Annotated in this window: 59 protein-coding genes (2 of these 59 cut by a window edge); 36 read left to right on the top strand and 23 right to left on the bottom strand. The window is 59.2% G+C overall.

Annotated features, from left to right (window positions below; translation table 11 throughout):
* Nucleotides 1-182 carry the start of a 2-keto-4-pentenoate hydratase gene (locus GOV79_RS08765; RefSeq protein WP_170789497.1) on the bottom strand. It extends 670 nt beyond the left edge of the window, so only the first 182 of its 852 coding nucleotides appear in the window; it begins with the start codon at nucleotides 180-182; its stop codon lies off the left edge, out of view.
* Between the two features lie 117 nt (nucleotides 183-299).
* Between GOV79_RS08765 and GOV79_RS08770 the strand changes: the two genes are divergently transcribed.
* Both GOV79_RS08770 and GOV79_RS08775 read left to right on the top strand, forming a co-directional pair.
* Complete coding sequence (locus GOV79_RS08770; protein WP_170789498.1) at nucleotides 300-2,504, top strand: response regulator; 2,205 nt, start codon at nucleotides 300-302, stop codon at nucleotides 2,502-2,504.
* Nucleotides 2,505-2,513: 9 nt separating this feature from the next.
* On the top strand, nucleotides 2,514-2,972 hold the full coding sequence (locus GOV79_RS08775) for a VOC family protein (RefSeq protein WP_170789499.1): 459 nt from the start codon (nucleotides 2,514-2,516) through the stop codon (nucleotides 2,970-2,972).
* Here GOV79_RS08775 and yaaA read toward each other — a convergent pair.
* The 3 genes from yaaA to GOV79_RS08790 form a co-directional block, all read right to left on the bottom strand.
* Nucleotides 2,963-3,733, bottom strand: a complete 771-nt coding sequence (gene yaaA, locus GOV79_RS08780; RefSeq protein ID WP_170789500.1) for a peroxide stress protein YaaA — start codon at nucleotides 3,731-3,733, stop codon at nucleotides 2,963-2,965. The two genes, GOV79_RS08775 and yaaA, sit on opposite strands and share 10 nt — an antisense overlap.
* A 32-nt stretch (nucleotides 3,734-3,765) precedes the next feature.
* A complete protein-coding gene (recQ, locus tag GOV79_RS08785; RefSeq protein ID WP_170789501.1) occupies nucleotides 3,766-5,805 on the bottom strand; it encodes a DNA helicase RecQ in 2,040 nt (679 codons plus the stop codon).
* 78 nt (nucleotides 5,806-5,883) lie between these two features.
* On the bottom strand, nucleotides 5,884-6,171 hold the full coding sequence (locus GOV79_RS08790) for a YggT family protein (protein WP_170772954.1): 288 nt from the start codon (nucleotides 6,169-6,171) through the stop codon (nucleotides 5,884-5,886).
* A 131-nt stretch (nucleotides 6,172-6,302) separates the two neighbouring features.
* Between GOV79_RS08790 and GOV79_RS08795 the strand changes: the two genes are divergently transcribed.
* The 10 genes from GOV79_RS08795 (at nucleotide 6,303) to smpB (ending at nucleotide 14,455) form a co-directional block, all read left to right on the top strand.
* The gene (locus GOV79_RS08795; RefSeq protein ID WP_170789502.1) at nucleotides 6,303-7,670 is read left to right on the top strand and encodes an MFS transporter; all 1,368 of its coding nucleotides are present in this window, start codon (nucleotides 6,303-6,305) and stop codon (nucleotides 7,668-7,670) included.
* Nucleotides 7,667-8,530: a penicillin-insensitive murein endopeptidase gene (mepA, locus tag GOV79_RS08800; protein ID WP_170789503.1), complete on the top strand. Its 864-nt coding sequence runs from the start codon at nucleotides 7,667-7,669 to the stop codon at nucleotides 8,528-8,530. The genes GOV79_RS08795 and mepA overlap by 4 nt, the downstream gene beginning before the upstream one ends.
* Nucleotides 8,503-9,387 (top strand): esterase-like activity of phytase family protein, encoded by an 885-nt coding sequence (locus tag GOV79_RS08805; protein WP_170789504.1) that lies wholly within the window; start codon nucleotides 8,503-8,505, stop codon nucleotides 9,385-9,387. The genes mepA and GOV79_RS08805 overlap by 28 nt, the downstream gene beginning before the upstream one ends.
* Before the next feature lie 91 nt (nucleotides 9,388-9,478).
* Nucleotides 9,479-10,123, top strand: a complete 645-nt coding sequence (locus GOV79_RS08810) for a queuosine precursor transporter (protein WP_170789505.1) — start codon at nucleotides 9,479-9,481, stop codon at nucleotides 10,121-10,123.
* Nucleotides 10,124-10,386: 263 nt separating this feature from the next.
* Nucleotides 10,387-10,806: an alternative ribosome rescue aminoacyl-tRNA hydrolase ArfB gene (arfB, locus tag GOV79_RS08815; protein ID WP_170772944.1), complete on the top strand. Its 420-nt coding sequence runs from the start codon at nucleotides 10,387-10,389 to the stop codon at nucleotides 10,804-10,806.
* Nucleotides 10,807-10,861: 55 nt separating this feature from the next.
* On the top strand, nucleotides 10,862-11,608 hold the full coding sequence (locus tag GOV79_RS08820; protein WP_170789506.1) for an SDR family oxidoreductase: 747 nt from the start codon (nucleotides 10,862-10,864) through the stop codon (nucleotides 11,606-11,608).
* Between the two features lie 81 nt (nucleotides 11,609-11,689).
* Nucleotides 11,690-12,709: a P1 family peptidase gene (locus tag GOV79_RS08825; RefSeq protein ID WP_170789507.1), complete on the top strand. Its 1,020-nt coding sequence runs from the start codon at nucleotides 11,690-11,692 to the stop codon at nucleotides 12,707-12,709.
* Nucleotides 12,710-12,822: 113 nt separating this feature from the next.
* Complete coding sequence (locus GOV79_RS08830) at nucleotides 12,823-13,236, top strand: c-type cytochrome (RefSeq protein ID WP_170772938.1); 414 nt, start codon at nucleotides 12,823-12,825, stop codon at nucleotides 13,234-13,236.
* A gap of 152 nt (nucleotides 13,237-13,388) precedes the next feature.
* The gene (gene idi, locus GOV79_RS08835; protein ID WP_170355873.1) at nucleotides 13,389-13,931 is read left to right on the top strand and encodes an isopentenyl-diphosphate Delta-isomerase; all 543 of its coding nucleotides are present in this window, start codon (nucleotides 13,389-13,391) and stop codon (nucleotides 13,929-13,931) included.
* Between the two features lie 41 nt (nucleotides 13,932-13,972).
* Entirely contained in the window at nucleotides 13,973-14,455 is a 483-nt protein-coding gene (smpB, locus tag GOV79_RS08840) for an SsrA-binding protein SmpB (RefSeq protein WP_170789508.1), read from the top strand.
* 13 nt (nucleotides 14,456-14,468) lie between these two features.
* Here the strand turns inward: smpB and glpK are convergent, their stop codons facing one another.
* The 3 genes from glpK to panB all read right to left on the bottom strand — a co-directional run bounded on the left by glpK (nucleotide 14,469) and on the right by panB (nucleotide 17,696).
* Nucleotides 14,469-15,947 carry a glycerol kinase GlpK gene (gene glpK / locus GOV79_RS08845; RefSeq protein ID WP_170789509.1) on the bottom strand — a complete coding sequence of 493 codons (1,479 nt, stop codon included), beginning with the start codon at nucleotides 15,945-15,947 and terminating at the stop codon, nucleotides 14,469-14,471.
* 70 nt (nucleotides 15,948-16,017) lie between these two features.
* Nucleotides 16,018-16,860: a pantoate--beta-alanine ligase gene (gene panC / locus GOV79_RS08850; protein WP_170789510.1), complete on the bottom strand. Its 843-nt coding sequence runs from the start codon at nucleotides 16,858-16,860 to the stop codon at nucleotides 16,018-16,020.
* Nucleotides 16,857-17,696 carry a 3-methyl-2-oxobutanoate hydroxymethyltransferase gene (gene panB / locus GOV79_RS08855; protein WP_170789511.1) on the bottom strand — a complete coding sequence of 280 codons (840 nt, stop codon included), beginning with the start codon at nucleotides 17,694-17,696 and terminating at the stop codon, nucleotides 16,857-16,859. Before panB ends, panC begins: the two co-directional genes overlap by 4 nt.
* Nucleotides 17,697-17,867: 171 nt before the next feature.
* Between panB and GOV79_RS08860 the strand changes: the two genes are divergently transcribed.
* Genes GOV79_RS08860 through GOV79_RS08885 form a run of 6 tightly spaced genes read left to right on the top strand, consistent with a single transcriptional unit; the run spans nucleotide 17,868 to nucleotide 25,356 of the window.
* Entirely contained in the window at nucleotides 17,868-19,355 is a 1,488-nt protein-coding gene (locus GOV79_RS08860; RefSeq protein ID WP_170785238.1) for an ABC transporter substrate-binding protein, read from the top strand.
* A gap of 60 nt (nucleotides 19,356-19,415) precedes the next feature.
* Entirely contained in the window at nucleotides 19,416-20,477 is a 1,062-nt protein-coding gene (locus GOV79_RS08865; protein ID WP_170789512.1) for a ligand-gated ion channel, read from the top strand.
* A 40-nt stretch (nucleotides 20,478-20,517) separates the two neighbouring features.
* Nucleotides 20,518-21,465 (top strand): ABC transporter permease, encoded by a 948-nt coding sequence (locus GOV79_RS08870; RefSeq protein WP_170789513.1) that lies wholly within the window; start codon nucleotides 20,518-20,520, stop codon nucleotides 21,463-21,465.
* Nucleotides 21,462-22,277 (top strand): ABC transporter permease, encoded by an 816-nt coding sequence (locus GOV79_RS08875; RefSeq protein ID WP_170789514.1) that lies wholly within the window; start codon nucleotides 21,462-21,464, stop codon nucleotides 22,275-22,277. Before GOV79_RS08870 ends, GOV79_RS08875 begins: the two co-directional genes overlap by 4 nt.
* On the top strand, nucleotides 22,274-23,872 hold the full coding sequence (locus tag GOV79_RS08880) for an ABC transporter ATP-binding protein (RefSeq protein WP_170789515.1): 1,599 nt from the start codon (nucleotides 22,274-22,276) through the stop codon (nucleotides 23,870-23,872). The genes GOV79_RS08875 and GOV79_RS08880 overlap by 4 nt, the downstream gene beginning before the upstream one ends.
* A 32-nt stretch (nucleotides 23,873-23,904) precedes the next feature.
* A complete protein-coding gene (locus GOV79_RS08885) occupies nucleotides 23,905-25,356 on the top strand; it encodes an aldehyde dehydrogenase family protein (RefSeq protein WP_170789516.1) in 1,452 nt (483 codons plus the stop codon).
* Between the two features lie 3 nt (nucleotides 25,357-25,359).
* On the opposite strand, the gene pncB is transcribed toward GOV79_RS08885, so the two are convergent.
* A complete protein-coding gene (gene pncB / locus GOV79_RS08890; protein ID WP_170789517.1) occupies nucleotides 25,360-26,652 on the bottom strand; it encodes a nicotinate phosphoribosyltransferase in 1,293 nt (430 codons plus the stop codon).
* A 164-nt stretch (nucleotides 26,653-26,816) separates the two neighbouring features.
* On the opposite strand from pncB, the gene GOV79_RS08895 reads away from it, so the two are divergent.
* The gene (locus GOV79_RS08895; protein ID WP_170772915.1) at nucleotides 26,817-27,350 is read left to right on the top strand and encodes a hypothetical protein; all 534 of its coding nucleotides are present in this window, start codon (nucleotides 26,817-26,819) and stop codon (nucleotides 27,348-27,350) included.
* Here the strand turns inward: GOV79_RS08895 and pncA are convergent.
* Nucleotides 27,347-27,940: a bifunctional nicotinamidase/pyrazinamidase gene (gene pncA / locus GOV79_RS08900; RefSeq protein WP_170789518.1), complete on the bottom strand. Its 594-nt coding sequence runs from the start codon at nucleotides 27,938-27,940 to the stop codon at nucleotides 27,347-27,349. The two genes, GOV79_RS08895 and pncA, sit on opposite strands and share 4 nt — an antisense overlap.
* A gap of 93 nt (nucleotides 27,941-28,033) precedes the next feature.
* Between pncA and trhO the strand changes: the two genes are divergently transcribed.
* Both trhO and GOV79_RS08910 read left to right on the top strand, forming a co-directional pair.
* Complete coding sequence (gene trhO / locus GOV79_RS08905; RefSeq protein WP_170789519.1) at nucleotides 28,034-28,939, top strand: oxygen-dependent tRNA uridine(34) hydroxylase TrhO; 906 nt, start codon at nucleotides 28,034-28,036, stop codon at nucleotides 28,937-28,939.
* Nucleotides 28,940-29,002: 63 nt separating this feature from the next.
* The gene (locus GOV79_RS08910) at nucleotides 29,003-29,503 is read left to right on the top strand and encodes a potassium channel family protein (protein WP_170789520.1); all 501 of its coding nucleotides are present in this window, start codon (nucleotides 29,003-29,005) and stop codon (nucleotides 29,501-29,503) included.
* A gap of 3 nt (nucleotides 29,504-29,506) precedes the next feature.
* Here the strand turns inward: GOV79_RS08910 and GOV79_RS08915 are convergent, their stop codons facing one another.
* Nucleotides 29,507-29,836 (bottom strand): hypothetical protein, encoded by a 330-nt coding sequence (locus GOV79_RS08915; RefSeq protein WP_170789521.1) that lies wholly within the window; start codon nucleotides 29,834-29,836, stop codon nucleotides 29,507-29,509.
* 370 nt (nucleotides 29,837-30,206) lie between these two features.
* Between GOV79_RS08915 and GOV79_RS08920 the strand changes: the two genes are divergently transcribed.
* Both GOV79_RS08920 and GOV79_RS08925 read left to right on the top strand, forming a co-directional pair.
* Entirely contained in the window at nucleotides 30,207-32,651 is a 2,445-nt protein-coding gene (locus GOV79_RS08920; RefSeq protein WP_170789522.1) for a GcvT family protein, read from the top strand.
* The gene (locus GOV79_RS08925) at nucleotides 32,648-33,997 is read left to right on the top strand and encodes an MmgE/PrpD family protein (protein WP_170789523.1); all 1,350 of its coding nucleotides are present in this window, start codon (nucleotides 32,648-32,650) and stop codon (nucleotides 33,995-33,997) included. Before GOV79_RS08920 ends, GOV79_RS08925 begins: the two co-directional genes overlap by 4 nt.
* A gap of 36 nt (nucleotides 33,998-34,033) precedes the next feature.
* On the opposite strand, the gene GOV79_RS08930 is transcribed toward GOV79_RS08925, so the two are convergent.
* From GOV79_RS08930 to GOV79_RS08950, 5 genes are read right to left on the bottom strand one after another with little or no spacing between them, the layout of a single operon-like run.
* Nucleotides 34,034-36,172, bottom strand: a complete 2,139-nt coding sequence (locus tag GOV79_RS08930; protein WP_170789524.1) for a tetratricopeptide repeat protein — start codon at nucleotides 36,170-36,172, stop codon at nucleotides 34,034-34,036.
* Nucleotides 36,169-37,038 carry a flagellar motor stator protein MotA gene (motA, locus tag GOV79_RS08935; RefSeq protein ID WP_170772900.1) on the bottom strand — a complete coding sequence of 290 codons (870 nt, stop codon included), beginning with the start codon at nucleotides 37,036-37,038 and terminating at the stop codon, nucleotides 36,169-36,171. Before motA ends, GOV79_RS08930 begins: the two co-directional genes overlap by 4 nt.
* A 46-nt stretch (nucleotides 37,039-37,084) precedes the next feature.
* Complete coding sequence (locus GOV79_RS08940) at nucleotides 37,085-37,657, bottom strand: MotE family protein (RefSeq protein WP_170789525.1); 573 nt, start codon at nucleotides 37,655-37,657, stop codon at nucleotides 37,085-37,087.
* Nucleotides 37,654-38,133, bottom strand: a complete 480-nt coding sequence (locus tag GOV79_RS08945; RefSeq protein WP_170772897.1) for a hypothetical protein — start codon at nucleotides 38,131-38,133, stop codon at nucleotides 37,654-37,656. Before GOV79_RS08945 ends, GOV79_RS08940 begins: the two co-directional genes overlap by 4 nt.
* A 9-nt stretch (nucleotides 38,134-38,142) precedes the next feature.
* Entirely contained in the window at nucleotides 38,143-38,640 is a 498-nt protein-coding gene (locus tag GOV79_RS08950; RefSeq protein WP_237217991.1) for a flagellar basal body-associated FliL family protein, read from the bottom strand.
* 119 nt (nucleotides 38,641-38,759) lie between these two features.
* On the opposite strand from GOV79_RS08950, the gene fliF reads away from it, so the two are divergent.
* Genes fliF through fliP form a run of 4 tightly spaced genes read left to right on the top strand, consistent with a single transcriptional unit; the run spans nucleotide 38,760 to nucleotide 41,953 of the window.
* The gene (fliF, locus tag GOV79_RS08955; protein ID WP_170789527.1) at nucleotides 38,760-40,349 is read left to right on the top strand and encodes a flagellar basal-body MS-ring/collar protein FliF; all 1,590 of its coding nucleotides are present in this window, start codon (nucleotides 38,760-38,762) and stop codon (nucleotides 40,347-40,349) included.
* The gene (locus GOV79_RS08960; protein WP_170789528.1) at nucleotides 40,349-40,945 is read left to right on the top strand and encodes a FliH/SctL family protein; all 597 of its coding nucleotides are present in this window, start codon (nucleotides 40,349-40,351) and stop codon (nucleotides 40,943-40,945) included. Before fliF ends, GOV79_RS08960 begins: the two co-directional genes overlap by 1 nt.
* The gene (locus GOV79_RS08965; protein ID WP_170789529.1) at nucleotides 40,938-41,225 is read left to right on the top strand and encodes a FliM/FliN family flagellar motor switch protein; all 288 of its coding nucleotides are present in this window, start codon (nucleotides 40,938-40,940) and stop codon (nucleotides 41,223-41,225) included. Before GOV79_RS08960 ends, GOV79_RS08965 begins: the two co-directional genes overlap by 8 nt.
* Entirely contained in the window at nucleotides 41,225-41,953 is a 729-nt protein-coding gene (gene fliP / locus GOV79_RS08970; protein WP_170789530.1) for a flagellar type III secretion system pore protein FliP, read from the top strand. The genes GOV79_RS08965 and fliP overlap by 1 nt, the downstream gene beginning before the upstream one ends.
* A gap of 4 nt (nucleotides 41,954-41,957) precedes the next feature.
* Here fliP and GOV79_RS08975 read toward each other — a convergent pair whose 3' ends face one another.
* Both GOV79_RS08975 and GOV79_RS08980 read right to left on the bottom strand, forming a co-directional pair.
* Nucleotides 41,958-43,400, bottom strand: coding sequence for a sensor histidine kinase (locus tag GOV79_RS08975; protein WP_170789531.1), 1,443 nt, complete (start codon nucleotides 43,398-43,400; stop codon nucleotides 41,958-41,960).
* Entirely contained in the window at nucleotides 43,397-44,131 is a 735-nt protein-coding gene (locus GOV79_RS08980) for a response regulator transcription factor (RefSeq protein WP_170789532.1), read from the bottom strand. The genes GOV79_RS08975 and GOV79_RS08980 overlap by 4 nt, the downstream gene beginning before the upstream one ends.
* A 219-nt stretch (nucleotides 44,132-44,350) precedes the next feature.
* On the opposite strand from GOV79_RS08980, the gene GOV79_RS08985 reads away from it, so the two are divergent.
* From GOV79_RS08985 to GOV79_RS09000, 4 genes are read left to right on the top strand one after another with little or no spacing between them, the layout of a single operon-like run.
* Nucleotides 44,351-45,595 (top strand): ABC transporter substrate-binding protein, encoded by a 1,245-nt coding sequence (locus GOV79_RS08985; protein WP_170789533.1) that lies wholly within the window; start codon nucleotides 44,351-44,353, stop codon nucleotides 45,593-45,595.
* Between the two features lie 58 nt (nucleotides 45,596-45,653).
* On the top strand, nucleotides 45,654-46,526 hold the full coding sequence (locus GOV79_RS08990; RefSeq protein WP_170355925.1) for a carbohydrate ABC transporter permease: 873 nt from the start codon (nucleotides 45,654-45,656) through the stop codon (nucleotides 46,524-46,526).
* Nucleotides 46,519-47,424, top strand: coding sequence for a carbohydrate ABC transporter permease (locus GOV79_RS08995; protein WP_170755212.1), 906 nt, complete (start codon nucleotides 46,519-46,521; stop codon nucleotides 47,422-47,424). The genes GOV79_RS08990 and GOV79_RS08995 overlap by 8 nt, the downstream gene beginning before the upstream one ends.
* A gap of 5 nt (nucleotides 47,425-47,429) precedes the next feature.
* A complete protein-coding gene (locus GOV79_RS09000) occupies nucleotides 47,430-48,527 on the top strand; it encodes an ABC transporter ATP-binding protein (RefSeq protein WP_170772880.1) in 1,098 nt (365 codons plus the stop codon).
* A gap of 58 nt (nucleotides 48,528-48,585) precedes the next feature.
* Here GOV79_RS09000 and GOV79_RS09005 read toward each other — a convergent pair whose 3' ends face one another.
* Nucleotides 48,586-49,188: an MlaC/ttg2D family ABC transporter substrate-binding protein gene (locus GOV79_RS09005; protein ID WP_170789534.1), complete on the bottom strand. Its 603-nt coding sequence runs from the start codon at nucleotides 49,186-49,188 to the stop codon at nucleotides 48,586-48,588.
* Nucleotides 49,178-50,005, bottom strand: coding sequence for an MlaA family lipoprotein (locus GOV79_RS09010; RefSeq protein ID WP_408015516.1), 828 nt, complete (start codon nucleotides 50,003-50,005; stop codon nucleotides 49,178-49,180). Before GOV79_RS09010 ends, GOV79_RS09005 begins: the two co-directional genes overlap by 11 nt.
* A 285-nt stretch (nucleotides 50,006-50,290) precedes the next feature.
* Here GOV79_RS09010 and GOV79_RS09015 point away from each other — a divergent pair, with 285 nt between their 5' ends.
* Genes GOV79_RS09015 through GOV79_RS09030 form a run of 4 tightly spaced genes read left to right on the top strand, consistent with a single transcriptional unit; the run spans nucleotide 50,291 to nucleotide 53,033 of the window.
* The gene (locus tag GOV79_RS09015; protein ID WP_170772876.1) at nucleotides 50,291-50,746 is read left to right on the top strand and encodes a RidA family protein; all 456 of its coding nucleotides are present in this window, start codon (nucleotides 50,291-50,293) and stop codon (nucleotides 50,744-50,746) included.
* Entirely contained in the window at nucleotides 50,743-51,510 is a 768-nt protein-coding gene (locus GOV79_RS09020) for a glycerophosphodiester phosphodiesterase family protein (protein WP_170789535.1), read from the top strand. Before GOV79_RS09015 ends, GOV79_RS09020 begins: the two co-directional genes overlap by 4 nt.
* A gap of 45 nt (nucleotides 51,511-51,555) precedes the next feature.
* On the top strand, nucleotides 51,556-52,743 hold the full coding sequence (locus GOV79_RS09025) for a GNAT family N-acetyltransferase (protein WP_170789536.1): 1,188 nt from the start codon (nucleotides 51,556-51,558) through the stop codon (nucleotides 52,741-52,743).
* Entirely contained in the window at nucleotides 52,740-53,033 is a 294-nt protein-coding gene (locus GOV79_RS09030) for a 4a-hydroxytetrahydrobiopterin dehydratase (RefSeq protein WP_170789537.1), read from the top strand. Before GOV79_RS09025 ends, GOV79_RS09030 begins: the two co-directional genes overlap by 4 nt.
* Here the strand turns inward: GOV79_RS09030 and GOV79_RS09035 are convergent.
* The 4 genes from GOV79_RS09035 to GOV79_RS09050 all read right to left on the bottom strand — a co-directional run bounded on the left by GOV79_RS09035 (nucleotide 53,030) and on the right by GOV79_RS09050 (nucleotide 54,559).
* The gene (locus GOV79_RS09035) at nucleotides 53,030-53,341 is read right to left on the bottom strand and encodes a hypothetical protein (RefSeq protein ID WP_170772872.1); all 312 of its coding nucleotides are present in this window, start codon (nucleotides 53,339-53,341) and stop codon (nucleotides 53,030-53,032) included. The genes GOV79_RS09030 and GOV79_RS09035 overlap by 4 nt on opposite strands.
* A gap of 28 nt (nucleotides 53,342-53,369) precedes the next feature.
* Nucleotides 53,370-53,717, bottom strand: a complete 348-nt coding sequence (locus GOV79_RS09040) for an EF-hand domain-containing protein (protein WP_170789538.1) — start codon at nucleotides 53,715-53,717, stop codon at nucleotides 53,370-53,372.
* Nucleotides 53,718-53,727: 10 nt separating this feature from the next.
* Entirely contained in the window at nucleotides 53,728-53,973 is a 246-nt protein-coding gene (locus GOV79_RS09045; protein ID WP_170772870.1) for a glycine zipper 2TM domain-containing protein, read from the bottom strand.
* A gap of 100 nt (nucleotides 53,974-54,073) precedes the next feature.
* A complete protein-coding gene (locus tag GOV79_RS09050; protein WP_170755218.1) occupies nucleotides 54,074-54,559 on the bottom strand; it encodes a peroxiredoxin in 486 nt (161 codons plus the stop codon).
* Between the two features lie 99 nt (nucleotides 54,560-54,658).
* Between GOV79_RS09050 and GOV79_RS09055 the strand changes: the two genes are divergently transcribed.
* Nucleotides 54,659-54,953, top strand: partial view of an NAD(P)/FAD-dependent oxidoreductase gene (locus GOV79_RS09055; RefSeq protein ID WP_170789539.1) — the 5' end (the start) only. It continues 917 nt past the right edge of the window; 295 of the gene's 1,212 nt are visible here — the first part of the coding sequence; its start codon is at nucleotides 54,659-54,661; its stop codon lies beyond the right edge, outside the window.

A 54,953-nucleotide genomic window follows, 5' to 3' on the forward strand; every position in this document is an offset into this window, starting at 1 on the left:
TTAGCCTGCGTACACAATGCGTCTTGCATCGTTCCATCGGCGGACAGTGCCACAGTCGGCGTGTTGGAAAGATAATCCTGAACAAACCGGTCAACCTGCGCATCCGTGGCGCATTCGGCCCAAGCGGGCTGCGTTGCCGCGCAGAACAGCAAGATGGCAGAAAAATAGCGTGCATTTGTCATAGGTAGCCTCCGGTTTGCAAAAAGTCTGGCACAAGCCCTGGCTTCCAAGCAACGGCTTAAGCAGTTCTTCACTCTCTGCCCGGATGCTGGGACGGAATGGCCCGAGGATCGCCCACGATGAGTCTTGCAACAAAACTGGCACAAGAACGGCGTGCGCGGCTTGCCGCTGAGCGCTTGCTTGAAATGAAACAGGCCGAGTTATCGGCGGCCAACCGCAAGCTTGGCCTGCACGCCATAGCTCTGACCAAACGAATTGGCGAGACGCAGGCCGAGGTTGAAACCGTCCGCGGTGAGAATGAGAAGGTCAAATCGGACCTCACACTGGCCAATGCAAAGATTGAAGTGGCCGAGCGGCGGCTGTGGCACTCGATTCAAACCTTCCATGACGGGTTTGCGTTTTTCGACAGTAATAACCGTCTGATCGGCGCCAATACGGCCTATCTGAGCGTCTTTGACGGAATTGAAGAAGTGGCGCCGGGCATTGCCTATCCCCGTATTCTGGAAATTCTCACAGCCGAGGGCCTGATCGACCTTGGAGATGAGGCTGCCCCGGACTGGATAGAAAGAATGAAGGTACGGTGGACGCAAGCCAACCCGCAACCCGAAGTCATTCGTCTATGGAACGGTCACTACTTCAAACTCATCGATCAGCGTGGCAACGGCGGCGATGTGGTTAGTCTAGCGCTGAATATTTCGGCTTCAGTCCGGCATGAGGCTGAATTGCGATCAGCGCTAGAACGGGCCGAAGCGGCCAATCGGGCAAAGTCGGCCTTTCTGGCGAATATGAGCCACGAGATCAGAACCCCAATGAACGGGATCGTCGGCATGACCGAATTGCTGGACGAGACACCTTTGGATGAGGAACAAAGGCTCTATCTCAATACAATTCGCAATTCGGGCGAGGCGTTGCTGGTCATCATCAACGATGTTCTGGACTATTCGAAGATCGAGGCTGACAAGCTGGTCCTGCACCCCGAGCAGTTCGATTTCGAACGCTGTATCCTTGAGGTCGCGATGTTGCTGCAACCGGGTGTGCGGGACAAGGGGCTGACCTTGCTGGTCGACTATGACTTGTTCCTGCCCGCACTGTTTGTTGGCGATCCGGGGCGGGTGCGGCAAGTTCTGACCAATTTGGTGGGCAACGCTGTCAAATTCACTGCCAATGGCCATGTGCTGATCCGCGTCACCGGCGTCCCCAATGCCGAGGCGCAAAGCTGCGATATTCACGTGGCAATCGAAGATACCGGCATCGGGATCGAGCAGGCGAAAATTGACCACATCTTTGGAGAGTTTAATCAGGTCGAAGATGAGAAAAACCGCCAGTTCGAAGGAACCGGGCTGGGTCTGGCTATCACCAAGCGTCTGATCACGTTGATGGGCGGAACGATCTGGGTGGAAGGCGATCCGGGGCAGGGTTCGTGCTTTGGGTTTCGGATATCACTGCCCACGGCCGAAGGTCCTCAGCCCGAACCACCTGATCTTGAAGGCAGGCTCAACCATGTGCTGGTGGTTGAGGATTTGGCGGTCAACCGCGCGATATTGTCCAAACAACTTGGGCGGCTGGGGTCTCGGGTCACTGTCTGCACCTCTGGGGGTGAGGCGTTGGCGGCTATCGACTCATCGGTCGATCTAGTGCTGTGCGACCACGACCTGCCGGATATGGATGGGTTGGAACTTGCCACCACATTGAAGGAACGGGGCTGGGGTGAGTTGCCGATTGTGGTCATGTCTGCCAATCCCGGCACTATACATGCCAATCCCGCCCGTCACCTGATCGAAGGGGTCTTGCAAAAACCCATCCCGCGATCCGAGCTTTACGCGCGCCTGACTGCATTGGGTCAACAAAAGGTGGATGCCCCCGCCCAACAGGAAACCGAGCCAGCGCCCGCCACAGACACCTTGGATCAGCGCCTGATGCGCGTCTTGGCGGCTGAGGATAACAGGACGAACCAGTTGATCCTGCAAAAGATGGTCAAGACGCTGAACATTGACCTGCGCTTTGCTAATAACGGGGCCGAGGCGGTTGAGGCTTATATGAATTTTAACCCCGACCTGATCTTCATGGATATCTCGATGCCCGGAATGGATGGAAAACAGGCTACGGGTGAGATTCGGCGGCATGAGATCCAGACCGGGCGCGCTGTGCCAATCGTTGCGCTGACGGCGCATGCGATGGCGGGCGATGATCAGGGTATCCTGTCTGCGGGGTTGGATCATTACCTGACCAAGCCGCTGCAAAAGCGGAAAATTCATCAGATGATCTTGGATCATGAGCCTGATGACGCACAGCCGGTGATTGATAGCGCAAAGGAACCCACCTAGGTTGTACCCATGTCGGACCGTGGATTTCAACCGCGCGCATTGGGCGAGATTGCCATTCGGTGCGCAGACATGCGCGCAATGGTGGCATTCTATGAGAATGTCATCGGGTTGGAGCGCCTGAGCGGCGACCACAACAGCGCCATCACAATCTTTCGAATTGGCCCAGGATTTGGCGGCCACACGCAGGTATTGGCCTTGTTCCACCACACGGCCGCTCCGCGCCCCGGTTTGCATCCCGCAGGTGCAGGCCGCCCCACGACCGGAGCCGGGTCATCGCAGCATCACATTGCTTTGTCTTTGCCGTTTCAGGAGCAAGAGGCCGTCCTGCGCTGGTATGACCAGTTGGGCCAGCCTTACCGCGTCGAGCAGTTCGGCTGGATCGGTTGGCGCGGTATTTTCACCGAAGACCCCGAAGGCAATACGGTCGAGCTGGTGGCTTATGACACTTCGATGCAGGATCAGGCCTGATAGGGGCGCACAAAGACGGGTTTGTCCTCGGATGACAGGTCGGGGCGGTATTCATACCCACCGCTGTCAAAGTCCAACAGCCCCGCAGGATCGGTCAGGCGGTGCTGGATGACATAGCGCGCCATGGCCCCGCGCGCTTTCTTGGCGAAAAAGCTGACGATCTTGGGGGTGCCCGCCTTGTCCTCCATGAACACAGGAGTGATCACCCGCAGTTTGAGCGCTTTGGGATCAACCGCGCCGAAATATTCCTGACTGGCGCAGTTCACCAGCACGTCCGATCCGATCTGCACGCCCTGCGCGTTCAAAGCCTTGCTTAGCTGATCGCGCCAGTATTCATACAGGTTCTTGCCGCGCCGGGTTTTCAGCTTGCTGCCCATCTCAAGCCGATAGGCCTGAATGGCGTCCAGCGGACGCAATACACCGTAAAGCCCCGACAGAATGCGCAGGTGATCCTGTGCCCATGCCATTTCATCTGCATCCAAAGATGTAGCCTCAAGCCCCTGATAGGTGTCTCCAGCAAAGGCCAGCGCTGCGGGGCGGGTCAGATCGGCCTCAGGCGCATCAGAAAAGGCGCGATAGCGGTCGCGGTTCAGGCGGGCCAGATCATCGCTCAGGTCCATCAGCTTTTTCAGATCGCCCAGCGTCAGGTTGCGGGCGGTTTTCGACAGCCGGATCGCGTCATCCTGAAAATCCGGTTGCGTGACCGTCACGTCGCGCTCGGCCCAGTCCAGCCGTTTGGCCGGGGAAATCACTACCAGCATATCCGCCCTCTTCGCTTGCCTGTTCGGGGTATCTAGCCCGCTTGTTGCAAGACGTCCAGAAAAGCGGCCCCAAACCTTTCGTGACGACGATCGCCCAGCACTTGTTCCAGCCCGCGCTGATCACCGGGGCGCAATTGCGCGACCTTGGCCAATTGCGAGGCAGAGCAGGTCAGCGGTTTGTCGATCCCGTCAGGCCCACGTGCCAGATCGTTCTGAACGGCCAAAAGCTGGTCGTAGATGTCCCCCTGATCGCGCCCGGCCAGTTTGCGCCGGGCAGGGTGCAGCGCGGCGGCCTCACCTGCGATCACCTCAAGGAAGGTGTCGCCATAGCGTTCCAGCTTTTTTGCACCGACGCCGCCGATCCGAGCCATCTCGTCCAAAGTCATAGGGCGGGTCTCGGCCATTTCGATCAGGGTGCGGTCGGGGAAAATGACGTAAGCGGGCACCCGCTGCGATTCCGCCAGCGCGCGGCGTTTGGCCTTGAGCGCGGACAGCAGCGGCGCGTGTTCTTCGGCCACCATCGCTTTGACGGCGGGGCGACGGGTGGCTTTGCGGATCGTGTCCTTGCGCAGGTTGATCTGCGCCTCGCCCTTCAGGATCGGTTTGGCGGCTTCGGTCATGCGCAGCGCGCCATGGCGGTCGGGGTCTGGGCGGACCAGATCATGCCCCATCATCTGCCGGAAAATTGCCTGCCATTGCGGGCGGGACCAGTCTTTTCCAATGCCCCATGTGGACAGCGCATCATGCCGCCGCGCGCGGACCTTGTCGGTTTCGTTGGCCAGCAGGATGTCGATCAGATGGCCTGCGCCGAACCATTCCTCGGTGCGCAAGATGGCAGACAGGGCCATGCGAACCGGCGTGGTGCCGTCGAATACCTCGGGCGGGGCATCGCACAGATCGCATTTGCCACAGGGTTCGGCCTGTTCACCGAAGTAACCCAGCAGGGTTTGACGGCGGCAGACCAGCGCCTCGGCCAACCCAAGCAAGGCGTTCAGACGGGCATGATCGGCCATGCGGCGTTCCGGTGGGGCCAGCCCCTCGTCAATTTGCGCGCGGCGCAGGCGGATGTCATCGGGGCCAAAAAGGGTCAGCGTTTCCGCAGGGTCGCCGTCACGTCCGGCGCGCCCGATCTCCTGATAATAGGCTTCTATGGATTTCGGCAGGTCCGCGTGGGCGACCCAGCGGATATCGGGTTTGTCGATGCCCATACCAAAGGCGACGGTCGCGACCACGATCAGTCCATCTTCGCGCGCAAAGCGGGTTTCGACAATGCGGCGATCTTCGGGGTCCATACCGCCGTGATAGTGACAGGCCGAATGGCCCTCGGCACGTAGGGCCTGCGCCAGCACCTCGGTCTTGTTGCGGGTGCCGCAATAAACGATGCCGGATTGCCCTTTGCGCGCGGCGGCGAAATCCAGCACCTGTTTGCGTGGCCCGTCTTTGGCAGCAAAGGCCAGATGGATGTTGGGTCGGTCAAAGCCGCGCAGGAATTTGCGGGGTGCGGTGCCGTCGAACAGTTTCTCGACAATCTCATCCTGCGTTTCCGCATCCGCTGTGGCGGTAAAAGCCGCCAAGGGGACGTTCAGTGCGCGCCGCAGCTCTCCGATCCGCAGGTAATCGGGGCGGAAATCATGGCCCCATTGGCTGACGCAATGCGCCTCGTCCACCGCAATAAGGCCGACATTGATCCGGCGCAGCATGCCCAGAGCTGACCCGGCGGCCAGACGTTCGGGAGCCATGTAGAGCAGCTTCAGCCGCCCGGCTTCGAGCGCCTCCCACACCGCATCGGTTTCTTCGGGGGTGTTGCCCGAGGTCAGCGCGCCAGCCTCAACCCCGGCCTCTTGCAGCCCGCGCACCTGATCGCGCATCAGGGCGATCAGGGGGGAAATCACCACCGTCACCCCGTCGCGCAACAGGGCAGGTAGTTGGAAACACAGGGATTTGCCACCGCCCGTGGGCATTATGGCCAGCACGTTCTTGCCTGCCGTCACGGCGTCGACGATCTCTTCCTGACCGGGTCGGAAGTCGTCGAATCCAAAGACATCTCGCAGCAAAGGCGCGGAGTCGAACATCTGCGGGGTTGCCCTGTTTTAAGGTTTTTCTGCTCTTAAGACAGGACAATCACATACTAAGATTCGGTGAACAAGAGGTCAGACGAAATAGACCATGTTGTTGATCAGAATGATCCGCAGCGCATAGACACCGACCAGCACGACCAGAGGTGTCAGATCCAGACCGCCCATATTGGGCAAAAAACGCCGTATGGGGCCATAGATCGGTTCGAGTATCCGGTTCAGGCCGTACCAGATTTGTGCCACCAGTTGCTGATGCAGGTTGAGCACCTGAAAGTTGATCAGCCAGCTCATGATCACATGGGCCAGAATGATGAACCAGACAATGTCCAGGATCAGCAGCAGAATTTGGATCAACGACAGCATGGGGCCTCCGGGTGGTCGATTGCCTGAGACCTAAGCGCCCTTGCGTCAAAGAGCAAGCCCGCGCCCACAGAACGCTTGCGAATTGACCCAAAGCCCCGTCTTATTGACGCAAGAAAAAAACAGGGGCGGTCATGGCAGAGATTTCCAAGCGCAAGCGCATCTGGGGCTGGTGGTTTTTCGATTGGGCGTCGCAACCTTTTCATACATTGCTGGTGACATTTGTCTTTGGCCCCTATTTCGCAGGGATTGCGGCGGGGTATTTCAGCGGCACCGGGCTGGATGCCGAAGCCGCCGCAGCGCGGGCGCAGACGGTTTGGGCAAATTGCCTGACGATCACTGGGCTGATCATCGCGTTTGGTGCGCCGTTGCTGGGAGCAATGGCCGATGTGTCGGGGCGGCGCATCCCTTGGATCTTTGCCTTCTCGGTCATGTATGCCGTGGGGTCCGCCGCGCTGTGGTACACGCTGCCTGATGGGTCAAACATGTGGCTGATGCTGTCGGCCTTTGGTCTAGGCTTTGTGGGCGCTGAATACGCGCTGATCTTTATCAACTCGCAACTACCCGAACTGGGCGATGATAATGAAGTGGGTGAGATTTCAGGCTCGGGCTTTGCCTTTGGCTATTTTGGCGGGTTGATCTCGCTGGCGATCATGCTGACGCTGTTTGTCGAACAACCCAACGGCAAGACGCTGATTGGGATTGCACCGATCCTAGGGCTGGATGCGGCCAATCAGGAGGGCACGCGGTTCGTCGGACCCTTTACCGCGATCTGGTTCATCCTGTTCATGGTGCCCTATTTCCTGTGGGTAAAGGACGATCCTGACAGCGGAAAACAGGGCTCGGTCGGGGATGCGCTGAAACTGCTGGGCAAATCCATCTCGGACTTGCGCCACCGGGTCAGTCTGGCGACTTATCTGGGCTCGTCCATGTTCTACCGTGACGCGTTGAACGGGCTTTACAGCTTTGGCGGGGTCTATGCGCGGCTGGTGCTGGAATGGGGCCTTATCAAGATCGGCGTGTTTGGAATTGTGAGCGTTCTGGCCTCGGCCATCTTTGCGTGGATTGGGGGCAAGGCAGACAAGAAATACGGCCCTAAACCAGTGATCTTGGTCGCCATCTGGGTACTGATCTTTGTCTGCGTCACGGTGGTGTCGATGGACCGGACACAGATTTACGGGATCACATTGCCCGAAGGGTCAGGCCTGCCGGACATGGTGTTCTTCGGCTGTGGCGTTCTGATCGGCGGTATGGGGGGTATTCTGCAATCGGCCAGCCGGTCGCTGATGGTGCGTCATACCGATCCTACGGCTCCGGTGGAAAGCTTTGGCCTATATGGTCTGTCAGGGCGCGCAACCGCCTTTGCCGCGCCCATGCTGATCGGAATTGCAACAACTGCGACGGGCAGTGCGCGTCTGGGGGTGTCACCAATCATCGCTTTGTTTATTCTGGGTCTAGTCCTGATGCGCTGGGTGAAACCGGAAGGGGATCAGAGCAGATGATTTTATTACGTTTTTTGGCCGTTCTGGCCGCATTGACACTGGCAGGCACGGCCGGGGCGCAACCTCTGGCCAAGCAGCTATTTGGCGCGCAAAAGCAAAGCTCGGCTCAAAAACCGGCCGCTTTCGGCAGTTATTCGCGCGGATGCGCGGCAGGGTCGGTGCAGCTGCCCGAAACCGGTCCGACTTGGCAGGCCATGCGCCTGTCGCGCAACCGCAATTGGGGGCATCCGCAGGCGATCGACTTCGTGCAGGACCTCAGCCGGTTTGCGGCGAAACAGCCGGGGTGGAATGGTCTCTATATCGGGGATATCAGCCAGCCGAGAGGCGGGCCGATGACCTCGGGACACCGCTCGCACCAGTTGGGTCTGGATATCGACATCTGGATGCTGCCCGGTGACAATATGCGCCTGTCCCGCAAGGCGCGCGAGAATATCTCGTCCATCTCCCTGCGCCGTGAAAACGGGGCCTTTGTAAACGGCAATTGGACCAAGCAACACCACGCAGTGCTGCGCGAAGCTGCAAAGGACAAGCGCGTCGCTCGGATTTTTGTCTTCCCCGGTGCCAAAGTGCAAATGTGCAAGGATGAGAAAGGCAACCGTGCCTATTTACGCAAGATCCGCCCGTGGTGGGGGCATCACTATCACTTCCACGTTCGCCTGGCTTGCCCGAAAGGGTCGCGCGGCTGTGTCAATCAGGACCCACCCCCCAAGGGTGACGGCTGTTCACAGGCGCAGGAATGGGTGAACAACATCCTCAACCCGCCGCCACCGGACCCGAACGCGCCTGCGCCGAAGCCCCGGCGAGAATACCGACTTGCCGATCTGCCCCAACAATGCGCCGCCGTTCTGCAATCCAACTGATCACCGCGTCTCTGGTCGCAGGTGCTGTTTGGGCAGTTGAGGCAAAAACGGCCTCGCACCTGAGCAGCTACACCTGGAAACACCCCGCCGCGTGGTTCGGCGGATTTTCTGCCGTTCATGTCTATGATCAGGGGCGGCGCATAATCGCGCTTAGCGATCGGTCCACGGTCATCGAGGCCCGGATCGAGCGCGACAGGGGCCAGATCACCGGCGTCACCCTGACCGACCACGCGCGGCTTTTGTCCAGCACTGGGCGCGCCATGTCTGGCACAGCGGGCGATTCCGAAGGGATCGCCGTTGCCCCGGATGGCAGCTATTACATCTCTTTCGAGGGTATCCACCGTGTCGCGCATTACACCGGATTAAAGGCCAAAGCCCGTGTTCTGCCGCGCCCTAAAACGTTCGACGCATTGAATGGCAACGGGTCGTTCGAGGCGCTGGCGATGGATTCCAGCGGTCGTCTCTATACCTTGCCGGAAAAGAACCGCACCGCGCAGGGTGATATTCCCGTCTATCGCTGGGACGGTCAGGGCTGGTCGATGCCTTTTACCTTGCCGCAGCGCGGTAAATTTCTTCCCGTTGCCGCTGATTTTGGCCCAGATGGTCGGTTCTACCTGCTGGAACGTGCGGTGGGTTGGACTGGCTTTCGTTCACGTCTGCGCCGCTGGCTGATCACCGGCGATGTGCCCCGCTCTGAGGAGATTCTGTTCGAAACCACCACCGGCACCCATGACAACCTCGAAGGGCTGTCGATCTGGCGCGACGATCAGCAGCGCCTGCACGCCACCATGATCTCGGATGACAACTTTCTGGCGCTGCAACGCACCGAACTGGTCGAGTATCTGCTGCCCGATTGACACACACGGCCCAAGGGTCTAAACGCACGGCTTGCCTTGGGACGGTCCCTTGGCCAAGTCGCCGCTACCTTGACAAAACGGGCATCAAAATATGCAACGCAGCTTTATTCCCGGCATTTTTGCCATGGCCGCCATTGTCGTGGCCTCGAACTTTCTGGTCCAGTTCCTGATCTTTGACGGGCTGTTGACCTGGGGTGCTTTCACCTACCCGCTGGCCTTTCTGGTCACGGACATCATGAACCGCGTCTACGGCGTGGGCCCGGCCCGCAAGGTCGTGTTCGCCGGGTTTGTCACTGGCATCATCTGCTCGCTGATCGGCAGCCAGATCCTGTTGCAAGGTGACGGGTTCACCTATGCCGCCGTCCCGCTGCGCATCGCCGTAGCCTCGGGCACCGCTTTCCTGATCGCGCAACTGACCGACGTCACCGTGTTCAATTCGCTGCGCGGCGGACGCTGGTGGCGCGCGCCACTGGTATCGACACTGGTTGGATCTGCGCTGGATACGGCGATCTTCTTTACGCTGGCCTTCTCGGCCTCGGTCACGTTCTTCGGCGCCAATGCGGACGCCGCGATCAATTGGGCGTGGGAGCCCGTGCCCTTCATGCTGACCGGCCCGATGGCACCCTTGTGGGTGACGCTGGCCTTTGCGGATTGGCTGGTAAAACTGTCGCTGGCCCTGATCGCCCTGATCCCGTTCAAAGTGATCGTTGGTCGATTGACTGCACAGCCCGCATAAAAAAGTGCTTTGAGAATAGCGCATCTTGTGTCACCATCCTTATCAACCGCAACAGATAGAAAAGGAGGTGATCCAGTGTCGAGAAAGAGATTGGAGAGAGGTGTCGGAACAACCGGGGGGATCGCCTGCTAGGGCAGCCCTTGGCGGGGTGTTTACCCCGGCTGGTCGATTGATCTAACCGACCCAACCTCCTGTACTTTCGAAGGGCCGTCCCACCGGGGCGGCCCTTTTTGTTTCCGCCCGCGCCCGCTAAGGTCCGCCTCATGTTGCGCATCACCGACGATATCATCCTGCAAGACTGGGAAATGACCGAGACCTTTGTTCGGTCCTCCGGCCCCGGTGGGCAGAATGTGAACAAGGTCTCGACCGCGGTCGAGTTGCGGTTCGAGGCCGCGCGCTCACCATCCCTGCCCGATCCGGTCAAGGCGCGGCTGAAACGGTTGGCCGGACGGCGCTGGACCAAGGACGGCGCGATCATCATCCAGTGCGAGGAAACTCGGTCACAAGCCCGGAACCGAGAATTGGCCCGCGCCCGTCTGGCCGAGTTGATTTCCCGCGCGCTGGTCAAACCCAAACGGCGCATCGCCACCAAACCCACCTATGGCTCGGTTAAACGGCGGCTGGCAGCGAAAAAGGCGCGCTCTGACGTCAAGGCACTGCGCGGACGGGTTAACGAAGATTGAACTGGCAGTTTCCCCGCGCCTTGCTAGTCTGACCACCAAACGGGAGGGCAAGGCTATGAGGCTTAAGAGTAAAACGGCAATCGTAACCGGCGGTGCATCCGGTTTCGGTGCAGGCATCGCGCAGACATTCATAGCCGAAGGTGCCCGCGTGATGGTTGCAGATATCAACGGCGACGCGGCACAAGACATGGTCACGTCCCTTGGCGACCAAGCCACCGCGCAACAGGTAGATGTAGCTGATCGAGCTTCGGTTCAGGCCATGGCCGACGCCGCAGCCGCAACCTTTGGAACCCTCGATATTTTGGTCAACAATGCGGGCGTTACCCACTTGCCAACTCCGCTAGAGGACGTGACTGAGGATGATTTCGACCGCGTCTTCAAAGTGAACATGAAATCTGTCTACCTGACCGCCTGCGCCTTTGTCCCTGCGATGAAGGCACGCGGCACAGGCGCGATCCTCAATGTGGCTTCCACGGCGGGCCTGTCGCCGCGCCCGAACCTGAATTGGTACAACGCGTCCAAAGGCTGGATGATCACGGCCACCAAAACCATGGCTGTGGAACTGGCCCCATCCGGCGTGCGCGTCAACGCCATCTGCCCGGTGGCCGGTGAAACTCCACTGCTGAAATCCTTCATGGGCGAAGACACCCCGGAAATCCGTGCCAAATTCCTCTCAACTATCCCGCTTGGCCGCTTCTCAACCCCGCAAGACATGGCAAACGCCGCCCTGTTCCTTTGCTCGGATGAGGCGAGCATGATCACCGGCACAGCTTTGGAGGTCGATGGTGGCCGCTGTATCTGATCCGCCCTTCATCTGGCCAAAAATATCCCCGCCGGAGGCAGCGCGCCTGCGCGCTTCCCACCCCCAACGGACCAGCCAATCGTGACCCCCGGATCCAAAAACCTCATCACCGATGTTCCCGGCCTGCTGGTTGGTAACGCGCAGGACGCCGTGCTGAAATCCGGCACCACAGTCCTGACCTGCGCCAGCCCATTCACCGCATCGGTCCATGTGATGGGCGGCGCTCCGGGCACGCGTGAGACGGACCTTCTCGCCCCGGACAAATCCGTGGACCGAGTCGACGCCATCGTTTTGTCCGGGGGATCGGCCTTCGGGTTAGATGCCTGCTCCGGCGTCTCAGATGCCATGCGCGCGCAGGGTCGGGGCTTCGCCGTTGGCGCGGCTGTGGTCCCCATCGTTCCGGGCGCCATCCTGTTTGACTTGCTGAACGGCGGTGAAAAGGCATGGGTGGAAAACCCGTATCGCAACTTGGGTCATCAAGCGTATCTCTCGGCCTCAGATCAATTTGAACTCGGCAGCATCGGGGCTGGCACCGGCGCATTGGCAGCGATGCAAAAAGGCGGGCTGGGCTCGGCCTCAGCCGTTCTTCCCAATGGCGTCACGGTCGGCGCTTTGGTGGCGGCGAATCCACTGGGCAGCGTCACCACGCCGGGCGATCGCCATTTCTGGGCCGCTCCGTTCGAAGTGGGTAATGAATTCGGAGGGCTCGGCCCAGACCCGTCCTCGGGCCTGGGACACCCCGCCCCCAGCCGCAAGGCGCAGGCCATGCACCCGGCGGCGCCGGACAAAGCAAATACCACCATCGCGATTGTCGCCACCGACGCCAAACTGTCCAAGTCGCAATGTCATCGAATGGCGGTTGCCGCCCATGATGGTATTGCCCGCGCCATCGTTCCCGCCCATGCGCCGGGCGACGGGGACCTGGTCTTTGCAGTCAGCACGGGGACCCGCCCGCTTGGGGGTGACCCGATGCAGATAGGAGCGCTGGGACACTCAGCGGCCGTCTGTCTGGCCCGCGCCATAGGTCGCGCCGTCTTTGAGGCGACGCCACAGACAGGGGATCTGTTACCCTGTTGGTCACAGATACATGACTTAAGTTAAGGACGACCAAAGTCGGGCTGTGACACAGTGCCATCGCGCGGCAATCTGCGCGTTGACTCTCATCTACACTGACGATCCATTCAGTGCAGCCAATTCGTATCGGAGCAAAAGCTATGAATCGTATCCTCGCCACCGCAGTTGCCGGTCTTCTGGCCCTTCCTGCCTATGCAGAAGGTGACGCCGAAGCGGGCAAGAAAGCGTTCAACAAATGCAAGTCCTGCCACCAGATCGCCGATGCCTCCGGTGAAGCCATCGTCAAAGGCGGCAAGACCGGTCCGAACCTCTACGCCATCGCAGGCCGTACCGCTGGTACCGTTGATGGATTCAAATATGGCGACAGCCTTGTCGCTGCAGGTGAAAATGGCCTGGTCTGGGATGAAACGACTTTCGTTGGATATGTTCAGGACCCCAAAGCCTTCCTGAAAACCTATCTGGATGACACAGCGGCCAAGTCGAAAATGACCTTCCGGCTGAAATCCGGCGGTGAAGACGTCTATGCCTATATCGTCAGCGTTTCGGGCGAATAATATCTGACACCGATCTACTGTGATTCATCGAAAGGCCGCAGTCCCCCTGCGGCCTTTCGTGCGATTGATATGAGTGCTCAACATCGCCACCTTGGAAATACGCAGCCGAACGAGTCCGACCTGTCCGTCGGGCAGGCAGCAGGAGTTGAAAGATGGGAATCATGATCCCGGCCTGGGTCGATGGCGAGTTGACCCCCGTGGACAAGCTTGAAGCGCATGAAAAGGGTTTGCGGCACAAGGCGGTGTCGGTCTTTGTCGTGCGCGGGACCGAGATTTTGCTGCAACGTCGGGCGATGGGCAAATACCACACGCCGGGCCTGTGGGCGAATACCTGCTGCACCCATCCCGACTGGGGTGAGACGCCCTCGGAATGCGCAGTGCGCCGCCTGCGCGAAGAGTTGGGGATTACCGGGCTTTATCCAGAATATCGCCACCGGCTGGAATACCACGCCGATGTGGGCAATTCGATGATCGAGCATGAGGTGGTGGACGTGTTCCTCGCCCATGTACGTGGGCCATTGCAGATCGAACCGAACCCAGATGAGGTGATGGATATCCGCTGGATCGACTATCACGACCTTCTGGCCGAGGTGCAGCGCCACCCCGCGCGATTCACGCCCTGGCTCAAGATTTATCTGCACAACCACGCCGACACGATTTTCGGCCCCGACCTGATCATCTCCGCCAAGACCTGAGGGCTTGCAAGGCCGCGCCAAGCCGCCTAAATCAACGCGTCATGGCCAAGCAAAAGCAGAAGACCGACCCGAATTACAAAGTCATCGCCGAAAACCGGCGGGCCCGCTTCGATTACGCGATCGAAGAGGATATTGAGTGCGGCATTGTACTGGAAGGCTCCGAGGTCAAATCTCTGCGCGCGGGTGGTTCGAACATTGCCGAAAGCTATGCCTCGGTCGATGACGGTGAGCTGTGGCTGATCAACAGCTATATCGCGCCCTATGAGCAGGCGAAAGTCTTCAAACACGAAGAACGCCGCCGCCGCAAGTTGTTGGTGTCGCGCAAAGAATTGTCGAATCTGTGGAACGCGACTCAGCGAAAGGGCATGACGCTGGTGCCGCTGGTTTTGTATTTCAACCACAAGGGTCGGGCTAAGCTGAAGATCGGCATCGCCAAGGGTAAGAAACTGCACGATAAGCGTGAATCGCAGGCCAAACGCGATTGGTCACGTCAGAAGCAGCGGTTGATGAAGGATCATAGCTGATCCCTCACCCGGTTCAGAACGCCATCGCTGCCGACACAGCCCGTTTCCATCGATCATAGGCGGCGTCACGGTCTTCTTGCGACATTTCGGGTTCGAACCGGCGATCCAGCGCCCATGTTTCCGAGAACCCCTGCTGATCGGGGTAAACGCCTGCGCGCATCCCGGCCAGCCATGCAGCCCCCAAGGCTGTGGTTTCCTGCATCACCGGACGGTCAACTTCAGCCCCCAGATAATCCGACAACCCCTGCATCGCCCAATCCGAGGCGCTGGCGCCACCATCAACGCGCAGCGTCACATCGGTATCCGCGCCCCAATCGCCTTGCATGGCGTGCCACAGATCGCGGGTCTGGTAGGCGATGCTTTCCAAAGTGGCTTTGGCGAATTCGGCTCGGCCCGAATTGCGGGTGAGACCAAACACTGCGCCCCGGCAATCGGGTTTCCAGTAAGGCGCGCCCAGCCCGGTAAAAGCGGGCACCAGCACGACATGCTGATTAGGGTCTGCTTGTTGCGCCAAGTCGCCGCTTTCGGGGGCCGTTTTGATGATCTGCAACGCATCACGCAGCCATTGCACCGCAGCCCCGGCCACAAAGATCGAACCCTCAAGCGCATAGGTCCGCTTGCCGTCAAGCTGATAGGCGATGGTAGTCAGCAGGCGGTTTTTCGACTCAACGGGTTTGTCGCCCGTGTTCAGCAGCGCAAAACAGCCCGTGCCATAGGTGGATTTCATCATGCCCGGTTGGAAACACGCCTGCCCAATGGTGGCGGCCTGTTGGTCGCCCGCCACACCCAGAATTGGGATATTTCCCCCAAACAGAGTCGTTTCTCCGAAGTCCGAGGCACAATCATGGACCTGCGGCAGCATATTCATCGGCACGTCCAGCAGATCACAGATCTCCGTGCTCCATTCGCCTTTGTGGATGTCGAACAACAGGGTGCGTGCCGCGTTCGTGGCGTCAGTGGCATGGCTGCGGCCTTCGGTCAGACGCCAGATCAGAAAACTGTCGATGGTGCCGAACAGCAGCTCTCCGGCTTCGGCCTTTTCGCGCGCGCCGGGGACAGTATCCAGCAGCCATTTCACCTTGGTGCCCGAGAAATATGGGTCCAGTAGCAGGCCGGTCTGGGCGGTCACATCATCCTCGCACCCGGCTTGTTTGTAGCGCGCGCAAATCTCGGCGGTGCGGCGGTCCTGCCAGACGATGGCGTTGTGGATCGGTTTCCCGGTGGTGCGATCCCAGACCACGGTGGTTTCACGCTGGTTGGTGATGCCGATACCGGCGATCTGGTCGGAGGTGACGCCGTTGGTGTCCATCACTTCGCGGCAGACGCGCAATACGCTGTCCCAGATTTCCTCGGGGTCGTGTTCGACCCAGCCTTCCTGCGGGAAATGCTGGGTGAATTCGTGCTGCGCGGTGCCCGCGCGCTGCATTTCAGCGTCAAACAGAATGGCCCGCGATGATGTGGTGCCCTGATCAATAGCGAGAATATAGGTCATGCCCCGCGCCCCCCTCCGGTATTGGTTTTGCAGGAGTTTAGCGCAAACAATAGCGCGGGTGCCAGAGCGTTCAGACCGGAATATTGTCGATCAGTCGCACGCCATCTGCCCAAGCGGCCACAAACAGCCGGGCGGGGCGGTCGGCATGGGTCAGCGGTTCCAGCGTCTCGGCGCAGCGCAGTTGGATATATTCGACCTGCGTAAACCCTGCGGACAGCAGATCGGTCTGCGCCTGCGCGGCCAGAGCGTCAAACTCTGCCCCGTCTCGTAGTGCGTTGGCCAGATCACTCATGATCCGATGCTTGTTGGCAGCAACCTCCAACCCCTCGGGTGACAGGCGCAGGTTGCGCGAAGACATCGCCAGCCCCGAGGGTTCGCGAACGGTAGGGCAGCCAACGACCTCAATCGGGATGTCCAGATCGCGGGCCATACGGCGCACGACCATCAGCTGTTGATAGTCTTTTTCTCCGAAATAGGCTCTGTCTGCCTGAGTTTGCAGGAACAGTTTTGCGACGACAGTGGCGACGCCGTCGAAATGTCCGGGGCGGAATTCACCCTCCATCACATTGGTCAGGCCAGTGACGGACACAGTGGTGGCAAAGCCCTGCGGATAGATCTCATCAGGATCGGGCACGTATATCGCATCCACGTCAAATGGGCCCAGTTTCTGCGCGTCCTCATGTTCCGTGCGCGGATAATTGGCCAAGTCTTCGGGGTTGTTGAACTGCTTGGGGTTCACAAAGATCGTGACAATGACGCGGTCGGCCCCGGCCTTGGCGGCCTCAACCAGCGACAGATGCCCCTGATGCAGCGCGCCCATGGTGGGGACCACGCCGATGACCTCGCCCTGGCGGTGCCATTGGGATGTCAGCGCGCGCAGATCGGCAAGGCGGCGCAGGATGGGGGCTGTCATGTCTTTGGTCCTTTGGACGGGGCCTGATCCGCAAAAACATGTTCGTCCGCCGGAAAGCTGCGGGCGCGCACTTCGGCGGCGTATTCGGCGATGGCGGCCTCGGCCAGCGGGCCAAGTTCGGCATAGCGTTTGACGAATTTCGGTTTGAAGGCGGTGAAAAAGCCCACCATGTCGTCGACCACAAGAATTTGCCCGTCACAGCCCGCAGATGCACCGATGCCAATGGTGGGGATCGCAACCTCTGCTGTGATGCGATCGGCCAGGCCTTGCGGAACCTTCTCTAACACGACCAAAAACGCGCCTGCGCTTGCGACGGCGTGGGCGTCGGCCAGAACCGCCTCGGCCTGATCATCGCGGCCCTGTACCTTGTAGCCACCCAGCGTGTTGATCGATTGTGGGGTCAGGCCGATATGGGCCATCACCGGAATGCCGCGTTGGACCAGAAAGCGGATGGTCTCGGCCATCTCGACCCCACCCTCCAGTTTGACGGCCCCCGCGCCGGTCTCGGCCATCAGCCGCGCGGCATTGCGAAAGGCGTCGGCCGGCGAGTGTTCATAGCTACCGAACGGCATGTCGATGACCATCATCGCGCTACTCAGCCCCCGGGCGACGGCTTGCCCGTGCATCACCATCATCTCCATCGTCACGCCCAGCGTCGATTCCAGCCCGTGCAGCACCATGCCGACGCTGTCGCCCACCAGTACGAAATCGCAATGAGCATCCATCAACCGCGCCATCGGCGTGGTGTACGCGGTCAAGCTGACTATGGGCTCGCCGCCTTTGAGGTCGCGGATATCCTGGGCGTTTGGGGCTTTTTTGCGGGCGGTGGCACTCATGATCGTTGCTCCGGGGTTCATGTTGCAGCGCGGCATAACAGATCGACAGGGGCCATAGAAACCCCGGTTGCGCGAACATTTCCTTGATTGACCTTGGGTTTATGGGGACATTGGTCTCAGAACGACCCTCGGAAACGAAGGGTCACACATTTTCAGTGGGGAGTGATTTACATGACAAAGCAGACGTTTCGGTCCTTTGCGTCGGTGTTGGCCGTGGGAGCCAGCCTCTTCGCCGGGCAGGCTTGGGCCAAATCCGATATTACCATTGCGATGCAGTTGGAGCCTCCGCATCTGGACCCGACAAGCGCCGCCGCGCAGGCCATCGATTCGGTCGTTTATACTAATATCTTCGAAGGGTTGACCCGTTTTATGGGCGATGGCTCGGTCGTGCCGGGGCTGGCGGAAAGCTGGGAGATTTCGGATGACGGCACTGTCTACACTTTCAAGCTGCATGATGGTGTGACCTTCCACGATGGCTCGACCATGGATGCCGAGGACGTCAAGTTCAGCCTTGACCGCGCCCGCGCCGAAGACAGCGCCAACGCGCAGAAAGCCCTGTTTGCCGGGATCGACAGTGTCGAAGTAGTCGATCCTCTGACCGTCAAGGTCACGTTGTCTGCACCGAACGGGAACTTCCTGTTCAACATGGCGTGGGGCGATGCGGTGATTGTCGCGCCTGAAAGCATCGAGAACATCAAGACCAACCCGGTTGGTACCGGGGCCTATACCTTTGGCGACTGGGTGCAGGGCGACAGCATCACGCTGAACCGCAACCCGAACTATTGGGGCGATCAACCCGCGTTGGAGACCGCTACGTTCAAGTTTATCTCGGATCCGACCGCTGCATTTGCTGCGATGATGGCCGATGATGTGGATGTGTTCGACAATTTCCCGGCCCCCGAAAACCTGCCTCAGTTCGAGGCGGATTCGCGGTTTCAGGTGCTGGTCGGTTCGACCGAGGGCGAGACGATCCTGTCCACGAATAACAAAAAGCCGCCCTTTGACGATATCCGCGTGCGGCAGGCTTTGGCCCATGCGATCGACCGGCAGGCGATCATCGACGGAGCGATGTTCGGCTATGGCACCCCCATCGGCACTCATTTCGCACCGCACAATCCGGCCTATGTCGACCTGACCGGAAATTCGGCCTATGACCCCAAGAAAGCCGCACAGCTTCTGGCTGATGCAGGCTATGCTGACGGGTTCGAAACCACGTTGCACCTGCCGCCCCCCTCTTACGCCCGTCGCGGCGGTGAGATCATCGCGGCGCAACTGGCCGAGGTCGGGATCAAGGCCGAGATCATCAATGTTGAGTGGGCGCAATGGTTGGAATCGGTGTTCAAGGGCAAGGATTTCGGCCTAACAATCGTCAGCCATACCGAGCCGATGGATATCGGCATCTATGCGCGGCCCGACTATTACTTCCAATATGACAGCAGCGATTTTCAGGCTCTGATGGAACTGTTGAACGAAACCACCGATCCGGATCAGCGCAAGAAATTGCTGGGCGATGCGCAACGCTTGATCGCCACTGATTTCGTCAATGGCTACCTGTTTCAGCTGGCCAAGCTGGGTGTTGCCAAAGCAGGTGTGCAGGGCCTTTGGGAGAACGCGCCCACGGCTGCCATCGACCTGACGCAGATCAGTTGGTCTGAATGACCGGAACTGGGGCCGTGTTGCGCGGCCTCAAGGTTTTCCAGGGTCAGGGTGAGCAGTATTATGACGTCTTTCCGTGTTCTTTTGCTATGCGTGTGTACGCTCTGCGGGCTGGCCTCGATGGCAGGTGCGCAAAATGCGCTGAGCACCCGGTTGGACGCACTGGCCGGCACCCCCGAAAATCCGTTGAATGTGGGCGTTGGGATCAGGATCAACCAGATTACAAGCGTCGATCAAAAGGCGGAAAACTATGGGGCGGTGGCGGTTTTGCGGTTCGAATGGACGGACCCTCTGCTGGCGTTTGACTCAGAGGAGACGGGGCGAGACATTCGGGTCTTCAACCCTTCTGACCTGGCGGACCACGCGGCCGAGATTGGCGCCGTCATGCCCGCTTTCGTGATCCACAATCAGCAATCCAACAAATGGATACACGAGGCCGCCGCCTCGCTGCGCAGCGACGGGCGGGTGGTTTATGTCGAGAAATCTTCGCTGACCTTGCAGGCCCCTCATTTCGATTTCCGCAAGTATCCGTTCGACACGCAGGATTTCTATTTCGAGGTCGTTTCAGTCTTTCCCTCGGATTACGTGACGTATTACCCGCTGGAAGACTACTCGGGTCTGGGCGATCTGCTGGGCGAGGAAGAATGGGTTCTGGGCAATGCGCGAATGGTGAAAACCCAGGTTCAGGGTCTGTCGGGGCAAGATAGCGATCAGTTGGCGCTGGCCTTTCAGGGCAGCAGGCATCAGACTTACTACATGATCAGGGTGTTCATGCCCATGCTGGTACTCGTTGCTGTTGGCTGGGCGCTGTTCTTTCTGGACGAATACCGCAAACGGATCGAGATTGCGGGGGGCAACCTGCTGGTCTTCGTTGCTTTCAACTGGGCGATTTCTGCTGATCTGCCCAAGCTGGGCTATCTGACCTTTCTGGATTTCGTTCTGCAATGGATGTTCCTGATGACCGGAGCGCTGATCGTTTTCAATGTCGCCTTGCGCAGACTCAAGGTCGCCGGGCGCGAAGACACGGCGCGCAAGTTGGACAATTACGCGGTTAAGTGGATCTATCCTCTGGGCTATGCCGCGATCGTCGGCTACGCGGTTTCTGCTTATTTGCTGATACCTTAGACGCTGGACCAACGGCGCCTGTGACCCTAACCTGCGATCTATGCTGCGCTACGCTCTCAAACGTTTGATATCGCTGATGATCAGCCTGGCCGTTGCCTCGGTCGTGATCTTCGCAGTGATCGAGGTTGCACCGGGCGATCCGGCATCCTTCATGCTGGGCGTAAACGCGCAAGAGGACACGCTAGCTGCGCTACGGGCTGAGTTGGGCTTGGATGGCTCAAAGCTTGAGCGCTACTTCAACTGGGTCAGCGGAATGCTGGCGGGTGATTTCGGCACCTCCTATACCTATCGCACGCCAGTTTCGCAGATGATCCAGGATCGGCTTTGGGTGTCTTTGCCGCTGGCGCTCTATGCATTGACCTTGTCGACACTGATTGCCTTCCCTGCCGGGATTTACGCTGCTGCGCGTCGGGGCAAGCCCGGCGATCTGACCGTGATGGGTGCGACGCAGCTGGGCATTGCGGTGCCCAATTTCTGGTTTGCCATGATGCTGGTGCTGATCTTTGCCATAAACCTGCGCTGGTTCAACGCCGGAGGGTTCGCAGGTTGGGATCAGGGGTTTTGGACCGGGTTGCATTCGTTGACGTTGCCCGCCGTCGCGCTGGCCTTGCCGCAAGCAGCGATTCTGGCGCGGGTCATGCGGTCATCTCTGCTGGATATTCTGGGCGAGGATTTCATGCGCACTGCTCGCGCCAAGGGTCTGTCGCGCCGTCAGGCCCTGTGGCGGCACGGCGTCCGCAACGCGCTGATCCCGGTGCTGACCATCATTGGGCTGCAGTTTTCATTCCTCTTGGCTGGGTCGATCATTATCGAGCAGGTCTTCTATCTGCCCGGCCTTGGGCGCTTGGTGTTTCAGGCGATCTCGGCCCGTGATCTGATTGTGGTGGAATCGGTTGTCATGTTGCTGGTCTTTGCCGTCATCACCGTGAATTTCCTGGTCGATCTGGCTTATGCTGCCGTCGATCCCCGCCTCAGGAGCCGGACATGAGCCGCAACCTGATCCTTGGCGCATTGCTGTCCTCGGTGGTTCTGCTGGCGGCTTTGGTGTCCTTTGTCTGGACACCTTACGACCACGCCGCGTTGGATATTCCCGGCAAGCTAAAGACGCCAAGCGCGCAGAACTGGTTTGGCACGGATCATTTCGGCCGCGACATGTTCTCGATGATTATGGTCGGTGCGCGCACGTCGATTGCGGTTGCTCTGGTTGCCGTGGGGATCGGTATGGCGCTGGGCGTGCCATTGGGCCTGACGGCGGCGGCGCGCAAGGGGTCTTGGCTGGATGAGGTGATCATGCGCGGCAATGATCTGGTCTTTGCTTTCCCCTCGCTGGTCATTGCGATCCTGATCACAGCCGTATTCGGCGCAGGGGCGATCAACGCGATTATCGCCATCGGTATCTTTAACATCCCCGTCTTCGCCCGTATCACCCGCGGCGCGGCGCTGTCCCTGTGGGAGCGTGAGTTCATCCTCGCCGCCCGTGTCTCGGGCAAGGGTGCTGCGCGCATATCGGCGGAACATATCCTGCCCAATGTCGCCAATCTGCTGATCGTACAGGGCACCATCCAGTTCTCGCTGGGGATACTGGCCGAAGCCGGGCTGTCTTACGTTGGACTTGGTGCGCAACCGCCCACACCTAGCTGGGGCCGCATGCTGGCCGATGCGCAGACAATGGTCAGTTTTGCCCCGCATTTGGCTCTGATACCAGGGCTGGCGATCATTGTCACGGTGCTGGGTCTGAACCTGCTGGGCGACGGGCTGCGCGATTGGCTGGACCCTCGGATCAGGGTGGCGCGCGCATGAGTTTGCTTGAGGTCGAAAATCTGTCGCTGTCCATCCACGGGGTGCCGATCCTGAAACAGGTCAACCTGTCCATTGATTCTGGCCATATCGTCGCCGTGACAGGTGAAAGCGGCTCGGGCAAGTCGATGACCGCTTTGGCCGTGATGCAGCTGTTGCCCAACGGGGCGCAGACGCAGGGCGAGATCCGGCTGGAAGGGCGCGACGTGCTGACCACTCCCGAAGCTGAGATGTGTGCCCTGCGCGGGGCCGCAATCGGGATGGTGTTTCAGGAGCCGATGACAGCCCTGAACCCGGTGAAGACCATCGGCGATCAGGTCATGGAAACTATCCTGATCCATAAGGCCATGCCTGCCACGCAGGCTCTGGACCGCACGAAGGAAGTGTTGCGCCGCGTGGGCCTTCCCCCGGAGCGCTTTCCCCTGTCTCGCTATCCTCATGAGTTGTCGGGCGGGCAACGCCAGCGCGTTGTCATCGCCATGGCCATTGCCTTGCGGCCCACGTTGCTGATCGCGGATGAGCCGACAACCGCGCTGGATGTAACAACGCAGGCGCAAATCCTCGATCTGCTGAAGGGGTTGGTGCGCGAATACGGCATGGGTCTGCTGATGATCACCCATGATCTGGCCGTGGTCGCTGACATGGCAGACCAGATCGTCGTGATGCGGCACGGCGAGGTCGTGGAAGCTGGCCCCACCGACGATCTGCTGCGAAACATGCAGCACCCTTATACCCGTATGCTGTTTGAGGCCTCGGGTCATCAGGTGGCCTTGCCCGACACAGCGGGGGATCGCCCGTTGTTAGAGGTCACTCAGGTCGTCCGCGACTATCGCTTGCCGCGCAAGGGTCTGTTCGACAAGCCGGGCCACCACCGCGCGGTGGATCAGGTCAGCTTTACGCTCAATCGTGGTGAACGACTGGGTTTGGTAGGTGAGTCTGGATGTGGAAAATCGACCCTAACGCGTGCGATTCTGGGCTTGGAAGAGGTGCAAGCGGGGGAAATCCGTCTGGATGGCGCACCCGTTTTCACGGGCCACAAACCAAACCCTGCGGTGCGTCGTAAAATGCAAGTGGTGTTTCAGGACCCCTATGGCAGCTTCAACCCCCGCCACAAAGTCGCGCGTTTGATCACCGAACCGTTTCATTTGCTGGACACGCCGCCCACTGGGACCGAGCGGCAGGACCGGATCGCAGAAATGCTGACCGCCGTCGGCCTCAGCCCTAATGACGCTGGGAAATACATCCACGAGTTCTCGGGCGGGCAGCGTCAGCGTATCGCCATTGCCCGTGCCTTGATCATCCGCCCCGAATTGATCCTGTTTGATGAAGCGGTCTCGGCCCTTGATGTTTCAGTTCGTGCGCAAATCCTGGATCTGCTGGCCGAGCTGTGCGCGACCTATGACCTGACCTATCTGTTCATCAGCCACGACTTAAGCGTGGTGCGCACGATCACTGATCGGGTGATGGTCATGCAGGCGGGCAAGATCGTGGAAAAAGGCGAGACCGAGCAGGTCTTTGCCCATCCGCAGAACAGCTATACCCGTACCCTGATCGACGCCGCGCCGGTGCTGCCTGATATCGGGACGCTTGCTGGCTGAAATGTATGATTAGAGCCTGAATGGAGAGAAACATGCCCAATCCTCTTTGGTTCAACCCCGCACTTTGTTTGATTGGTGGAGAGTGGATCGCGCCCTCTGCTGGCGTCGACCTGCCTTTGATCAACCCCTCGGACGGTACTGAAATCTGTCACATCGCTCGGGGGGATGCGTCCGATATCGATGCGGCGGTCGCTTCTGCGCAGGCGGCACTGGATGGGGATTGGGGTCGTAAAACCGCAATGGAACGCGGGCGGATCCTGACCCGATTGGGTCAGTTGGTACTTGAACGCGTGGACGATCTGGCCGCGTTGGAGGCGATGGATGTGGGCAAACCGCTGACTCAGGCGCGCGCGGATGCGGTGGCCTTGGCGCGGTATTGCGAATTCTACGGCGGCGCGGCGGATAAGGTTATGGGCGAGACGATTCCCTATCTGGACGGCTACACCGTTTATACCCTGCGCGAACCCCATGGGGTGACGGGCCATATTGTGCCGTGGAACTACCCGATGCAGATCATCGGGCGTTCGGTCGGGGCGGCACTGGCGATGGGCAATGCCTGCGTCCTGAAACCGGCGGAAGAGGCTTGCCTGACCGCGCTGGCCTTTGCTCATCTGGCCCAACAAGCGGGTTTGCCAGCTGGTGCGTTGAACGTGGTGCCGGGTTTAGGGGCCGAGGCCGGAGCTGCACTGTCGGCGCATCCAGGCGTCCACCATATCTCGTTCACAGGGTCGGTCCCGACAGGGGCCTTGGTGCAGCAGGCGGCGGGGCGCAATGTTGTACCAGTGACGTTGGAATTGGGCGGAAAGTCCCCGCAACTGGTGTTTGATGATGCCGATCTGGACGCCGCCCTTCCGTTTCTGGTGAATGCTGGTATTCAGAACGCGGGGCAGACCTGTTCGGCCTCGTCCCGCATTCTGGTGCAGCGTGGGGTTTATAGCCAAGTCAAGGCGCGCATGGTTGCGGCCTATGCTGATCTGACCGTTGGACCTGCGGTGCAGGATTTGCGGGTGGGGCCGTTGATCTCGGCCCGTCAGAAAGAGATTGTTGAGGGGTTTCTGGCCAGGGGCACGGACCTGAATATCGCAGGTCTTGGGCAGATCGTGGAGGACGCCCCGACGCAAGGCGCGTATGTGCAGCCCACATTATTCGCCGATGTGCCGCCTGATCATACGTTGGCGCAGGATGAGATTTTCGGCCCAGTGCAGGTGTTGATCCCGTTCGACACCGAGGACGAAGCCGCAGAGATCGCCAACAGTACCGACTATGGGCTTGTCGCCAGCATCTGGACCCGCGACGGCGCGCGGCAGATGCGACTGGCGAAACGGCTGCATGCGGGGCAGGTTTTCGTCAACAATTACGGGGCAGGCGGCGGCGTCGAGCTGCCCTTTGGTGGCGTCGGTAAATCTGGCCATGGCCGCGAAAAGGGTTTCGAGGCGCTCTATGGCTTTTCACAGCTTAAAACCGTGGCGACCTACCATGGTTAGGGTCTAAACGATCACCTCGATCGCCGGTTGCGCACCGACCCCGAAGACGCGTTTGTAACGTTCGATCTCATCCGCCGGACCCATCGCCTTTTCGGGATTGTCCGACAATTTGACCGTCGGGCGCCCATTGGCCGCGACCGCCTTGCAGACCAGAGAAAACGGTGCAAGCGCGTCATCCGGCACCAACCCGCGAAAATCGTTGGTCAGCAATGTACCCCAGCCAAAGGAAATATTGGTCCGTCCGGCAAACTGGCCGTGCAACTCGCGGATCTTGTCTACATCCAGCCCGTCGGAAAAGATCACGCGCTTCTCGCGCGGATCCTCGCCGCGTGATTTCCACCAGTTGATGGCGGTTTCCGCTGCGGCTGCCGGATCACCACTGTCGACGCGGATGCCAGTCCAGCCTGCCAGCCAGTCGGGTGCGCGGTCCAAAAAGCCCTGTGTTCCATAGGTGTCGGGCAGGATGATGCGCAGGTTGCCATCATGCTCATCATGCCAATCCCTGAGAACATCATAGGGCGCTTGCGCCAATTCGGCGTCTGTGTCGGCCAGCGCGGAATAGACCATGGGCAACTCATGCGCGTTGGTGCCGATGGCCTCAACCTCGCGGCGCATGGCGATCAGGCAGTTCGACGTGCCGGAAAAAGCAGACCCTAATCCTTCGATCATCGCCTGCACGCACCAATCCTGCCACAGAAAAGAATGACGCCGCCTGGTGCCGAAATCCGCAATGCCCAGCCCATCAATATCACGCAGTTGCTCAATCTTTTCCCAAACGCGGGTCATGGCGCGGGCATAGAGCACTTGCAGCTCGAACCGGCGCATGTCGTTGAGAACTGCGCGAGAGCGCAATTCCATCAACACGGCCAGGGCCGGGATTTCCCACAACATGACCTCATGCCATTTGCCTTCGAAGGTCAGTTCGTACTGATCGCCCTTGCGTTCAAGATGGTAGGGCGGCAGGCGTAGGTTCTCGAACCACTCCATGAAATCGGATCGGAACATCTGCCGCTTGCCGTAGAACATGTTGCCCCGCAGCCATGTGCTTTCGCCGCGGCTGAGGCTGAGGGAGCGGATATGATCGAGCTGTTCGCGCAGTTCGCACTCATCAATAAGCTTGGCGAGGGGGATGTGATTCGACCGATTGATCAGCGAAAACACCACTTCCGTTTGGGGCCGATTTCGAAACACTGACTGGCACATCAGCAGTTTGTAGAAATCTGTGTCGATTAAAGACCGTATAATTGGGTCAATCTGCCATTTATGATTGTACACACGTGCCGCAATATCGACCATGAGGAACTCCTGCGATTTCCGTTGTTAGATCAATCGGTGTGTGGAATGGCAAGAGTCGCTGGTTTGGTGACAATGAAAAGCTCAGGTCACAAAGCGAGCAAATTGTGTGATCTTTTCACCGGTTAGTGAGAAGAGGGGTTGGGAAGTCGAGGTTAAGTTAGTGAATGGTTCTCGAGTACGATTTTGACATCGTTGTTGTCGATCCGGGGGACGGAGAAGGCGAGCAAGGCGCGGAGGGGGCTTCGAAAAAGCCCGTTTTGCGCGCAATGTTCCGCAATGTGAAAACGGCGGATGCACTGCGGGCGGCTTCTCCGAAAATCCGCAAGATCTTTCAGGATGCAGGTTTCGGTCTGGACGCGACCGGAAGCCAGTTGATGCACGGCTTTTATCGACCCCGTGACGAGGCCGAGCGTGAACGGATTCTGAAAGCGCTGTTTGCCAACATTCGGGAAATGGGTGTTCAGGGCGAATATTGCGGCGAATTCGACTTTTGGAAATTCCTTCGGGACGTCAAATCGGCCCGCCCGCGCAACGGTCAGCGACGCAACACCGCTGATTGGACCCCGAACCCGCGCTATAAATCCCCGGCAACGCCGGAACGCCGAACCTTGCCCGCCCGCATTGGCGTGGCTCTTGGGCTGGCGGTTATTATTTTTGTGATCCTGAAATATCTGTTGGATTCGGGCTCCGCGCCCTAAGCCAAGGTCACACCGGCAGCCTTCATCGCTGTTTCTGCTGCCGTCAGCGAGCCGTCCAGATCAATCGCGCGGCACAGTCCCATATTCACCGTCACCTCAAAACCCAACCGCGCCGCGTCCACGGCTGAGAAGTGAACGCAGAAATCCGTGGCCAGGCCCACCATTGTGAGTTTGCGGATGCCTCGGGTGTTGAGATAGCCCTCCAACCCGGTTGGCGTAGTCTGATCGTTCTCGAAAAAGGCTGAGTAGCTGTCAATCGCGCTGCGAAACCCTTTTCGAATGATCAAATCGCCTTCGATGCGCAGATCGGGATGAAACGCTGCGCCCTGCGTTCCCTGCACGCAATGATCCGGCCAGAGCACCTGCGGGCCATAGGGCATTTCTGCTACGTCAAATGGGTTCTTTCCTACATGCGAGCTGGCGAATGAGGAATGCCCTGCCGGATGCCAGTCCTGCGTCAGGATCACCGCGTCGAACTCATCCATAATCGCGTTGATCGGGGCGACGATCTCATCGCCGCCGGGAACGGCCAACGCACCGCCGGGGCAGAAATCGTTCTGGACGTCGATTACGATCAGGGCATGGGTCATCGCGTTCTCCTTTTCAGCTATCGGTAAGGGGGCGAGCGGGGGGCGTCAATCCGATCCCTTGCGACTCTGCGCGCGTGGGGCTAGACCGCGCGCATGTATACCATCGCTGCCCTCTATCACTTCACCCGTTTCGCTGATCACACCGCCCTGCGCGAACCCTTGCTGGACCTGTGCCGTGCACAATCGGTCAAAGGCACGCTGCTGCTTGCGCAAGAGGGGATCAACGGCACCATCGCGGGCCCGCGCGCAGGGATTGACGCCGTGCTGGCGCATATCAAAGCGCTGCCGGGTTGCGCCGATCTGGAATGGAAAGAGGCCACCGCCGACCATCCGCCTTTCGGCAAGATGAAGGTGCGCCTGAAGAAAGAGATCGTGACCATGGGCCAGCCGGATGTCGATCCGCGCGCCCGTGTCGGCAACTATGTCGAGCCGGAGGAGTGGAACGACCTGATCCGTTCCGACGATGTGGTGGTGATCGACACCCGCAACGATTATGAGGTGGCGATTGGTACGTTTAAAGGAGCAATAGACCCTGAAACAGCCAGTTTCCGCGAATTCCCGGCCTGGTGGGAGGAAAACAAGGACCGCTTTCACAACAAGCGTGTTGCCATGTTCTGCACCGGCGGTATCCGGTGCGAGAAATCCACCAACTTCCTGCTGGGTCAGGGGGTCGAGGATGTCTATCACCTGAAAGGCGGTATCCTGCGATATCTTGAGGAAATGCCCGCCGAGGACAGCACTTGGCAGGGTGAGTGTTTCGTCTTCGACAATCGCGTGTCCGTGGGGCACGGGCTGGTCGAGGGGCCCCACAACCTGTGCCATGGCTGCCGCCGTCCGATCCTGCCCGAGGATATGAAACGCCCTGAATATGAACACGGCGTCTCGTGCCATCAATGTGTGGATGAAACCTCGGAAGCTGACAAGAAGCGCTTCCGCGAGCGGCAGAAGCAAATCGGGCTGGCGCGCCAACGCGGGCAGGAACATTTGGGCGCAGACTAAACCACTCGGTTGCACGGGCGGGGCGAAACCCCGATCATCGCACCCGTTAAAGACGGAGACGACATGCGCCGCGAGCCGACAACGTTGGAAGAATGGAAATCGACCCTGCTTGCCGCAGGCGGTATGGTTTTGGCCAGCTTCTTTGCCTGGTTCGGCCTTTCCCGCCTTAGTGAATCAACGGCGGGCGATACGTTGGGCATGTTTGCATCCGTGGGTCTGTTCCTGTGGATCGTCTCGCAATCGTGGTACTATATGACACAGGTGAAATCCCCGCGCCGCGTGCTGTTCTTGATGGGCGTATCCTTTATTCAGGTCGTCCCCTTCCTGTTCGCCGCCGTCTATGGTGCGTTCGGCTATAAAGACAACTGCGTGGTCGGTGCCAGCGGACCGGGGGACATCCTGTATTTCTCATATGTCACCTTCACCACCGTTGGATATGGCGACATGGCCCCAACCGGCCTGTGCCGCGCGTTGGCTGTGTCAGAAGCGGTGACAGGCTACATCCTGCTGGGCCTCTTCGTCGCCGCTGCCGTGGCACTTTATGCCCGAAACCACTCGGACTAGAGCCTATTTGTTGGTGTCAATCCACCGGGACATCATTTGCTTGTCGCGGAAACACTCAGACGGTATCGGTCTGCGTTTGGAACGCGAGATCCGTTCGGCAAAAGCGACCTGTTTGCCGGTCGGGTAATTGGCGAATGGTGACGGGTCATCCTGTTTATGCGCCGAAATCCACTGGGACATGGCCCTGCGGTCGCGTTGTGCCTCGACCGGGATTTCAAGCGCCGACTGCTGGGCAATCGCGCGCGCATAGCGCATCTGCCGGTCCGTGACGGGCAGCATGTGATAGTCGTTGCTGGGTGCGTCGTACCAGCTTTGACGGGCAGCGTTGGCCATAGCTCGAATACCTCCGTTCCACCTCAGACATTCACGTGGAACAAATATAGAACATTTTAGGAACTTTTCAAGATTTCTGCTGATCCACGCGGTCTTCACCGTGTTTCAAACCAGCCTGTCCCGTCGCGTTTCGACCTATTCGGCACGTATTTTCGTGCTTCCTAATTTAATCAAAGAATCAGTGCGTCTCATTTCAAGACACAAACGCTCACGACATCGCGCGTTTGGTGTCACCGGGCGATGATTCGCCGACGCGGTGTTTGCTTCCGGCGCTTTGATCGTCATTACCGACATTTTGCGTCGGGAACAGAGCATCAGTAGCCCCTGACCTGTGGCTGACTTTCGTGCAAGCTCTGTAGGAGGTGCGCCAATGAAAACCCATGCTCAGGCCGTTGTCATCGGAGGGGGGCTGGTCGGCTGCTCGATCCTGTATCATCTGGCCAAGCTGGGCTGGACTGACGTTGTCCTGCTGGAACGCGATGAGTTGACCAGTGGGTCCACGTGGCACGCAGCGGCCAATATCCACGGGCTGCATGACAACAACAACATCACGCGCATTCAGCACTACACGATGAACCTGTACAAAGAGTTAGAGAAGGAAACCGGACAGGGCTGCGGCGTGTTTCAATCCGGGTCGCTCTATCTGGCGCAAACCGAGGACCGCGAACACCAACTGCGTCTGCAAGAGGCCAAGGCGCGTTTCTACGGCCTGAACTTCCACGAGATCAGCCGCGAACAGGCGATGGAACTGCACCCGCTAGCGCAGTTCGATGACATCCGCTGCATCATGTTCGAACCCGATGGCGGCAATGTTGATCCCTCGGGTGTAACACATGCCTATGCCGCTGGAGCACGCGCGATGGGCGCCAGTATTGAACGGTTTTGTCCCGTGTTAGGGACTGATCAACAGCCTGACGGAACGTGGATCGTACGCACCGAAAAGGGCGATATCCACACACAGTGGGTGGTCAATGCCGGTGGATTGTGGGGGCGTGAAGTGGCCGCGATGGCTGGGATCGAACTGCCCCTGCAACCGACTGAACATCAGTATTTTGTCACCGAAGCGATTGATGAAGTCGCCGCGTTGGGCCGTCGCTTGCCGTCCATCGCCGACCGGGATGGCGAGTACTACTTCCGGCAAGAGGGCAATGGCTTGCTGATCGGGGCCTATGAGAAGGACATGCGGTTTTGGGCCGAAAACGGCACACCGCTGGATTTCGCCCACGATCTGTTCCCCGACGATCTGGACCGCATCATGGAAAACGTTATCCGGGCCACCGAACGCGTGCCCGTTGCGGCAACTGCGGGGGTGAAGCGGGTAATCAATGGCCCGATGATCTGGTCGCCGGATTCGAATGCAATCTGGGGGCCTGTGCCCGAGTTGCAGAACTATTTCTGCTGCACGGGGATCATCCCCGGATTTTCGCAATCGGGTGGGCTTGGCCTGTTGTCGGCGCAATGGATGATCGAGGGCGAGCCGCAATACGACATGCTCGCCTGGGATCTGGCGCGGTTCGGCGACTGGGCCGACAAGGCCTTCACAAAGGCGCGGGTGCAGGACGTTTATACGCACCGCTTCGCCATCCATTTCCCGAACGAAGAGCGCAGCGCCGGACGCCCCGCGCGCCTCCGCCCGGCCTATCAGATGCAAAAGGAGATGGGCAGCGTCTTTGGCCTGAACTGCGGGTGGGAACACCCCCTCTGGTTCGCTGATCAACCCGGTGTGGTCGAAACCAACGGCTTCACCCGCCAGAATTGGTGGAAACCCGTTGGCCGAGAGGTGCAGATGTTGCGCGACAATGTGGGTGTGATCGACATCTCGAACTTCGCCAACTATGTGATCAAGGGGCCAGGGGCGCATGATTGGCTTGATCGTCTTGTTGCCAACCGGGTACCGACCGAGGTTGGCCGGTCGTGTTTGACCCCGTTGATTTCAGTGCGCGGAGGCGTGGCCGGGGACTTTACCATCACCAAAGTCGCCGATGACGAATACATGATGATCGGCTCGGGCATGGCCGAGCGCTATCACCAGCGGTTCTTCAACATGGTTGATCTGCCTGAAGGTACCCGTTTCGAGGGTGCCACAAACCGTATCGCCGGGTTCAACGTCGCCGGCCCCAAATCGCGCGATGTGCTGCAACGGCTGACCAATGCGGATCTGTCCAACGAAGGGTTCCGCTTCATGCGTTCACGTCAGATAGACGTGGCAGGCGTTTCCTGCCTCGCCATCCGTGTCAGTTTTACCGGCGACCTTGGGTGGGAGCTGCACTGCGCTGAGAGCGATCAGGTTGCGCTTTACACGGCCTTGCTGGAGGCCGCGAAAGAGCAAGGCGGCGGCCCAGTTGGCGGCCGTGCGCTGGGTAGTCTGCGTATCGAAAAGGGCTATGGCTCGTGGGGGCGAGAGTACAGTCAGGAATACTGGCCGCAAGAAGTCGGGCTGGACGGCCTCATCAAGCTGGACAAGGATTTCCTGCACAAGCAGGCCTATCTGGCCATCAAGGACAACCCTGTGCGTGAGGTTTTGTCGATGTTCGAAATTGAGGTGGACACCGCTGACGCCTCGGGCGGTGAGCCGATCTTTACACCAGATGGTCATTCGGTCGGGCGCGTGACATCGGGTGGCTTCGGGTATTCGGTCGGTAAATCGCTGGCCCTTGGGTTCGCAAACCCGCAAGTCGCAAAGCCCGGTGATAGGGTTGAGGTGTTCATCCTCGGCAAACCGCATCGCGCAACTATTCTGGCTGAACCTCCTTTTGATCCTGCGGGATATCGGCTGCGTGACGTCTCTAAGCCCGCAATAGAGCCTGCCGAATGACCGATACGTTCGCCCGCGTTGCAAATTTCGTCCTAAATCGTCCACCCGAGGAAATGCCAGACAGCGCCAAAGAGGCAGCGGCGCTGATGATGGTGGACACTATGGGCATCCTGATTGCCTCCGGCCCGATGGAAGCGGGCGTGATCGCGCGGGATACGGCGGCATTGCTCTACGCCAGCACGGATTCTTCCTTTAGCGCTCGGCTGATGTTTGACGGGCGACCCGTCAGTATGGCTGGCGCGGCCTATGCGGCGGCGACACAGACAGACAATCTGGACGGGCATGACGGGTATAACCCGACCAAAGGCCATATCGGCGTGGTTGTGCTGCCTGCGTTGGTTGCGCTTGCCACGCATTGCCCGAATTTGACTGGCCCGCAGGCCTTGGCTGCTGTGATCTCTGGCTATGAAATCGCGGGCCGCGCGGGGATTTCGCTGCACGCGTCGGTCAGCGATTATCACACCTCTGGGGCCTGGAATGCGCTGGGCGTGGTCGCAATGGCGGCCCGATTGCGCGGGCTCACTCCAGACCAGTTGCGGCAGGCGCTGGGGATCGCCGAATATCATGGGCCGCGCAGCCAGATGATGCGCGAGATCGCCAATCCCACGATGCTGCATGATGGTTCGGGATGGGGTGCGATGGTCGGCCTGTCCGCGGCGATTCTGGCCGAGCGGGGTTTTGCCGGGGCACCTGCCATCACGATCGAAGCCGAGGCTGCCGCCCCGCATTGGGCGGATTTGGGCAGGTTTTGGCAGGTTGAGTATCAATATGTGAAGCCGTACCCGATCTGCCGCTGGGCCCACGCCGCGATAGATGGGGTCCGCGCGCTGATGTCGAACCACAGTTTGGTCGGTGACCAGATCCATTCGATCCAGATCAACACTTTTTTTGAGGCCGTGCGACTGTTTTCTGGAATGCCCGCGACCACTTCGCAAGCACAGTACTCTCTGCCCTTCGCTGTTGCAGTTCAGGTTCTGTATGGCCGTATCGGAGCCGAGCATATCTCAGGGCCCGGACTGTCCGACCCCCGGATCGCGGGCCTGATTTCCCGTATACACGTGAGCGAGGAAGAGAGGCATTCGCAACGGTTCCCGGGTGGGCGCTGGGCAGATGTATCAATTGAGACAACGGACGGGCGCATTTTGCATTCGGGCGATATCCACGCCCGCGGTGGTCCTGAGGCGCCTATGTCGCGCGATGAGGTTTTGGCGAAATATTCCGAGTTCGCAGAACCAGTTGTCGGAGCGCATCGGGCTAACGCGATCCGCGATGCGATCTTGTCCTGGATTGAACCGCATTCTAGATATGCCGATCTGGCGTCGCTGGTTTCTTCACCCCCGCGATAGCAGTCTCGCGGGGAATCGGGCCCCAATTTATACGGTTCACTGCTCGAGAATAGTAAGCAATTCGGTGATTTTTTCCCTAGCTTCGACACTATCCTGAAGTAAATCCGCCGCCTCGGCCAAAGGCTTGTCAGGTTGCGAAACAGGAGGAGTGATCAGGACCTGTGTCGCCTTGCTAACCAAACCAAATTGCGTTTCTTCCTCTTGATCAATGGCTTCGGGGCGGTCGGCCAGCCAAAAATTTCGGTCAGCCTGCTCCGCCTGACCTAATGTGCGCGATAGCTCTCCGGCTGTATCGAAATCGCCAAGGGCTTGCATCGCTTGGTGCCTGATACGCAATGCCTCTTCCGAACTGTCCCCTTCCAGTTCAAGCATAGCTTGGTGAGGGCGTTGCGTTTGCAAGGCAGAGCGTGCCCTGATCCGTGCACGCTCTGACCGTTGCACCGTATCTTGGGGTCTGTTCGACAAAGCCAGCGCTGGTCCAGGGAACCCAAGCTTCACCAGACGGTTTGCCAACGCGACAGCCGTATCTGTGCTCAGGTCCTGCGTATCACCGGATGCAAATTCCAACGCCCGACGTAGAAATGTTATGTCATCCGCCCTCTCCACCAGAATGTGAGAAATCCGGTTCAACGTGGCCAGGCGTTCTTGCTCTGCAGGTATTTCCAAGGCAGCATCAAATGCTAGGTCGAATTCCTGAGTCAGACTTAGGGCCACAGCATGAGCCCGTTTTAACTGCGGCTCGATCTCGGATTTACGAAACTCGTTCGAAAAAGACGCCGCAAGGGCGACTTCTTCGGGTGAAGCGGCGCCTCGATCAACCCATCGGTTTTCGATCAGCCGCGCCAAAGCGAGCGGAGCGTCCAGATTGGGGCCGGAGGATGCAACCACGTCGTTTAGCAACGCCTCGGCTTTTGGAGCGTCACCTTCGGCGGCTGCGACCTTAGCTTTGGCCCGTGTTGTGTCCGAGGCGTTTTGAATTCCCGCCCGGTCAACAGACCGCAATACGCGTCGAGTGGCTTCTAACCGACCTGCATCGACCAAAATTTCGGATAGATCAGGTCCAAATTGCCGTCTTAGATGCGTTGGCAGCCGTGAAAATGATTGCTCTACCCTGTCCAAGTTTGCTTCAGCGGATAATTCCCCGGCCATCAGAACAGCCCAAAGTGCAACGTCACCCCCGCATCGTTGCAAGCCACCAAACGGATTGTCGTCTGCCACATGCCCTGCGTCCAAATACTGCGCAATTGCTGCAACCCGGTTTACGTCAGCATCGGGATCTTCCACCAATGCCAAAGCCTGCATCGCCTCGGCGCCGAAGCCATAGAATGCGTACAGCTTTGCCAGAGACAGCGCTGTGTCCTGATTAACCCGATCGAATTCCTGAAACAAACCTGATCTTAAGGTGGCTATTTGCTGAGGGAAATCGGCTGAGCCACCCCACGTCCCGAACCCCAACTCTGTATCGGATATGCAGGCAGGTTCTTGTTCAAACCCGATCAAATCGGGCCCCAGTAGACCGTTCAATTCATCGAGCACCGTCGATACGCTGATATTCCCTGTCGGGTCTGCTGGCCCTTCCGTGGCACCGTCAAAGATCGACGATCGCGGGCCAACCTGGGCAAGCTCAAGGTCAACGATGCCCCGGTCTGCACCTTGCAATAGACGTTCTGACAGGCGATCCTCAAACCCAAGCAATGGCGTCGGAAGCGCAGGCATTGGCAAGACGTTGCGGTTCTGAGCCGCCGCCAGCAGCCCGGTGTCGCGGTTTGCTTGCGGCAAGATGGGCGGAGGAATGTCCGCACCTATCGGTGGCAGGGCCTGCGCAATGGCAATATCGACCACAATCATGGTGTCTTGGTATAAAAACGCCGAAGCCGCGCATTCACACCCGAATTGCATTTCCAACGGCCCGCCCGGTTCAGCCTGAGAAATGGCGGACAAACGGTTTTGAGACAGCCTGCGGAAGACCGAAGTGGTTTCGAAATGAACATCCTCCAGGGTGACGTTCAGACGCGCACCATACTTGGTTTGGGTGAGGACCCAGCCGGTGCCAGGCGGCACCTGAATGACCAGCCTGGTGTAGTCCTCATGCTCTCCCGAGCGCACGGTGGCTTCACGCGCAGTGGCACCGTTTGCTGCAAGCAACACTGCAAGAAAAAGACCAAGTCGGATCATGCCGCCGCCTGTTTCAGCTCTTTCAACGCCTCTTCCAGTTCCGAAAAACCAGGGCGGTTATGGGTCGGCGTGTTCTGGCGACCGACTTCAATGCACATCGCGGGGTTGTGGTTGTGCAGATTGGCGACCAGAACCTCTTTGATCAGTTGATAGAAATGGTTGTCTTCCTCAACCACGGCCTTCAGTTTTCCTGCGAATGGCCCGACCAGACCATAGGCCAGGAACACGCCCAGAAAGGTCCCAACGAGAGCCCCCCCGATCAGTTTACCCAGTACCTCGGGTGGCTGGTCGATCGATCCCATGGTCTTGATCACCCCTAAAACCGCAGCCACGATCCCCAGGGCTGGCAAGCCATCCGCAACCGTCTGCAATGCATGGCTGGAATGCATGGCGTGGTGAAAATTCGCCTCCATCCGCTTTTCCAGAACTTCTTCGACCTGATGGGGGTCGTCGTAGTTCATCGAAGCCGACCGCATCGTGTCACAGATCAGATCCACGGCCTCTTTGTCGGATTGAATCTTCGGATAGGCCGAAAACACCGCGGAATTTTCGGGGTCTTCTATATGTTGCTCGACCTCGACCGGGTTGGCTTTGGCGATGCGGATCAGGGAAAACAGAAGGCATAACAGGTCGCGGTAGTCATCGGGTTTCCATTTCGGACCTTTGAACACCTTTCCCATGTCCTTGAGCGTATGCTTCACCGCGCTCATGTCGTTGCTGATCAAAAACGCTCCGACCGCTGCGCCCCCGATCATCATCATTTCGAACGGCAGAGATTTCATGATGATGGTCATCTTGCCGCCAGCGGCCAGATAGCCACCGAACACCATGACGAAGATGACGACAATTCCGACTAGTCCGATCATGAGGGGCCTCCAGCAAACTCAAACGCGGCTTTGGTGAACATGGACGTCATTCCTGTGGCGCGGCAGCGTTGCGCCCCGCCATGATGACGCTGATTGTATAGGCGGTCTCAGGGCTTATCCTCGCCAGCACGCCAGCAGCGGCATCCGCAGGCATCCGTGACAGGAAACCGGCGGCAAAACCTGGATCCATCGTCTCGAACAAGGCGGCTGCGTCTTTGGGTTTCATGCTTTGATACACATCCGTCAGCCGGGTCAGGTCGGTCTCGGCCGCTTTTTCCGCATAGGCCAGCGTTTCGCGCAGGTTCTCTTCGGCCGCTTGCATAGCGACCATTCGGGTATCGATGGCTTGCTCGGCGATTTCCAACGCCTTTTCCTTGTCGATTGCGGCGGCTTCGCGCTTTTCCAACGCCGCTTCGCGTCGCAGAAGTTCTGTCAACAATTCCTGTGCGCCGGGCTTTTCCATACCTTCTGGCTTGGCTTGCTTGACCGTCGGTTCGGGGTTCTTGGCCAGTGCCGGACCAGCCTCCAACCCGACGCGAATCGCAGCCGATCCGATCATCAGCAAAGAGATCACAGCAAGCACGCCGCCTTTGGGTTTGTTGCTCTGCCTTGTTTTCATGCCGTGGCCTCACGCCTCTTGCGACCATGCCGCATAAACATCGGACCAGCCGTTCGTTTTTCCGCAGGCTCAGGAACGGGTTCCTCCTTTTGCTCGGGCGCTTCCGCAGCTTCAACCTTTGCAACCTCAGGCTCTGGTGGCACCGTAGGCTCGGTCGCGGGCGAGGCTGTATCCTTTGGGGCTTCCTGATCCGGCACGATGTCATGCATCGACGCCATCATCAGCTCCAACCGCTGCGCGACCGTCTCCGCCCGTTGCGTCAATTGCTTCAAGGTGTCCCCGGAGCGGTCCGACGCTGCACGCGCGGACTCCAGCGATTTCTTTAATTCATCCGACTGTGCCGAAAGAACGGCAACGGCCCCGCCAACGCCCTTTTCAAGATCGGTGAATCGCTTGAGGCGTCGAGACAGAACAAAGCAATAGAGACCTGCGCCCAAGGCGCCTGCGACTAGGAAAATATCTGCGATCAGTTCCAACTTTGCCTCCTAATTCAAAACGAATTCCATCACGAGGACATCGCGAACGCGATCCTCGCCAACTACAATGCCGATGCGCCGCAGCAGATGCCCGCGAATGCGCACCAGGGCCAACGAATCCTCAAGATCCGAGATTTCAACCGCCCGCAGATACCCGTTCAGCACATCCATGATTCGCGGCTTCATCTTTTCGACATCGCCCAGATAGTCCGAGTTCACCTCAAGCTGAGCGTGAAATTTCAGGTGCCGCGAATCACCCGAGTTCAACGACAGGATCAGCGGCGGAAGATCGACGAATCCAACGTCAGGCAAGGCTTTTGCAGGCTTTTTTTCCGCCTTTTCAACCGCCTCTTGCGCCTTGGGCATGGCGCCTATTGGCAACAGCCCGGACGTGGTTACAAAATACCCTCCACCTGCGCCGGACAGGGCTAGAATCACACCTAGTATCAATCCCTTTTTCCCAAACTTTTCTGGGGCTTCTGCCTGTTCTGCAGTTGCGTCAGTCATGACGTCCTCATCCATCCGTTCTGCAATCGTCATAACCCGGTAGGGACTAACCGATTATTAAGGGCAATCGGTCAAACAAGGGATGCGCCAAGCAGAATGTCGGCGAGTCGGAGGTGAGCGTGCAGCAGATCGGAACTGTCTGGACAAGTTTGGACAGGCGAAAACAAATCATCGTTGCCGGTGCGGTTATGCTGGTATTTCTTGGGGTCCTTGCGATGTCGCGGCTGATAACGGCACCGTCGATGACCTTGCTTTATGCCGGGCTGGAAAGTGGGGCGGCGGGCGATATCGTTCGGTCACTGGATCAGCGCGGCGTGCCCTTTGAGATTCGGGGCGGCTCGATCTACGTGCCGGGGTGGCAGCGGGATGAGTTGCGCATGACTCTGGCGAGCGAGGGTTTGCCTGCGAATGGAAACCGGGGGTACGAACTGCTGGATACGCTCAGCGGGTTCGGGACCACTTCGCAAATGTTTGACGCCGCTTATTGGCGCGCCAAAGAGGGTGAACTGGCCCGCACGATTGTAGGGGCACCCCATATCAGCCAGGCGCGAGTGCACATCGCCAATGGTTCAACCAATCCATTTCAGCGCAGCGTTGCACCGACTGCCTCGGTTTATCTGGTGTCTTCGGGGGCGGATATCACGTCAGATCAGGCCAAGGCGATCCGGTTTCTGGTCTCATCCGCGGTCAGTGGTCTTGCGCCCGAGAATGTGGCGATCATCGATTCGAACGGGGCTGTGATTGGCGCGCAGGAAAACGCCGTTGCCGCCGATACGGCGGATGACAAGTCGCGGCAATTGCGGGAAAAGGTCCTGCGTTTGGTCGAAGCCCGCGTAGGTACGGGCAATGCCGTTGTAGAAGTCAGCGTAGATACGGTGACGAAAACCGAATCCATTCGCGAGCGTCGCTTTGACCCCAACGGTCGTGTGGCGATCAGCACCGATGTCGAAGAACGTTCAGACAGCGCGCGCAATCAATCCGCCGATGTCACCGTTGCGTCGAACCTGCCGGATGGTGACGGCGCGGGGGGCGACGAGTCGAACTCGAACGCCACCCAGACGCGCGAGCGGGTAAACTACGAGGTGTCCGAGACGGAGCTTGAGGTTCACAACGCCCCCGGCGCGATCAAACGTCTGACTGTGGCCGTACTGGTGAATGGAACGCGCAGTGTGGATGCGACGGGCACGGAAGGTTTTGCCCCCATGCCCGAAACAGAGATGGAGGCCTTGAAGGAATTGGTCGCCTCGGCTGTGGGGTTTGATGCGGAACGCGGCGACGTGATCACGCTGAAATCCATGGACCTGCCGGTTGTTGAACCGCAGGGCACGCTGGCCTCGGCTTCGATCTGGCAGAAGGTGCATTTCGACGCAATGTCGCTGATCCAGATGGCAGTTCTGGCGATTGTGTCTCTGATCCTTGGGTTGTTCGTGATCCGGCCTATTTTGACCAAGCCGGTTGTGACCACGGCACTACTACCTACCGGAAGTCTACCCGAACCAGGCTCGGTTTTGACGGGTGAGATTGCGACCGAAGAAGGCGGGCAATTCGCACCGATCGCGGGTCAGGCCACCGGCGGGGATGTTCCAGCACTGTCGGCTCAGCCCGGGGCGGACCCGGTAGATCGGCTGCGGGCGATGATTGGCGACAAGCAGGAGGAAACGGTCGAAATCCTGCGCAGCTGGCTTGAAGAAGGCGAGGAAAAGGTCTGATGTCGATCGCCCATTTGCTGGAAGATTTCACGTTGCAGGCTGGCGGTGGAAAGCTGCACTTGCTGGATGAGGACGGGTTGGAGGAACAGCGTCTGGCGGCGTTCGAACAGGGCTATGCCGCCGGTTGGGAAGATGCCGTTCAGGCACAGGAGCAAAACCGAGGCCGGATCTCGACCGAGTTGGCCAAGTCGCTTGAGGACATGTCCTTCACCTATCATGAGGCGGTAACACGGATGACACTGTCGCTGGAACCGATGTTCAACAGCCTGATGCTCGCGGTTCTGCCCGAAACTTTGGAGCGAGGTTATATCATCCGGCTGGCCGAACAACTGACCGACATGGCTCGCGAACAGATCAATGAGCCGATACAGGTTTTCGTCCCCGAAGGCCTCGCGGCTGAGGTGAAAGAGATGCTGCCCGAGGGGATGGCCAAGATGGCGCAAGTCATCTCAGACCCGCAGATCAAACCCGGCCAGGCTAGATTGCAGGTCGGTATCTCGCGGCGCGAGGTGGATTGCGGCGGCCTGCTGACGTCGATCCGCGCCGCGTTCGACGCGTATGTATTCGAGGCAAAAGAGGCATTAAGCAATGAGTGATCCCCAAAGTCCCAAAAGCGAAAAATCCAACCCGTTTGAATCGGTCCCGATCGAGGTCACGGTCTCGGTCGGCCGCGCCCGCCCACTGATCCGCGATCTGTTGAACATGGGTGAAAATGCGGTGCTGACTTTGGACAAACGGATCGAGGATCCGGTGGATCTTTATGTAGGGGACCAGCTGGTGGCCCGCGGCTTGCTGGAAGAGATGGAAGGCGATCAGGCCGGACAACTGGCCGTGCGCCTGACCGAGATTGCCGATCTGCAAAACGGGATCGGTTGATGCGCGTTCTGCCCTGGATCATCGTGGCGCTGCTGCTGACACCGTCTTTTGCAGAAGCGCAGGATGTGTCCTTGTCGCTGGGTGACGGGGGTTCCATCTCGGCGCGGACGATCCAATTGATCCTGTTGCTTACCGTGCTCAGCCTCGCTCCTGGGCTGGCGATCATGATCACCTGTTTTCCTTTTCTGATCACCGTGCTGGCCATCCTTCGGCAAGGGATTGGGTTGCAACAATCGCCCCCCAACATGCTGATCGTCAGCCTGGCTTTGTTTCTGACCTATTTCATAATGGAGCCCGTCTTTAACGAAGCCTGGACCACTGGCATCCAACCCATGGTCGACGAAACGATGGAGGTCGAGCCCGCTTTGGAACGCGCCCTTCAACCGTTTCGCGCCTTCATGGCCGCGCGACTGGACCCTGACACGTTCTACGCCATGGCTGCACTGCGTCCCGAAGGCAATGCGGTGGGCGTGTCGCCGGATGCGCCGTTGTCGATCCTGATGCCCTCTTTCATGTTGTCCGAGATTGCGCGGGCCTTTCAGATCGGTTTTCTGATCTTCCTGCCCTTTCTGATCATCGACCTCGTGGTAGCTGCGGTGCTGATGTCGATGGGGATGATGATGGTGCCACCTGCAACGGTTTCACTGCCGTTCAAACTGGCTTTTTTTGTCATTGCGGATGGGTGGTCCCTGATCGCGAGCGCTTTGGTGCGAAGCTACATGGGCTGACAGATTACTGCCGCGTGATCGTCAATCGGGCGCGCAGCCCCTGATCTCCGGCCTCGAAATGCAGCCCGCCACCATGCTGGTCAGCCACTGTGGCAGCAATTGTCAGACCCAGGCCAAACCCGTCTGACGAGCCTGTATTTGATCCGCGCTGAAACGGGGCCATCAGGGCCTCGATCTCATGAACGGACAGGTCATTGCCCTTGTCCTCGACCGTGATCGTTGCGGTGTGCGCGTCGGTTTCCAACTGGACCTCGGCGTGGCGGCCATATTTCAGCGCATTGTCGATTAGGTTGGTCAACGCCCGTTTCAGCGAAATGGGCCGACCTGTTACCAACATGCGCCGGGTTTCCAGCAGCGTCCCATGCCCGCGGCGGGACATGAAAACGGACGGAGCACCCTCGACCGCGACCGGATCGACATTCTGAAGCGTCACCGGCAGATCCATGTCCTGATAATCGTCGACGACAGATTCGACCAAAGATGTCAGGGAAATCTGTCGCGGTTCCTCGACGCTCAGTTCTGAACGCGTGTAGGTCAGAACGCTTTCGATCATGCCGGTCATCTGGTCCACATCCGCTTCCAGCTTTTCTCGCAGCTCGTCATCGACGATCAACGCGGCGCGCAGCCGGACGCGGGTAGCGGGGGTGCCAAGATCGTGGCTGACGCCCGACAAGACCGTGGCACGTTGCTCTAGCAAGGCGCGTTCGGCGTCTAGATGGGCGTTCACCGCAGACACGATATCACGCAGCTCGGTTGGCCCGTCGGCGTCATAGCTGTCGGGGCCTCCGCGCCTCCGACGGTCGCGCAGGGCATGGGCAAACCGGGTGAACGTATCAGACACGTTGCCGACTGAGGTCAGAAGGACCGCCAGAGCCACGATGCCCAGCAATATCGCGGGCAGGCGCAGATCGGTCGGCGCCGCGCCACAGCCCCAGATCCCGGTGCCATCCACGCGATACCACGGCCCGCGCCCGAATTGCGCAATCAGGATCGGTTCGCTGCAATAGGTGGCCAGCAGCCGGGTCAGGTTACCCATCTTTTCAGGCCCGGTCTGATCACTGCGCGAGACGATGTCCGAGACCGGATAGACCAGACGATCGGACAGGATCGCCAGCGTCAATTCACGCCCGTTGAGCGGCGCTGAACTGTCGGTCAGGATCGAAAGGTTGGTCAGGAACCGACGGCCCGAAGACCCAGGCAATTGCTGGAACTCTCCCGTGTCGGCCAGGACGGCATCCGCCGGTGACAAGGGCGTAATGGACAGCGGGGCTGCTGGGGCCATTCCTGTGCGCAGGTCTTCGTAAACGGTAAACCCTGCGACGAAGGATTGCGTCAGGAACTGATTCCAGGCGCGGGCCGAAGCAAACCACAGGCTGGCCGATACCAGCCCTGTTGCGAACGCTGAGATCACCCAAAACCAGCCTAGATTGCGCAGGCGCAGTGTCATTCCTCTTGCACCGACACGTCAGCGGCAAAAACATAGCCGACGCCGCGTTCGGTGCGCAGCATCTGCGGGTCCTTCGGGTTGACTTCGATCTTTGACCGCAACCGCCCCACCAGCATGTCGATGGCGCGGCCCTGCGCCTCGGGCTTGTCGGAGCCACCGGTGACATCCAGCGCGGCGACGATCTCATCCCTTGTCAGGGGGATATGCGGATTGGCCAGCAAAACCTTGAGCAACGCCGTCTCACGCTGGGACAGCGCCACCAAATAGCCCTCGGGCGAATGCACCTCATCGCGTTTGCCGTCATAGAGCCAGCCGTCAAAGCGGAAGCTGTGGATGCGACGGCGGTAGGCAAGCGACGATGACCGCCGCGCCCGTTGCATCACCGCCCGCACGCGAGCGAGCAGAAGCTGCGGGTTGAAAGGCTTGGCGATATAGTCATCGGCCCCGACCTCATACCCCGCCATGCGCTGATGGTCGGCTGACAGGGCCGAGACCAGAATGATCGGCACATCCTGTTCGGCGCGCAGGCGGGCGCAGATCTCGACGCCGTTTTCATCGCCCAGCATTACGTCCAGCAGGATCAGGTCAATGCGGCCGGTGTTCAGGTGGCTGCGAATTTCATTTTCAGAACTGGCGGGCAGGGCGATGAACCCGTTCTGCTGCAGGAACTGGGTCATCATCGCCCGCATCTCGGGGTCGTCATCCACCACCAAAAGTCGCGGGATACTCACGCGGTTTGTCCTCCCAGTCACTGTTCCTCCGATATCGTCAATTGTAACGAACGGAAACAGATTCAATGTCAACGTAACACGCTGTAACAGAAGCGGTGAAAAATTGGTCTGACGCACGTGTTTGGCGCGGATTCCAAGTTGCCAGACGGCCCGTGCGCCCCAGTATGGCCGACATCGCTGCTGCGGCAGCCTCTTAGGTTCTCAGGGAGGAGACAAGAAATGAAACGTTTTGCATTTGCCACCGTATCGACGCTGGCTGTTGTGGCCGGATCGTCGGTGTTGGCGGGCCCCCAGGCCGAAGTTCTGCATTGGTGGACATCGGGTGGTGAGGCCAAGTCAGTTGCCGTCCTGCAAGAGGAATTCGCGGCCAATGGTGGTAGCTGGACCGATATGCCCGTGGCCGGCGGTGGCGGTGATGCCGCGATGACCGCGCTGCGCGCCCGCGTTCTGTCGGGCAACGCGCCGACGGCGGTTCAGCTAAAAGGCCCCGCCATTCAGGAATGGTATGAAGAGGGCGTGCTGGCCGATATCTCGTCCGTGGCCGAGGCCGAAGGCTGGGCCGATGTTCTGCCAGCCTCAATTGCGGGCCATATGAAATGCGAGGGCACGTGGTGCGCTGCGCCTGTGAACGTACACCGCGTTGACTGGATCTGGGCGAATGCCGACGTTCTGGCCGCAAATGGCATCGAGATGCCGACCACGTGGGACGAATTCAACGCTGCCGCGGATAAGCTGCAAGCCGCAGGTGTGATCCCGCTGGCCCATGGCGGTCAGGCATGGCAGGACGCGACCGTTTTTGAAACCGTGGTACTGGGCATTGGCGGCCCCGAGTTCTTCCAGAAAGCGCTGGTTGAACTGGACCCCGAGGCGCTGACCTCGGACACGATGGTTCAGGTGTTCGACCAAATGCGCACAATGCGCGGCTACGTGGACGAGAACTTCTCGGGCCGCGACTGGAACCTGGCCACCGCGATGGTCATGAACGGTGAGGCGGCGTTCCAGATCATGGGTGATTGGGCCAAGGGCGAGTTCCTGGCGGCGGGCAAAAAACCCGGCGAGGATTTCCTATGCGCCTCGACCCCCGGTGACGGCTATCTGTACAATGTCGACAGCTTTGCAATGTTCGATGTGGACGGAGATGACAAGAAAGCCGGTCAGGACCTGCTGGCCAAGCTGATCGTCGCGCCGAACTTCCAGAAAGTGTTCAACCTGAACAAAGGCTCGATCCCGGCACGGACCGACGTGGCACTGGATGACTTTGACATCTGCGCCAACTTGTCGGCCGAAGATATGGGTTCGACCTCGGACGCAGGCTCGCTGCTGCCGTCTTATGCCCACGGCATGGCGCTGCGCGGGTCGCAGTCTGGTGCGATCACGGATGTTGTGACCGCGCATTTCAACTCGGATATGTCGTCGGCTGACGCGGTTCAGCAATTGGCGGCAGCAGTGGCTAACAGCTACTGATCCAAATCGCTCTGCCCCCTATACTGACGGGGCAGAGCATCTTTCCCCGGAGGAAATCATGTCCGAATGGCTGGAAAACCACCTGCCCAAGGTGGTGCTGGCACCGTCGTTCATTGCCGTTTTGATCTTTGTCTACGGCTTTATCGGATGGACGGCTTGGGTGTCGCTAACCCGATCGAAACTGTTGCCGAAATACGAGATCAAGGGATTCATCCAGTATGAACGCCTGTTTGACTCGCCCCGCTGGGATACGGCGATTAACAACTTGTATATCTTTGGCGCGCTTTTCATCATCATTGCGATGGTGTTGGGTCTGCTTCTAGCCATTCTGCTGGATCAGAAGATCCGCGTCGAAGGGGCCATCCGCACGATCTATCTGTACCCGATGGCGCTGTCGATGATCGTGACAGGCACCGCGTGGAAGTGGATCTTGAACCCCGGTCTGGGGATCGAGTCCATGGTCCAGGGCTGGGGCTTTACCAATTTCGAGTTCGACTGGCTGGTGAACCCCGACTACGCCATCTACACCATCGTGATGGCCGCGATCTGGCAAAGCTCAGGCTTCGTCATGGCGCTGTTCCTCGCTGGTCTACGCTCGGTGGATGGTGAGATCATCAAGGCAGCCCAGGTCGATGGTATCCCCACATGGCGCATCTACACGGCGATCATCATACCGTCGATGGCCCCGATCTTTCTTTCGGCCTTCATCGTGCTGGCCCACCTTGCGATCAAGAGCTTTGACCTTGTCATCGCTCTCACGGGTGGCGGTCCCGGATACGCAACCGATCTGCCAGCGACCTACATGTACGCCATGGCGTTTTCGCGCGGCGATATTGGTCAGGCGGCATCGTCCGCGATGATCATGATGCTGGTCGTCTTTGCCATCGTGGTACCTTATCTTTACTCAGAGCTGAGGGCGAAAAATGACTGATCTGTCGATGCCCCAATCCCAAACCCAAACCCGTAGCCAAAGTGCCGTTGGCAAGATTGCCCTGCGTTGGTTGCTCTACGTCCTGCTGGGTCTCTTTGCGCTGTATTACCTGATGCCGCTGTTCGTGATGTTGACCACATCGCTGAAAAGCCTTGAGGAAATCCGCACCGGGTCTCTGATATCGCTGCCGCGTGAGGTCAGCTTCGACGCCTGGAAGACAGCTTGGTCCGGTGCCTGTACCGGCATTCAGTGCGAAGGCCTGCGCCCCTATTTCTGGAACTCGGTCCTCATCGCGGTGCCTGCGGTGGCGATCTCGACCCTGCTCGGCGCGTTGAACGGCTATGTCGTGGCGCAGTGGCGGTTCAAAGGCGCGAACATCATTTTCTCGCTGATGCTGTTTGGCTGCTTCATCCCGTTTCAGGTGGTTTTGCTGCCGATGGCGCGCCTGTTGGGCATGATGGGGATCGCCGGGACCATTCCGGGCCTGATCTTTGTCCATGTGATCTACGGGTTGGGCTTCACCACGCTGTTTTTCCGTAACTACTATGTCACCATCCCGTCCGAGCTGACCAAGGCAGCACGCGTTGATGGGGCCGGGTTCCTGCGGATCTTCTGGTCGATCTTCCTGCCGCTGTCGCTGCCGATCATCGTTGTGACCGTGATCTGGCAGTTCACGCAGATCTGGAACGACTTCCTGTTCGGCGTGTCGTTCAGCCAGGCGGGTACGCAACCCGTGACAGTGGCGCTCAATAACATCGTAAACTCCACCACCGGCGTCAAAGAATACAACGTCGACATGGCCGCCGCGATTATCGCGGGGCTACCGACGCTGCTCGTCTATGTCGTTGCCGGTAAGTATTTCATACGCGGCCTGACCGCCGGTTCTGTGAAGGGATAAGACCCATGGCACCCATCCTTGATATCAACAAACTCTATAAGAATTACGGTGCGACCGAGATTCTGAAGGACATCAACATCTCGATCGAGCCGGGCGATTTCCTGGTGCTCGTCGGCCCCTCGGGCTGCGGCAAGTCCACCCTGCTGAACTGCATTGCCGGGTTGGAGGAGATCACCGGCGGCACCCTGTCCATTGGGGGCAATGACATGACCCATGTCAGCCCCAAGGACCGCGACATCGCGATGGTGTTCCAGTCCTACGCTTTGTACCCGACCATGACCGTGGCCAAGAACATCACCTTTGGCATGAAAGTGCGCGGCGTCGATCAGGCGACGCAGGATGCCAAGCTGAAAGAGGTCGCCCAACTGTTGCAGATCGAACCTCTGCTGAACCGCCGCCCCAGCCAATTGTCGGGCGGTCAGCGTCAGCGTGTGGCAATGGGTCGGGCGCTGGTGCGCGATCCCAAGCTGTTCCTGTTCGATGAACCGCTATCCAACCTCGACGCCAAGCTGCGGGTCGAGATGCGGACCGAGATCAAGAAGCTGCACCAAACGCTGGATGCCTCGATCGTTTACGTGACCCATGACCAGATCGAGGCGATGACACTGGCGACCAAGATCGTCGTGCTGAAAGGTGGAGTCGTTCAGCAGATCGGCACACCGGCCGAGATCTATAACAACCCGGCCAACCTGTTTGTTGCTGACTTCATGGGCTCGCCCGCGATGAACCTGATTCCGGCGCAAGCGCATAAGAACGGAGCGGGGACCCAGATCGCCATCGCGCGCGACAGTGGTGAGACACTGGTGCTGAACGACGCTCGCGATCTGGCGCTGCCCAAGGATGTCATCCTGGGCCTGCGTCCCGAAGACATCGCCGAAGCCGGGTTCCGCGCAGGCGACGGCGTGCAAGAGGCCGAATGCCTGGTCGACATGGTCGAACCCGCGGGGGCCGACACCTATGTGGTCTCGGAGCTGGGCGGCAAGCAGGTCACGGCGCGTTTACACGCGGAAACCAGCGCGCAGGCGGGCAAGATGCTGAATCTGGCCTTCGACATGAGCAAAGTGTCTTACTTTGCTCAGGAAACCGGTGAACGCCTGAACTAAACGCACAGCGCCGCGCGACCAAAAGCTTGCGCGGCGCTGCTTGCATTTTTAAAGACGCTCAACCGACTTTGTTCAGGTCCTTGATCAACCGGTTCAGATCGCCACCACGGGCATCCAGCATCGCACCAATCTCGGTCCGTTCGGTCAGCAGCATGTTCACCCCTTCGATGAACATGTTGAAGAACCGGTCTCGGCCCGATTTGTCGGATACAAGGAAAGTCACCTCAAACGGGGACGAGCCCTGCAGCTTGACCGAGGTGCGTACTTCGTACCCAGCCTTGATTTTGCGGGCGTTGCGAACTGTAACCTGGCCGCCAATGAATTCACGGAAGCGGCGGCCATATTTGTTCGAGATATAGCCCTGAAAGGCTTTGGTGAATTGTCGCAACTGCGCCGGGCTGGCCGAGCGGCCATCGGCACCCAGTACGTAACGCGCCATGATTGGCACGTCGGCATATTGGGTAAAGATCTTCTCGAAATCGCGGATCATCGCGTTTTCGGATTTGCCCGAAGCGATCACGCGGTTGATGTCATCCACCACGCTGACCACCAGCGCCTTTGCGCTGGCCTCGGTCTGGGCGTAGGCGGGCAGGGCGGTCATCAGCGCCCCGGCCAGGCCGGTGGCGACGAAACTGCGTCGGTTCATCAGATTACTCGGCATAGGGGTCCTCGTAAGGGTCAAGATAGGGGTCCCTGACCGGGTCGGTCCCGGTTACGGAATAGGGGTCGTCATACAGGCCCAGATAGGCGTCTTCGTCATCACGCGCCAGTTCAAAGCGGCGGTTTTGCAGGTAGATGGTTTGTGCCTGCGCATAGCTGTCGGCACTTTCATACAGAATCGAGTCCACCGTGTCCGAGAACCGGCCTCGATCGCCCATGCGGCGCACCACCTCGGCATAAACACCGATATTGTCGACCGGGCGCACCGGGGAAAAGTTGATCGGGTTCGAGAACAGGTTGAACACAACACCAATCGCATCACGCTGGGTCGAGGGACCATAGAACGGCAATTCGACGTAGGCGCCTTCGCCCACGCCCCAGACATGCAGGGTCTCGCCGAAATCGGTATCGACAGGCGGCAGGTTCAGCTCGTCTGCGGGTTTGGACAACCCGGCCCCGCCTACAGTGCTGTTGATGGCAAAGCGCAGCAAAGCGTTGCCCGACTGTTTCAGGTTGCCCTGCAACAGATAGTCCAGCGCCTGTCCCGGCAAGGTCAGGTTCTCGGCGAAATTGCTGAAGCTGGTCACGACCGGATCGGGGAAGATTTTCACATAGCCTTTTGACGCGGGTCGGAACAGAAAGCGGTCAACGCCGAGGTTGAAGTCGTGAATACCCCGATTGGTCTTTTCATAGGGGTCAAAGACCTCTCCGGGAGGGGCGTCAGCAGGCGGGCGCGTGGCGCAGGCACCAAGAGTTGCCACCAGGGACACGAGGATCAGAGGCTTCAAGCTGACTTTGCTCAACACGGTCTTTGCCACTCCAACACGTCAGGAATGAAAATGCCTGGACGTTCAATCAATACTATCTTCGACCGCAACAAGCGGCGCAATTCAATGTCACATAGGTGTTTCTCAAATAGATTGAAACACTCAGCGTGTAACCCGGACAAGTGGTCAACGTAAAGTGACCCAACTTCAACAGTCCCGAATAAGAGAAGTTATGCTTACTGCGCGGGCAACCGTAAAACTGCCGGTTTCATGCTTTTCGATCCGCGCTATCCCGGTTAGCGTCCGTCCGAGTCGAATTTAGTTGAGGAGTATCACATGAGCATCGCAGCCAAACTGGACAGCCTAGGCGTCACCCTGCCGGACGCACCTGCGCCTGCCGCCAACTATGTGCCCTTCGTGCGCGTGGGCAATATCGTCTATGTCTCGGGCCAGATCTCGAACGACGGCACGATGATCACTGGCAAGCTGGGCGACGACATGGATGTCGAAGCGGGTGCCGCGGCGGCCAAGGTCTGTGCAATCAACCTGTTGGCGCAGGTCAAGGCGGCCTGTGGTGGCGATATCGACAAGCTGGTACGCGTGATCAAGCTGACCGGGTTCGTGAACTCGACCGCAGATTTCACCGCGCAGCCGCAGGTGATCAACGGGGCCTCGGATTTTCTGGTCGAGGCGCTGGGCGAAGCGGGCCGCCACTCGCGCTCGGCTGTAAGTGCCGCTGCGTTGCCGCTGGGTGTAGCGGTCGAGATCGAAGGCATCTTCGAGGTCGCATGATACCTGCCCTACCTGATGTGCTCTTGCAGGCCCCGATTGCGCATCGAGCCCTGCATGACCTCTCGGACAACCGCCCGGAAAACAGCCGGGCGGCCATTCGCGCTGCAGTCGAGGCCGGTTACGGGATCGAGATCGACCTGCAACGCAGCCGCGATAACCGGGCCATGGTATTTCATGACTACGACATGACACGGCTGACCGGCCGATCCGGTCCGATCCAGCAGATCACGGCGGATGAAGCGCAAGCCACGCGGCTTTTGCACGGCGAGGACGGCATTCCGACCTTCGACGAGGTGTTGCAGATCGTTTCGGGCAAGGTCCCGCTGTTGATCGAGCTGAAGGATCAGGATGGGGCGATGGGCCCTAATGTCGGCCCGCTCGAGGCGGATACGGTGCGCGCGTTGCAAGGCTATGACGGGCCTGTGGCGCTGATGTCGTTCAACCCCAACTCGGTCGCTGAACTGGCACGGCTGGCACCGAATCTGCCGCGTGGGGTCACCACCTGTTCCTACCAGCCCGAAGTCGAGCATTTGCCGCATGCGGTTTGTGACCACCTGCGCGACATCCCCGATTTCGATCGGGTGGGGGCCGGCTTTATCAGCCATGAGGCCGCAGACTTGTCGCGCCCCCGCGTGGCTGCGCTGAAGGCGCAGGGCGTGCCGATCCTGTGCTGGACCATCCGCTCGCCCGAACAAGAGGCAGAGGCCCGCAAGGTTGCCGATAATGTGACCTTTGAAGGGTATTTGGCCGCCCGCCCGGGTTGAACCCTACCCCATCCGTCACAGATAAAGACAAGACGCGGAGGGCACATGGATCAGGCGCAAATCGAGGTTCGGGTACTGGGGTCGCTCTCGCAAATCCCTGCGGCAGAGTGGGACAGCTGTGCCTGCCCCGAGGCTGCGGATGGTGGTCGTCCAATGGACCCGTTTACCACGCATCGGTTTTTGTTGGCGCTGGAAAATAGCGGCTCGGTCGGGCGGGGCACGGGTTGGCAGCCGCAATATCTGACCGCTTATCTGGACGGGATGCTGATCGGGGCGGCACCGATGTATGCCAAGTCGCATTCTCAGGGCGAGTATATCTTTGACCACAACTGGGCGCATGCCTACGAAAATGCGGGTGGGCGCTATTACCCCAAGCTGCAAATCGCAGTGCCGTTTACGCCCGCCACGGGGCGACGGTTTCTGGTTCGGCCGGGCTATGAGGGCGTCGGGCTATCGGCCCTCGTACAAGGTGCGGTGCAACTGGCGGCGGATAATCAGGTCTCATCCATCCACGCGACCTTCTGCACCGAGGCCGAGGCCGAAGCGGGTGAAGAAATGGGTCTGATGGTGCGCCATTCGCAGCAGTTTCACTGGCTGAATGATGGCTACTCGGAATTCGACGGGTTTCTGGCGGCGCTCTCGTCGCGCAAACGCAAGAATATCCGCAAGGAGCGCGCGCAGGCCTGTGGGTTTGGTGGAGAAATCCGCACGCTAACCGGTGACGACTTGCGGCCCGAACATTGGGACGCGTTCTGGCGGTTCTATCAGGACACCGGCTCGCGCAAATGGGGGATGCCATACCTGACACGTCAATTCTTTGACATTGCCCATGAAACCATGGCCGACGACATGGCGCTGGTTCTGGCCGAGCGTGACAGATACCCGATTGCCGGCGCGTTGAACTTCATCGGACGCGAAACGCTTTATGGCCGCTATTGGGGCTGCGTCGAGCACCATGCGTGCCTGCATTTCGAACTGTGCTATTATAGGGCGATCGACTTCGCCATCGCGCAGGGTTTGTCTCGGGTCGAGGCCGGGGCGCAGGGGGAACACAAGCTGGCCCGCGGTTATCTGCCAACGCGCACGCACAGCCTACACTGGGTCAACGACCCTGGCTTTGCGGACGCGATCCGAAAATATCTGGACGCCGAGGCCCACGCAGTGGGAGAAGAGATCGAGATTCTGACGGATTACGGCCCGTTCAGAAAAGCGAACCCGGAGGAACAGCAATGACCGAACTTTTGTCGACCGAAACGCGCGGCCCCCTTCTGGACCCGTTGTTTCAAACCGGCTGGACCATGGTTGAAGGCCGGGATGCGATCACCAAGACCTTCACGTTCAAGAATTTTGTCCAGGCCTTCGGCTGGATGACCCAAGTGGCCATCTTTGCTGAGAAATGGAACCATCACCCCGAATGGTTCAATGTCTACAACAGGGTCGAAGTGATACTGTCCACCCATGATGTGGGCGGTTTGTCGGCGCTGGACGCCAAGCTGGCCCGCAAGATGGACAGTCTGGTTTAACCCCGGTCGCTTGCCGAGCCGACGCCACCCGCCAGCGAGGCGGCAACGCCCATTTGACGGAACTCATCCGGCGTGACGGTGCCGCTGCTGACGTCGATATTGCCGGGGATGCGCGTCGTGCGCAGGCCGTTCGACCGCACCGACCGCGCCGCCGGGTCAATATACAGACAGCGCGTATCATAGCAGGTCATCCCGCTGGTATTGATCTGAATCCGTTGCTGGCCGTCTGGTCCTGTCACAATCGGCGCCTGCGGCACGTCGCAAGCCGCTAGCAGACCCAGAACACCCAGCGATATCCATTTGTTCATCATACGCTCCTGTCGGGTTCGGGCGGCCCTAGTCCAACTGGCCGTTCCCGTCTTTGTCGGCAGACGTGAAGTCGTCGTTCATCTGCGCATCGAACTCTGACCGAGAGATAATGTTATCCTGATTGCGGTCAACGCTTTGGAATTGCTTTATGTCCAGAAAGGGCTTGGCTTCGTCTAACCCCAGAGTGCCGTTCTTGTCTTCGTCCATCGCCTGAAACGCATAGTCGGAAAAAGCGTTGAACTCATCCTTGGACAGAAATCCATCGTTGTTGGCGTCGATGGCTTTCAATTCATTCTCATGCAGCTCTGCTACCGTTTCGGCCGCAACGGACCCAGCCAAAAGGGTCAGGCCAAGTGTCAAAATCCCAAGTTTCATGATGTCTCCCTCAGCACGCGAATTTCTGACCTTCGATCCCGCCGACGGCAGCCCCTGCTGCTGTCAGGATCGTCTTGCCGGACCCGCCGCCAAACTGATTGCCGATGACGCCACCCAATAGCGCGCCGCCGACCGTGCCGCTAAGGCAGGCGATCTCATGTTGGCGGGCGGCTTGTTGTTGTGGTGTGGGGGCCGGGCCGCACGCGGCCAGTGCGCCTGCTGTGCCCAGACATAGGGTAATGGACTTGAGCTTCATAAAAGGACTCCCTGAACAACTAGGCCGAGTATTTGCCGTTCAGGGGTATCTATCAAGTTAAATAGGGCAAAGGCCCCGACAGAACCGGGGCCAAACCGGATCAGATGACGTCCAAAAGACCCTCACCAGCCGAGATTTCGCACGCGCCGGGGCTTTCTTCCAGGTTCAGCGCGGTGACTTTGCCATCCTCGACCAGCATCGCATAGCGTTTCGAGCGCGCGATCAGCCCGGCTGGCGGAGCGTCGAAATCCATGCCGATGGCCTTGGTGAATTCGGACGCGGCATCTGCCAGCATGGTCAGGCCCGCATCTGACGCGCCGGTGGCCTCGCCCCAGGCTTTCATCACGAAGGGGTCGTTGACCGACAGGCAGATGATTTCGTCCACGCCTTTGGCATCGAACTGATCCTTGGTGCGCATGAAGCTGGGCACATGGGCCGAATGGCAGGTGGGCGTGAACGCGCCGGGGACGGCAAATATCACCACTTTGCGCCCGTTTGTTTTATCGGAAATCCGGACCTCCTCGGGGCCTTCCGCACCGATCTGGGTCAGTGTGGCGTCGGGCAGCGTATCACCTGTTGAAATCATTTTTGTGCTCCTGTCGTTTGGATTTGCAGAGTCGGGCTTAGCCGCAATATAGGTGGTCGCGTGGAGGAGACCACGGGAATTCGACAGGGTGAGGGGAAGATGAGCCATATTGTCGTGATCGGTGCCGGGCAGGCGGGTGCATCGCTGGTGGCGCGGCTGCGCAAAGACGGGTTTGACGGGGACATCACCCTGATCGGGGCCGAGCCGCATCTGCCTTATCAGCGCCCGCCCCTGTCCAAGGCTTATTTGTTGGGCGAGATGGAGCTGGAGCGCCTGTTCCTGCGCCCCGAGAGCTTTTATGCCGAGAACAACATCACCCTGCGTCTGGGTCAGCGTGTGACCGCGATTGATCCGCAAGCCAAGACCGTGTGGCTGGGTGATGAAGTCATTTCCT

Origin of the sequence: Ruegeria lacuscaerulensis (assembly GCF_013034745.1) — a bacterium.
Classification (GTDB): Bacteria; Pseudomonadota; Alphaproteobacteria; order Rhodobacterales; family Rhodobacteraceae; genus Ruegeria; species Ruegeria lacuscaerulensis_B.

Excerpts from the sequence above, each read along its gene's own strand:
- GOV79_RS08770 (WP_170789498.1), top strand. The coding sequence starts at position 300 with ATGAGTCTTGCAACAAAACTGGCACAAGAACGGCGTGCGCGGCTTGCC.
- GOV79_RS08775 (WP_170789499.1), top strand. The coding sequence starts at position 2,514 with ATGTCGGACCGTGGATTTCAACCGCGCGCATTGGGCGAGATTGCCATT.
- yaaA (WP_170789500.1), bottom strand. The coding sequence starts at position 3,733 with ATGCTGGTAGTGATTTCCCCGGCCAAACGGCTGGACTGGGCCGAGCGC.
- recQ (WP_170789501.1), bottom strand. The coding sequence starts at position 5,805 with ATGTTCGACTCCGCGCCTTTGCTGCGAGATGTCTTTGGATTCGACGAC.
- GOV79_RS08790 (WP_170772954.1), bottom strand. The coding sequence starts at position 6,171 with ATGCTGTCGTTGATCCAAATTCTGCTGCTGATCCTGGACATTGTCTGG.
- GOV79_RS08795 (WP_170789502.1), top strand. The coding sequence starts at position 6,303 with ATGGCAGAGATTTCCAAGCGCAAGCGCATCTGGGGCTGGTGGTTTTTC.
- mepA (WP_170789503.1), top strand. The coding sequence starts at position 7,667 with ATGATTTTATTACGTTTTTTGGCCGTTCTGGCCGCATTGACACTGGCA.
- GOV79_RS08805 (WP_170789504.1), top strand. The coding sequence starts at position 8,503 with ATGCGCCGCCGTTCTGCAATCCAACTGATCACCGCGTCTCTGGTCGCA.
- GOV79_RS08810 (WP_170789505.1), top strand. The coding sequence starts at position 9,479 with ATGCAACGCAGCTTTATTCCCGGCATTTTTGCCATGGCCGCCATTGTC.
- arfB (WP_170772944.1), top strand. The coding sequence starts at position 10,387 with ATGTTGCGCATCACCGACGATATCATCCTGCAAGACTGGGAAATGACC.
- GOV79_RS08820 (WP_170789506.1), top strand. The coding sequence starts at position 10,862 with ATGAGGCTTAAGAGTAAAACGGCAATCGTAACCGGCGGTGCATCCGGT.
- GOV79_RS08830 (WP_170772938.1), top strand. The coding sequence starts at position 12,823 with ATGAATCGTATCCTCGCCACCGCAGTTGCCGGTCTTCTGGCCCTTCCT.
- idi (WP_170355873.1), top strand. The coding sequence starts at position 13,389 with ATGGGAATCATGATCCCGGCCTGGGTCGATGGCGAGTTGACCCCCGTG.
- smpB (WP_170789508.1), top strand. The coding sequence starts at position 13,973 with ATGGCCAAGCAAAAGCAGAAGACCGACCCGAATTACAAAGTCATCGCC.
- glpK (WP_170789509.1), bottom strand. The coding sequence starts at position 15,947 with ATGACCTATATTCTCGCTATTGATCAGGGCACCACATCATCGCGGGCC.
- panC (WP_170789510.1), bottom strand. The coding sequence starts at position 16,860 with ATGACAGCCCCCATCCTGCGCCGCCTTGCCGATCTGCGCGCGCTGACA.
- panB (WP_170789511.1), bottom strand. The coding sequence starts at position 17,696 with ATGAGTGCCACCGCCCGCAAAAAAGCCCCAAACGCCCAGGATATCCGC.
- GOV79_RS08860 (WP_170785238.1), top strand. The coding sequence starts at position 17,868 with ATGACAAAGCAGACGTTTCGGTCCTTTGCGTCGGTGTTGGCCGTGGGA.
- GOV79_RS08865 (WP_170789512.1), top strand. The coding sequence starts at position 19,416 with ATGACGTCTTTCCGTGTTCTTTTGCTATGCGTGTGTACGCTCTGCGGG.
- GOV79_RS08870 (WP_170789513.1), top strand. The coding sequence starts at position 20,518 with ATGCTGCGCTACGCTCTCAAACGTTTGATATCGCTGATGATCAGCCTG.
- GOV79_RS08875 (WP_170789514.1), top strand. The coding sequence starts at position 21,462 with ATGAGCCGCAACCTGATCCTTGGCGCATTGCTGTCCTCGGTGGTTCTG.
- GOV79_RS08880 (WP_170789515.1), top strand. The coding sequence starts at position 22,274 with ATGAGTTTGCTTGAGGTCGAAAATCTGTCGCTGTCCATCCACGGGGTG.
- GOV79_RS08885 (WP_170789516.1), top strand. The coding sequence starts at position 23,905 with ATGCCCAATCCTCTTTGGTTCAACCCCGCACTTTGTTTGATTGGTGGA.
- pncB (WP_170789517.1), bottom strand. The coding sequence starts at position 26,652 with ATGGTCGATATTGCGGCACGTGTGTACAATCATAAATGGCAGATTGAC.
- GOV79_RS08895 (WP_170772915.1), top strand. The coding sequence starts at position 26,817 with ATGGTTCTCGAGTACGATTTTGACATCGTTGTTGTCGATCCGGGGGAC.
- pncA (WP_170789518.1), bottom strand. The coding sequence starts at position 27,940 with ATGACCCATGCCCTGATCGTAATCGACGTCCAGAACGATTTCTGCCCC.
- trhO (WP_170789519.1), top strand. The coding sequence starts at position 28,034 with ATGTATACCATCGCTGCCCTCTATCACTTCACCCGTTTCGCTGATCAC.
- GOV79_RS08910 (WP_170789520.1), top strand. The coding sequence starts at position 29,003 with ATGCGCCGCGAGCCGACAACGTTGGAAGAATGGAAATCGACCCTGCTT.
- GOV79_RS08915 (WP_170789521.1), bottom strand. The coding sequence starts at position 29,836 with ATGGCCAACGCTGCCCGTCAAAGCTGGTACGACGCACCCAGCAACGAC.
- GOV79_RS08920 (WP_170789522.1), top strand. The coding sequence starts at position 30,207 with ATGAAAACCCATGCTCAGGCCGTTGTCATCGGAGGGGGGCTGGTCGGC.
- GOV79_RS08925 (WP_170789523.1), top strand. The coding sequence starts at position 32,648 with ATGACCGATACGTTCGCCCGCGTTGCAAATTTCGTCCTAAATCGTCCA.
- GOV79_RS08930 (WP_170789524.1), bottom strand. The coding sequence starts at position 36,172 with ATGATCCGACTTGGTCTTTTTCTTGCAGTGTTGCTTGCAGCAAACGGT.
- motA (WP_170772900.1), bottom strand. The coding sequence starts at position 37,038 with ATGATCGGACTAGTCGGAATTGTCGTCATCTTCGTCATGGTGTTCGGT.
- GOV79_RS08940 (WP_170789525.1), bottom strand. The coding sequence starts at position 37,657 with ATGAAAACAAGGCAGAGCAACAAACCCAAAGGCGGCGTGCTTGCTGTG.
- GOV79_RS08950 (WP_237217991.1), bottom strand. The coding sequence starts at position 38,640 with ATGACTGACGCAACTGCAGAACAGGCAGAAGCCCCAGAAAAGTTTGGG.
- GOV79_RS08960 (WP_170789528.1), top strand. The coding sequence starts at position 40,349 with ATGTCGATCGCCCATTTGCTGGAAGATTTCACGTTGCAGGCTGGCGGT.
- GOV79_RS08965 (WP_170789529.1), top strand. The coding sequence starts at position 40,938 with ATGAGTGATCCCCAAAGTCCCAAAAGCGAAAAATCCAACCCGTTTGAA.
- fliP (WP_170789530.1), top strand. The coding sequence starts at position 41,225 with ATGCGCGTTCTGCCCTGGATCATCGTGGCGCTGCTGCTGACACCGTCT.
- GOV79_RS08975 (WP_170789531.1), bottom strand. The coding sequence starts at position 43,400 with ATGACACTGCGCCTGCGCAATCTAGGCTGGTTTTGGGTGATCTCAGCG.
- GOV79_RS08985 (WP_170789533.1), top strand. The coding sequence starts at position 44,351 with ATGAAACGTTTTGCATTTGCCACCGTATCGACGCTGGCTGTTGTGGCC.
- GOV79_RS08990 (WP_170355925.1), top strand. The coding sequence starts at position 45,654 with ATGTCCGAATGGCTGGAAAACCACCTGCCCAAGGTGGTGCTGGCACCG.
- GOV79_RS08995 (WP_170755212.1), top strand. The coding sequence starts at position 46,519 with ATGACTGATCTGTCGATGCCCCAATCCCAAACCCAAACCCGTAGCCAA.
- GOV79_RS09000 (WP_170772880.1), top strand. The coding sequence starts at position 47,430 with ATGGCACCCATCCTTGATATCAACAAACTCTATAAGAATTACGGTGCG.
- GOV79_RS09005 (WP_170789534.1), bottom strand. The coding sequence starts at position 49,188 with ATGCCGAGTAATCTGATGAACCGACGCAGTTTCGTCGCCACCGGCCTG.
- GOV79_RS09015 (WP_170772876.1), top strand. The coding sequence starts at position 50,291 with ATGAGCATCGCAGCCAAACTGGACAGCCTAGGCGTCACCCTGCCGGAC.
- GOV79_RS09020 (WP_170789535.1), top strand. The coding sequence starts at position 50,743 with ATGATACCTGCCCTACCTGATGTGCTCTTGCAGGCCCCGATTGCGCAT.
- GOV79_RS09025 (WP_170789536.1), top strand. The coding sequence starts at position 51,556 with ATGGATCAGGCGCAAATCGAGGTTCGGGTACTGGGGTCGCTCTCGCAA.
- GOV79_RS09030 (WP_170789537.1), top strand. The coding sequence starts at position 52,740 with ATGACCGAACTTTTGTCGACCGAAACGCGCGGCCCCCTTCTGGACCCG.
- GOV79_RS09035 (WP_170772872.1), bottom strand. The coding sequence starts at position 53,341 with ATGAACAAATGGATATCGCTGGGTGTTCTGGGTCTGCTAGCGGCTTGC.
- GOV79_RS09040 (WP_170789538.1), bottom strand. The coding sequence starts at position 53,717 with ATGAAACTTGGGATTTTGACACTTGGCCTGACCCTTTTGGCTGGGTCC.
- GOV79_RS09045 (WP_170772870.1), bottom strand. The coding sequence starts at position 53,973 with ATGAAGCTCAAGTCCATTACCCTATGTCTGGGCACAGCAGGCGCACTG.
- GOV79_RS09050 (WP_170755218.1), bottom strand. The coding sequence starts at position 54,559 with ATGATTTCAACAGGTGATACGCTGCCCGACGCCACACTGACCCAGATC.